This is a genomic window from Actinomyces johnsonii, assembly GCF_006546835.1.
Lineage (GTDB): Bacteria > Actinomycetota > Actinomycetes > Actinomycetales > Actinomycetaceae > Actinomyces > Actinomyces johnsonii.
Window position 1 is genome coordinate 1 of the sequence record NZ_VICB01000008.1, and the last position, 57,671, is coordinate 57,671.

General features: G+C 70.1%; 39 protein-coding genes (1 of these 39 running past the window's edge). 17 read left to right on the top strand and 22 right to left on the bottom strand.

The window, feature by feature from the left end:
* The 3 genes from FK256_RS06620 to FK256_RS06630 all read left to right on the top strand — a co-directional run.
* Positions 1-297 (top strand): tetratricopeptide repeat protein (locus FK256_RS06620; protein WP_141424185.1); only part of this gene is annotated, 297 nt, incomplete at its 5' end.
* A gap of 51 nt (positions 298-348) precedes the next feature.
* Positions 349-1,674, top strand: coding sequence for a metallophosphoesterase family protein (locus FK256_RS06625; protein WP_141424186.1), 1,326 nt, complete (start codon positions 349-351; stop codon positions 1,672-1,674).
* Positions 1,671-5,150: an AAA family ATPase gene (locus tag FK256_RS06630; protein WP_141424187.1), complete on the top strand. Its 3,480-nt coding sequence runs from the start codon at positions 1,671-1,673 to the stop codon at positions 5,148-5,150. Before FK256_RS06625 ends, FK256_RS06630 begins: the two co-directional genes overlap by 4 nt.
* A gap of 66 nt (positions 5,151-5,216) precedes the next feature.
* Here the strand turns inward: FK256_RS06630 and FK256_RS14580 are convergent, their stop codons facing one another.
* The 5 genes from FK256_RS14580 to FK256_RS06660 all read right to left on the bottom strand — a co-directional run bounded on the left by FK256_RS14580 (position 5,217) and on the right by FK256_RS06660 (position 14,880).
* A complete protein-coding gene (locus FK256_RS14580; protein ID WP_244936233.1) occupies positions 5,217-6,740 on the bottom strand; it encodes a hypothetical protein in 1,524 nt (507 codons plus the stop codon).
* A gap of 1,528 nt (positions 6,741-8,268) precedes the next feature.
* Positions 8,269-9,306, bottom strand: coding sequence for a hypothetical protein (locus tag FK256_RS06645; RefSeq protein WP_141424188.1), 1,038 nt, complete (start codon positions 9,304-9,306; stop codon positions 8,269-8,271).
* Between the two features lie 133 nt (positions 9,307-9,439).
* Positions 9,440-10,066 (bottom strand): hypothetical protein, encoded by a 627-nt coding sequence (locus FK256_RS06650; RefSeq protein WP_244936235.1) that lies wholly within the window; start codon positions 10,064-10,066, stop codon positions 9,440-9,442.
* Positions 10,067-10,174: 108 nt separating this feature from the next.
* Positions 10,175-12,406, bottom strand: coding sequence for a beta-galactosidase (locus FK256_RS06655; protein ID WP_244936237.1), 2,232 nt, complete (start codon positions 12,404-12,406; stop codon positions 10,175-10,177).
* Positions 12,407-12,468: 62 nt separating this feature from the next.
* Positions 12,469-14,880 (bottom strand): sialidase family protein, encoded by a 2,412-nt coding sequence (locus FK256_RS06660; RefSeq protein WP_141424189.1) that lies wholly within the window; start codon positions 14,878-14,880, stop codon positions 12,469-12,471.
* A gap of 151 nt (positions 14,881-15,031) precedes the next feature.
* On the opposite strand from FK256_RS06660, the gene FK256_RS06665 reads away from it, so the two are divergent.
* Entirely contained in the window at positions 15,032-16,042 is a 1,011-nt protein-coding gene (locus FK256_RS06665; protein ID WP_141424190.1) for a DUF4862 family protein, read from the top strand.
* Between the two features lie 138 nt (positions 16,043-16,180).
* On the opposite strand, the gene FK256_RS06670 is transcribed toward FK256_RS06665, so the two are convergent.
* Together FK256_RS06670 and rpoB are read right to left on the bottom strand one after the other, a co-directional pair.
* Complete coding sequence (locus FK256_RS06670; RefSeq protein ID WP_141424191.1) at positions 16,181-20,134, bottom strand: DNA-directed RNA polymerase subunit beta'; 3,954 nt, start codon at positions 20,132-20,134, stop codon at positions 16,181-16,183.
* Positions 20,135-20,311: 177 nt separating this feature from the next.
* The gene (gene rpoB / locus FK256_RS06675) at positions 20,312-23,833 is read right to left on the bottom strand and encodes a DNA-directed RNA polymerase subunit beta (protein ID WP_039892859.1); all 3,522 of its coding nucleotides are present in this window, start codon (positions 23,831-23,833) and stop codon (positions 20,312-20,314) included.
* Positions 23,834-24,620: 787 nt separating this feature from the next.
* Here rpoB and FK256_RS06680 point away from each other — a divergent pair.
* Positions 24,621-25,742, top strand: coding sequence for a hypothetical protein (locus FK256_RS06680; protein WP_141424192.1), 1,122 nt, complete (start codon positions 24,621-24,623; stop codon positions 25,740-25,742).
* Positions 25,743-26,097: 355 nt separating this feature from the next.
* Here the strand turns inward: FK256_RS06680 and rplL are convergent, their stop codons facing one another.
* From rplL to FK256_RS06710, 5 genes are all read right to left on the bottom strand, one after another.
* Positions 26,098-26,487, bottom strand: coding sequence for a 50S ribosomal protein L7/L12 (gene rplL / locus FK256_RS06690; RefSeq protein WP_003783501.1), 390 nt, complete (start codon positions 26,485-26,487; stop codon positions 26,098-26,100).
* A 63-nt stretch (positions 26,488-26,550) separates the two neighbouring features.
* Positions 26,551-27,072 (bottom strand): 50S ribosomal protein L10, encoded by a 522-nt coding sequence (rplJ, locus tag FK256_RS06695; protein WP_141424194.1) that lies wholly within the window; start codon positions 27,070-27,072, stop codon positions 26,551-26,553.
* Between the two features lie 341 nt (positions 27,073-27,413).
* The gene (locus tag FK256_RS06700) at positions 27,414-27,896 is read right to left on the bottom strand and encodes a DUF6912 family protein (protein WP_141424195.1); all 483 of its coding nucleotides are present in this window, start codon (positions 27,894-27,896) and stop codon (positions 27,414-27,416) included.
* Between the two features lie 86 nt (positions 27,897-27,982).
* Complete coding sequence (locus FK256_RS06705; RefSeq protein ID WP_141424196.1) at positions 27,983-29,914, bottom strand: CpaE/TadZ family protein; 1,932 nt, start codon at positions 29,912-29,914, stop codon at positions 27,983-27,985.
* Complete coding sequence (locus tag FK256_RS06710; RefSeq protein WP_141424234.1) at positions 29,911-30,558, bottom strand: hypothetical protein; 648 nt, start codon at positions 30,556-30,558, stop codon at positions 29,911-29,913. Before FK256_RS06710 ends, FK256_RS06705 begins: the two co-directional genes overlap by 4 nt.
* A 203-nt stretch (positions 30,559-30,761) precedes the next feature.
* On the opposite strand from FK256_RS06710, the gene FK256_RS06715 reads away from it, so the two are divergent.
* Positions 30,762-30,986 carry a helix-turn-helix domain-containing protein gene (locus tag FK256_RS06715; RefSeq protein WP_009234041.1) on the top strand — a complete coding sequence of 75 codons (225 nt, stop codon included), beginning with the start codon at positions 30,762-30,764 and terminating at the stop codon, positions 30,984-30,986.
* 99 nt (positions 30,987-31,085) lie between these two features.
* Here the strand turns inward: FK256_RS06715 and FK256_RS06720 are convergent, their stop codons facing one another.
* Entirely contained in the window at positions 31,086-31,634 is a 549-nt protein-coding gene (locus FK256_RS06720; protein WP_021609575.1) for a hypothetical protein, read from the bottom strand.
* Positions 31,635-31,829: 195 nt separating this feature from the next.
* Between FK256_RS06720 and FK256_RS06725 the strand changes: the two genes are divergently transcribed.
* Both FK256_RS06725 and FK256_RS06730 read left to right on the top strand, forming a co-directional pair.
* Positions 31,830-32,729 carry a LysM peptidoglycan-binding domain-containing protein gene (locus FK256_RS06725; RefSeq protein ID WP_244936240.1) on the top strand — a complete coding sequence of 300 codons (900 nt, stop codon included), beginning with the start codon at positions 31,830-31,832 and terminating at the stop codon, positions 32,727-32,729.
* A gap of 114 nt (positions 32,730-32,843) precedes the next feature.
* Complete coding sequence (locus tag FK256_RS06730) at positions 32,844-33,362, top strand: Rv3235 family protein (protein ID WP_141424198.1); 519 nt, start codon at positions 32,844-32,846, stop codon at positions 33,360-33,362.
* 176 nt (positions 33,363-33,538) lie between these two features.
* Here FK256_RS06730 and secA read toward each other — a convergent pair whose 3' ends face one another.
* Entirely contained in the window at positions 33,539-36,370 is a 2,832-nt protein-coding gene (secA, locus tag FK256_RS06735; RefSeq protein ID WP_141424199.1) for a preprotein translocase subunit SecA, read from the bottom strand.
* A 291-nt stretch (positions 36,371-36,661) separates the two neighbouring features.
* Between secA and FK256_RS06740 the strand changes: the two genes are divergently transcribed.
* Together FK256_RS06740 and hpf are read left to right on the top strand one after the other, a co-directional pair.
* Positions 36,662-37,747 (top strand): ComF family protein, encoded by a 1,086-nt coding sequence (locus FK256_RS06740; protein ID WP_244936243.1) that lies wholly within the window; start codon positions 36,662-36,664, stop codon positions 37,745-37,747.
* Between the two features lie 214 nt (positions 37,748-37,961).
* Positions 37,962-38,609 (top strand): ribosome hibernation-promoting factor, HPF/YfiA family, encoded by a 648-nt coding sequence (gene hpf / locus FK256_RS06745; protein ID WP_141424201.1) that lies wholly within the window; start codon positions 37,962-37,964, stop codon positions 38,607-38,609.
* A gap of 106 nt (positions 38,610-38,715) precedes the next feature.
* Here the strand turns inward: hpf and FK256_RS06750 are convergent, their stop codons facing one another.
* The 3 genes from FK256_RS06750 to mtrA are packed head-to-tail and all read right to left on the bottom strand — an operon-like array spanning position 38,716 to position 43,053.
* Positions 38,716-40,458 carry an LpqB family beta-propeller domain-containing protein gene (locus tag FK256_RS06750; protein WP_244936245.1) on the bottom strand — a complete coding sequence of 581 codons (1,743 nt, stop codon included), beginning with the start codon at positions 40,456-40,458 and terminating at the stop codon, positions 38,716-38,718.
* Positions 40,455-42,338, bottom strand: coding sequence for an MtrAB system histidine kinase MtrB (gene mtrB, locus FK256_RS06755; RefSeq protein ID WP_034473575.1), 1,884 nt, complete (start codon positions 42,336-42,338; stop codon positions 40,455-40,457). The genes FK256_RS06750 and mtrB overlap by 4 nt, the downstream gene beginning before the upstream one ends.
* A 34-nt stretch (positions 42,339-42,372) precedes the next feature.
* Positions 42,373-43,053: an MtrAB system response regulator MtrA gene (gene mtrA, locus FK256_RS06760; protein ID WP_009234030.1), complete on the bottom strand. Its 681-nt coding sequence runs from the start codon at positions 43,051-43,053 to the stop codon at positions 42,373-42,375.
* A gap of 267 nt (positions 43,054-43,320) precedes the next feature.
* Here mtrA and FK256_RS06765 point away from each other — a divergent pair, with 267 nt between their 5' ends.
* Genes FK256_RS06765 through FK256_RS06785 form a run of 5 tightly spaced genes read left to right on the top strand, consistent with a single transcriptional unit; the run spans position 43,321 to position 49,103 of the window.
* Complete coding sequence (locus tag FK256_RS06765) at positions 43,321-44,688, top strand: DUF7847 domain-containing protein (RefSeq protein WP_039894925.1); 1,368 nt, start codon at positions 43,321-43,323, stop codon at positions 44,686-44,688.
* A gap of 7 nt (positions 44,689-44,695) precedes the next feature.
* On the top strand, positions 44,696-45,454 hold the full coding sequence (locus FK256_RS06770) for a DUF4129 domain-containing protein (RefSeq protein ID WP_244936247.1): 759 nt from the start codon (positions 44,696-44,698) through the stop codon (positions 45,452-45,454).
* Positions 45,451-46,662, top strand: a complete 1,212-nt coding sequence (locus FK256_RS06775; protein ID WP_141424202.1) for a DUF4350 domain-containing protein — start codon at positions 45,451-45,453, stop codon at positions 46,660-46,662. Before FK256_RS06770 ends, FK256_RS06775 begins: the two co-directional genes overlap by 4 nt.
* Positions 46,659-47,753, top strand: a complete 1,095-nt coding sequence (locus FK256_RS06780; RefSeq protein WP_141424203.1) for an AAA family ATPase — start codon at positions 46,659-46,661, stop codon at positions 47,751-47,753. Before FK256_RS06775 ends, FK256_RS06780 begins: the two co-directional genes overlap by 4 nt.
* Before the next feature lie 57 nt (positions 47,754-47,810).
* Positions 47,811-49,103 carry a DUF58 domain-containing protein gene (locus FK256_RS06785; RefSeq protein WP_141424204.1) on the top strand — a complete coding sequence of 431 codons (1,293 nt, stop codon included), beginning with the start codon at positions 47,811-47,813 and terminating at the stop codon, positions 49,101-49,103.
* A gap of 95 nt (positions 49,104-49,198) precedes the next feature.
* Here the strand turns inward: FK256_RS06785 and FK256_RS06790 are convergent, their stop codons facing one another.
* A complete protein-coding gene (locus tag FK256_RS06790; protein ID WP_141424205.1) occupies positions 49,199-50,194 on the bottom strand; it encodes a stage II sporulation protein M in 996 nt (331 codons plus the stop codon).
* A gap of 14 nt (positions 50,195-50,208) precedes the next feature.
* On the opposite strand from FK256_RS06790, the gene FK256_RS06795 reads away from it, so the two are divergent.
* Positions 50,209-51,090, top strand: a complete 882-nt coding sequence (locus FK256_RS06795) for an RDD family protein (protein WP_021607619.1) — start codon at positions 50,209-50,211, stop codon at positions 51,088-51,090.
* Positions 51,091-51,134: 44 nt separating this feature from the next.
* Here FK256_RS06795 and FK256_RS06800 read toward each other — a convergent pair whose 3' ends face one another.
* Positions 51,135-51,380 carry a Trm112 family protein gene (locus tag FK256_RS06800; RefSeq protein ID WP_141424206.1) on the bottom strand — a complete coding sequence of 82 codons (246 nt, stop codon included), beginning with the start codon at positions 51,378-51,380 and terminating at the stop codon, positions 51,135-51,137.
* Positions 51,377-51,811, bottom strand: a complete 435-nt coding sequence (locus tag FK256_RS06805) for a DUF3499 domain-containing protein (protein ID WP_034473583.1) — start codon at positions 51,809-51,811, stop codon at positions 51,377-51,379. Before FK256_RS06805 ends, FK256_RS06800 begins: the two co-directional genes overlap by 4 nt.
* A gap of 60 nt (positions 51,812-51,871) precedes the next feature.
* Between FK256_RS06805 and FK256_RS14585 the strand changes: the two genes are divergently transcribed.
* Complete coding sequence (locus FK256_RS14585; RefSeq protein ID WP_141424207.1) at positions 51,872-52,348, top strand: metallopeptidase family protein; 477 nt, start codon at positions 51,872-51,874, stop codon at positions 52,346-52,348.
* A 110-nt stretch (positions 52,349-52,458) separates the two neighbouring features.
* Here the strand turns inward: FK256_RS14585 and FK256_RS06815 are convergent, their stop codons facing one another.
* Entirely contained in the window at positions 52,459-54,402 is a 1,944-nt protein-coding gene (locus FK256_RS06815; RefSeq protein ID WP_141424208.1) for a DUF5719 family protein, read from the bottom strand.
* Positions 54,399-57,671: the 3' portion of a glycosyltransferase gene (locus FK256_RS06820; protein WP_141424209.1), read on the bottom strand. It continues 861 nt past the right edge of the window; the window shows 3,273 of its 4,134 coding nt (coding positions 862-4,134); its start codon lies off the right edge, out of view; its stop codon occupies positions 54,399-54,401. Before FK256_RS06820 ends, FK256_RS06815 begins: the two co-directional genes overlap by 4 nt.

Genomic DNA, 57,671 nt, shown 5'->3' on the forward strand with positions numbered 1-57,671 from the left:
ATCCTGGGCCCCAACCACCCCGACACCCTCACCTCACGCAACAACCTCGCCAACGCCTACCAGGCAGCCGGCAGGCTCGACGAAGCCATCACCCTGTATGAGCAGACCCTCGAAGACCGCACCCACATCCTGGGACCCCACCACCCCGACACTCTCGCCTCCCTCAGCAACCTCGCCGAGGCCTATCGCGCCGCAGGAAGAATCGAGGATGCGGAGAAACTCTTCGAGACGCTGTCGGGCTCAGAGGACGAGCAGGACAGCACCGAGGGCGCCCCGGACCAGAAGACAGGCGACTGACCGCCACAAGCCGCCGTCATTGATGTCGGTGGGCTGTGAGACAGTGTCGGCATGCGGATCCTCCACACCTCCGACTGGCACCTGGGGCGCACCTTCCACGGGCGCGTGCTCGATGACGCGCACGCCGCCTTCGCCGACCACCTCGTCGAGCTCGTCAGCGCCGAAGCAGTCGATGCCGTGCTCGTCGCCGGGGACGTCTACGACCGCGCCGTCCCGCCCAACGACGCCGTCGCCCTCCTCGATGAGACCCTGTGCCGCCTGACCGAGCGCACCCGGGTGGTCCTGACCCCCGGCAACCACGACTCCGCCCGCCGCCTCGGCTTCGCCGCCGACCTCATGCGCGAGGGCCTCATCATCCGGGCCCGCACCGCCGGCCTCGACCGCGGCATCATCCTTCCCGACGCCGACGGCAACGAAGCCGCCATCGTCCACGCCCTGCCCTACCTCGACCCCGACGCCGCTCGCGAGATCCTCCCGCTTCTGCTCGCCGAACGTCTCGGCGAGGAGACCCCCGCGAAGCACGCAGCAGGGGAAGACCAGGCCGAGAGCGGGGACGCCTCCTCTCAGCCCGTTCAACCAGAGCGCCCACGCCTGCCCCGCTCCCACGAGGCGGTCGTCTCCGCCGCCCTGCGCCTCGTGGCCGCGGACCTGGACCGCCTGCGCGCCGGCCGCACCCGGCGCCTGCCGAGCCTGCTCATGGCCCACGCCTTCGTCGTCGGCGGCGAGGCGTGCGAGTCCGAGCGGGACATTCGCGTCGGCGGCGTCGACTCCGTGCCCTCCGGCGTCTTCACCACCCTGGGCGGCTCGCCCCTGGCCGAGCGCAGCGGCGGCCTGGACTACGTGGCCCTCGGCCACCTGCACCGGCCCCAGGAGCTCACCCGGCCCATCGGCCCGCGCCTGGTCTACTCCGGCTCACCCCTGCCCTTCTCCTTCGACGAGGCCGAAGGCGCCCGCAACTCGGCCACCAAGTCCTCCGTCCTGCTGGACCTGGACGCCGACGGCGTCACCGGGCTGGATCGCATCCCCACCCCGGTCCTGCACCAGGTGCGCACCCTGACCGGCACCATGCCCGAGCTCCTCTCCCCCGCCTTCGACGACGCCACCGGCGCCTGGGTGCGCGTCATCCTCCAGGGCGAGCGGCCACCCGGCGCCCTGGCCACCCTCAAGGAGCGTTTCCCCAGCCTCCTGGCCTTCCAGCACGAGGCCCCCACGCGCACCGCCCGCGAGCGCATCGCCGTCACCGCCGCGGCCGACCCGCTGCGCATCACCGAGGACTTCTTCGACGACGTCTGCGGGCGCGCCCCGCAACCCTCCGAGCGCGGCGTCCTGCGCAGCGCCTACGAGTCAGCCCTGGCGGGCGCGAGGAGCGAGCGATGAGGATCCACTCCCTGACCATGACCGGTATCGGCCCCTACGCGGGGCGGGAGCACATCGACTTCGACGCGGTGGGCGCCTCCGGCCGCTTCCTGCTCACCGGCCCCACGGGCTCGGGCAAGACCACCATCATCGACGCGATCGTCTTCGCCCTCTACGGGGACGTGGCCGACTCGGCCGACTCCTCCAAGGAGCGCATCCGCTCCACCCTCGTGGGCCCGCACACCGAGAGCGTCATCGAGCTCGTCTTCTCAACCGGCGCCGGCGTCTACCGGGTGCGCCGCACCCCCACCTACGAGCGGGCCAAGCGGCGCGGGCAAGGCACCACCACCCAGAACGGCACCGTCAAGCTCTGGCACCTGGCCGAGGTCGGCGGGGAGCCGCTCGATGAGCCCGTCACCCGCGTGGGCGACGCCGACGCGGAGATCACGCGCGCCGTGGGCTTAAGCCGGGAGCAGTTCACGCAGACGGTCGTCCTGCCGCAGGGCAAGTTCGCCCGGTTCCTGCGCGCCGACTCCTCCGAGCGCCAGCACCTCCTCAAGGACGTCTTCGGCACCGGCATCTACGACGCCATCCAGGACGCCCTCATCCAGGCCTCCCGGGACGGGGCCCGGCGGGTCGAGCAGGCCGCAGCCGACCTGCGAGGGCAGGTCACCTCCCTGGGACGACACCCCCTCCTCACCGAGGCCCCCTCCCCCACTGATACCGCAGATGCCGACGAGGAGACCGACGACGCCGATCAGGCGGTTCACTCGGAGGACTCTTCACCGGACAACTCGTCGCTGCAGGCCCCGTCCGGAGGGACCCAGGAGGCGCTGCCGCTGCCCATGGAAGACGCCGACCGCGCAGAGCCTCAGGAGGCCGACGCCGGCCCGGCTCCAACGCCGGCCCAGGCCTTGGAGGCGGCGATGGCGGGCGCCACCCCGGACCTGGTGGCTCTTCGCCGAGTCGGGGCCGAGGTGCTGGAGGCCTCGCGCGGCGGCGCCCGGCAGGCCGATGCTCGGGCCGAGACCGCGGGGAAGGCCCTCACCCGAGCTCAGGCCGCCCGTGAGGAGGCCCAGAAGCTCCACGACCTCCTGGCGCGACGCCGGGCGCTGGTCGAGGAGACTCAGCGGTTGGCCGAGCGCGCCGAGCAGGACGCCGCCGACGCCGAGCGCCTCCGGGACGCCGAGCGCGCCGCCCGGGTGCGGCCGTACCTGACCGCCGAGCAGGCAGCCCGCGGCCGCGCCCAGCAGGCCGTCGCCGCTCTGGCCGCTCGCGCCGACCAGAGCGGGCTGGCCCACCTGGCCGAGCAGGCCGGAGTCACCAGTGCCGGCAGCGCGGAGGAGGCCACCGGCAGCGACACTGACAGTCATGGTGCCGCGGTGACGCCCGCCGCTCTCGTCGACCCTCTGGTCCGTGAAGCACAGCGCCAACTCGCCGCGCTCGATGATGAACCGGGCGGCACCGAACCGGCAGTGGTCGCGCCGGAACCCGTAGAGCCGGGCATCCCCGCCATGCGAGACGACGACGGCGAGGCATCTGAGACGTCCGTGGCGGCCAACGTATCCAAAACGGCTCACGCCGAGGCATTGAGCACCCGCGGCCTCGACGACCTGGCGCACCACTGCCGTCGCGAGCACGGGCAGCTCGAAGCCCTCGTCGACCTCGAGGCCGGCCTCCCCGAGCGCGAAAGCGCCTTGCAGCAGAGGGAGGCGGAGCTGCAGCGCGCCGCAACCCAGCTGGAGCAGCGCGCGGAGAAGCTCGCCGAGCGCCCCGCGCAGCGCACCGCCCTAGTGGAGAAGCTGGAGGCGGCGCAGGCAGCCCGCGAGCGCCTGGACGGCCTTCAGGACCGCCGTGCCCGGGCCGAGGAGCGCCACCGCGCCGCCCTCGCCGTCGAGCAGCTCAGCGCCCAATTGACCCAGCAGGACGCTGCCTGCACTCAGGCGGCAACGCTTGCGCGGGAGGCGACCGAACGAGTTCGCGCCACCCGCCTGGCCTGGATCTCCGGGACCGCCGGAGCGCTGGCCGGCGAGCTCACCGAGGGCGAGCCCTGCCCCGTGTGCGGCTCACCCACGCACCCCTCCCCCGCCTCCGCAGACGCCGAGGGCGCCACCCGCCAACAGGTCGAGGCCACCGAGGAGCACCAACGGCAGGCCGACGAGGCGCTCAGCGGAGCCGTCCGGGAGCGAGACACCTGTGCCACCCGGCTTCAGGAGGCCCAGCGCACCAGTGACGGCATGGACGCCCCCGCCGCCAAGACCGCGCTGGAAGCGGCCACCACCGCCCTGACCACGGCTCAGGCCGCAGCCGACGGCGTCGACGAGCTGGTCGAGCGGCTCGAGGCCTTCGATGCCGACTCCGAGCAGGAGCGCACCGCACTCGATGCCGCCCGCTCGGCCCAGGAATCGACACGCAGCCGTCTGGAGGCCGAGCGCGAGACCCTGGCCCAGGACCAGCAGCACTGCCTCGAGGCGCGCGGGTCCTGGCCGAGCGTCACCGCCCGCGCCGCCGCGCTCCTCGTGCGAGCCAAGGAGGCCGAGGACGCCTCCGAGGACGTCGACACTGCCCACACCGCCCTGGCCCAGGCCCGCAGTGCCCTGGCCGACCTAGCCGCGGCGCTGGAGGAGGAGGGTTTCACCAGCGCGGCTCAGGCAACGGCGGCCCTCATGGAGCGCGGCGCTGTCGAGGCCCTGTCTACAACCGTGCGCGCCGCGACCACCGCCCGGGAGCGGGTCCGTATGGGGCTGGAGGACCCGGAGATCGCCGCCTTGAGCGGCCAGGAGGAGGACCACCTCGAGGATGCCGCCGCTGAGCTCGCCCGGGCGGACGCCGCCGCGAGGCAGGCCGCCTCCCTCCAGGCACGCACCGCCGAGTCCCACGAGCATCTGCGCCGGGCCGTTGACGGCGTTGAGCAGGCGGCCACCGCCTATGAGGAGGCGGCCGGCTCCAGTGCCGACCTCATCCGGGTGGCGAACCTCGCCCGCGGGGAGAACGAGGCCGGCACGCCCCTGGCCACCTGGGTGCTGCAAGCCCGCTTCGAGGAGGTCCTCGTCTTCGCCAACGAGCGCCTGTCCCAGATGTCCTCCGGACGCTACGAGCTCATCCGCGTCGCCGAGGAGACCAGCCGGTACAGGCGCCGCAAAGGGCTGGGCCTGGCCGTCGTCGACCACCTCGGTCACGAGCGCACCCGCGACCCCCGGACCCTCTCGGGCGGGGAGACCTTCTACGTCTCCTTGTCACTAGCACTCGCCCTGGCCGACGTCGTCTCGGCCGAGTCCGGGGGCGTGAGCCTAGAAACCCTCTTCATCGACGAGGGCTTCGGCACCCTGGACGCCGACACCCTCCAGGCGGTCATGGCCCAGATCGACCACCTGCGCGCCGGCGGGCGCACCGTCGGCATCGTCTCCCACGTGGCCGAGCTACGCGACCAGATCGCCGAACACATCGCAGTGCGGCGCGTCGCCTCAGGCGGATCCACCCTGAAGGTGACCGCCTGAGGCGACGCGCCGCGAATACGTCCTCCTGGCCGGTGCCGCCCCAGCGGCCAGCACCGGCCTGCCGTCCTAGTAGACGCCGCCGGAGGACTCAATCTTGATGGTGGGCTCCTCAGAGTCCTTCGACCACTCGACCTTCCCGGAGAACTTGAACTTCGCCTTCCGGGAAGTGGGGTTCTTCTCGAAGGTCGACGGCTTGGGCGTCCCGGAGATATTGATCTCGTCGGAATCGAAGGACATGCTCTCACTATCCTTGGAGAACTCCACCTTCGTGGCGTCCTTGTCAACGGACATCGACGCCATGCTCTCGGAAGTCTCGTAGGGACACGGCTTATCCTCATTGTTAGGAACCGTCGTGCAGGTCTTCGTCTGCTCCTTGACCTTCTCCAGAGCTTTCTTGCTCAGCTCGTCGGTGGGCTTGGCTTTCACCCGCATATCCTGGTCTGGCGACTTCGAGATCCCGCGACTGCCGTCATCCGCAGGCGTGGTGACAGTGAACGACGTGTCCTGGAGCTCCAGGTACTTGCCCATGGAGTCCGGCGCCGCCAACGGGTAGGTGGCCGGGTAGACGTACTGCGACTTCACCTCCTCCTTCGACGTCGTCGAATCCTCCGTGTCAGGCAGATCGAGCGTGGTGCCACCCACCTTGAGCGAGGAGAGCGGCTTGGCGCTGAAGTGGACGAGCATAACCAGTGCGTTGTTCACCTTCCAGCTCTCCAACCCGAAGGATCCGGAGCTCTTCGTTGCATTGAAGGTGTAGGTGAAGGCCTTGCCGTCCAGAGACAGCTGGGCCCGGACCGTCGCCGCGTCACCGGAGATCGTGGGCTCGTCGATCTTGGTGACCTTGATCCTCGACTTGGCGGCACCCAGGGCCTCATCGGTCAGCAGCTTGCGCTGGTCGTTGGGCACGCCGGGGTCCACCATCTTGGTGGCCTCGGTCGCCTTCCCCTCCGACAGGAGCGAAAGATAGCTCTCGACCACCTTGTCCGGGCTGCGCATGCCGTTGACGAGGTTGAGAGCCACGACGCCCGCAACCACCAGCGCCACCACGACGCCCCCCGCGATCACAACCCGGGTGACCTTGCGACGGGAGGCCGCATCCATCGGGGCGGGCTCGGGCAGGGCGCCCGCCGCTGCCGCCGGGGCTGCGCCGTCGGCAGCGGGGGCCGGGGCCTGGGAGGCGGGCGTGGTCTCCACCCACTGGCCGGTGTCCGCGTCCATCGAGAAGACAGCGCCGGTGGCCGTGTCCGTGGCGATACTGCCCCCCGTGACCGGGTCGGTGCCGTAGACCCACTGCTGGGCCGACGTCGTCCCCGGCTGGCTGCCCGAGGTGCCGGCCAGCCAGGCCGCGCTGGCCTTCTTCCCTGCGACCAGCGGCAGCGCCGCGGGGAAAGCGGAGTAGAGCCACATGGGCAGGAACTCCGCCAAGCCCGAGATGAGCACCACCACGATCCCAAACGCGATGAAGGTCAAGACGTTCGGCTGAATACCGAGGTAGAGCTCGCGTGCGGCCTCGGTGCTCGAGGAACGTAGCGGCGTGTCAGTGCCGGAGAACCGGAGCGGGAGCGGGCCGTAGAAGACGATCGCACCCACAGGGCCACGAGTGGAAGCTGCCAGATCCGCTGCCCCTGGGGCTGCCCGGTGCGGGCACGGCTGACGCCCACGCGCACCGCCGCCGCCGCGATGACGATGATCATGGCCACGAACAGCAGGATCGACCAGCTGCCGAGCCAGGCCCAGGCATAGGCATCGCCTTTCTGCTGGCTGCTCAGGGACGGCATGACGGTGGCCAGTTCCATGGCCCGATCGGTGTCCGAGGTCATACCGCCCAGGGAGCCCAGACCGAGAGCGGCGAGCACCAGGTTCGGCAGGAAGACCGGCAGCAGGAGGATCGAGGCGAAGCCCCACCCGCGACTCAGGGCCACCCCGATGTAGGCGATGATGACGAAGATCCCGAGGACGACGCCGATCGCCACGCCCAGTGCGCCCAGCTCGCGGCCGACCTGCACCACCGGGCTCGGCATCCGCTCGAGCAGCTGCCCCTTGCTGCGGGCTATCACCAGAGCGACGAAGACCACGACGGTCACCAGGAGGATCGTCATAAGGGGCGAGGAGGAGACCGAAACATTCGACAGCCCCATCATCTTGGTACTCAAGGAGAAGGGAGCCGTGACCAGGCAGGCCAACAGCGCCACGGCGAAGGCCTCCGCCCCGGCTCGCGCCAGCATCGGCACGAGCGGCGCCGCAGATCCATCGACCGAGGCCCGGCGGCGCGCCAGCCAGTACACCCCGATCCCGGCGGCGGTCAGCGCCCCCATGGGGAGAATGCCAAAGGTCAGCACCACGGTCTCGTAAGAGGTCGACCCGGTCAGGACGAACTGCCCGCCCAGGCTCCAGCCCATGAGCAGGGGCAACGTGGAGAAAGTCGTCGGGAAGGTGTCCGACGTATCCATAGTCGTCATCGCCACGAGTGTCAGGATCGCGCTGACTGCCGCCGAACCGAGCACAACCGCGAGCGTCAGGGCGGTGGAGGTCAGGCCCGGGGCGGCGAACCAGGCGGTGAAAGTCTGCCCCATCGCCGAGGACGGCGCAGCCTGAGCGGCACCCGCCTGCATCTGGGGCGCCGACGCCGTAGGCGGCGCCATTCCCGCAGCCTGCGGGGCGGGCCCGACTTCGGGCGCCGGAACGGTGGCGGCTGCGGGGGAGGGCGGCGCAGGCGCAGGCTGCGGCGCCGGCGCGGGAGCAGGCTCCGGCTGCGGCGCAGGAGCAGCAACAGGCGTTTCCGGAGCACCGGCCCCCGGCGGGGGCGGCACCGGGATCGCGGGGAAGCTGCCGGTCTCAGGACCCGATGTCATCGGGGGCGGGGGAACAGGTGCGCCCTCGGAGGCCGATGGTGCACCGGCTTCCCCCGGGGCCTGGGCACCACCGGTGCCGAGGGAGGGATCAGGTGGAAAACTGTTGTTAGACACAGGGCTGCCTTCGATAGGGAATCGAACAGGATAGTTCTACCCCATCGAAACTAGCCGCACACCTGTTTCATGACCTGGTCTTAACATCCGATCGTTCGGAGCACCGCAACGAGCAGATCGCCGGCGGGATGCTGCGGCGCCCCTTGAGCGGTCTACTGACTATCTCCCCCTCCGGCCGGTTCTCCGTCACCCTGACTTTCGTCATCCTGTTGCCCGTCGCCCTCCTGGTCGGATCCGCCGGACTGGTCCCCCTGCTGGTCGGCGCCGTCCTGCGGGCCTCCATTCTGCTGGGCCGCCTTGTCCTTGACCGTGTTGAGGATGCTGATGATGTCCTCGCGCCCGGGGAAGGAGACTCCCGTCTGCAGGTTGTTGAGCAGCTGATCGATGTTGCCAACCTTGAGTTGGCCGGCGAAGTTCTCGGCCTCGGCCACCGTCTGGTCCTTGAGCACGCCCGCCCCGTAGTAGACGCCCGCGGCTGTCGCGGCTGCCGGCAGGAACAACGCCGCCAGCAGAAGGAGAAACGCGGGGCTCTTCGGCTTGGCCCGCACCAGGGCTGCGCAGGAGACGAAGAAGGCGATGAAGGCCAGGAGCGCCCCGCCGCCCATCGCGCCGATCGCGGTCCAATTCGGGGTCCATGACTGGCTCGAGAGGATCTCGAAGACATGGAGGGTGGCCAGCAGCGTGTACGTCCCCCACCCCAGTAGTCCGGAGGCCGCCAGCACCATGATGGTCCCCACGGGGAGCGCGGCCGTGCGACGGCGCTCGGGCGGTCGGGGAAGCGCCGCGGGCCGCACGGGCTCCGGCTCGCGCCAGGTCTCCTGCTCCGGCGCCCGGGAGGCGGGCGGAGCGGGCTCAGGACTGGCGTAGACGGGCTGCACTGGTGGGGCCGGCTCGGGGTAGACCGTTTGCATGGGCATGGCCATCGTCCTCGGCGCGGCGGGCGCGGGCTGGAGGACTTGGGTGTACTGGCTGCGCTGGTCGGGCGAGGCAGCCAGCTGCGGCGTCGACGTCGACGGCGGCAAGTAGCCCCAGCCCTCACCTCCCGGCGGCATGGCGATCGCCTCCGTGGCTCCCGCCTGGGCCTCGACCTGAGCAAGATCGATCCGCTCGGTGGGCCGTGCGCGGTCAACGGCCGGTTCCGCCTCGGCGGCGTCGTCGAACTGCGGTCCGCGAGAGAGGGGACGGGACACGATGAGGCTCCTTGCCAGAGAGTATCGATTGGGTCTCTACGACCACGAGGCTACGCCACCGTCGCCTCCAGCACGAGGAGCCCACGGCCACGCCGAGAACCTCACAACTCCCGGTCCGCACGCCACTCCGCCGTCAGGGTACGACGTCCTTGGCCGAGCGGATGGTCTCGACGATCTCCTCGCGCCAGGGAATCGAGAGCCCCATGCCCTCGACCCTGCCGAGGACCTCGTCCACCTGCTCGGGCTCAACCTTGCCCGCGTACTCCAGAGCCTGATTCATCGTGTGGTCCTTCAGCGCCGAGGTGCCGTAATGACCGCCGGCGGCCATCGCAGCCGCAGGAAGAACAAGGGACGCCAGGACGAGCAGGGCCGCCAAGGTCTTGGGACGGGCTCTGACCACTGCGACGACTGAGACGACGAATGCGACGAAGGCCAGGATGGCACCGGCGGCCACCACCATGACCGACGGCCAGCTGATCAGTCCCGCTCCTTGGAACACCACGTCGAAAACGCGGATCGAGGCGAGAAGGGCGTACGTCCCCCCGCCCAGAAGTGCGCAGGCCAGGATCACCATGACGACACCCGCCCGGAACGCCCTGGTGCGCCGGGGCTCGGGAGACGACGAGCCGGCCTCGGCGGGACCCGGAGCCGAGGGCGGAAGAGCCTCTGCGCCCCCGATCCCCATCCCGCCTCCGGAAGAGGCGACCTGCGGGTCGAAGGACGGCGAAGACGACGGCGAGAAGGATGAGGACATGGACATGGGACGCTCTTTCGGGGAATCAGAAGATAGCCGAACCCGGATGGCTCCAGCGATATCAGCATGCCACTGCGCGTACTTCCGGAAAACGGAAAGACCTCCCCATAAGCATCATCCGAGTTTCCTCGAGCGCACCACGAGCGCCGAGCGCGGGGCCAGGACCACATGGCCCGTGCAGGCCTCGCCGCTGATCAGGTCGGTGCCCACGATCCCGGCCACCTCGGCGGCCCGATCGCCGTGGTTGAGCAGGAAGAGGATCTCCCCGCGCCGCTGGGCCTCGACGCCGTCGGGCAGATCGGCGACCACGGGACGGATTCGGGCGTGTGCGCACACCAGTCTCAGCAGAGCGGCCCGGCCGACGGCGTCGAGGTCGGCGGCCACGTACCAGGCCGCCCCCGGGCCTCTCACCGGGCGCCGGGTGATGGCGGGGCGCCCGGCCAGGTCCGCTCCCCCGCCGCGGCCGTCGAAAACCGCCACCACCTCGACCGGTTCTTGGCCCTGACCTGCTTCGACGCCGCCAGGGGCCTCATCGATGCGGACCTCCTCGGCCCAGCCGCCGGCGCGCAGGTCGGGGGCCGGGGTGCCCATCTGGTCCAGAACGCGGCGAAGCGGTTCGCCGACCGCCTCCAACCCCATCCAGGTCTCGGCGGCGGGTGTTCCGACGGCACGGCTGACGCGGTTGACGAGCGCCCCTCGCGAGTCGTCCTGGCCCACCGGCCCGCTGAGGGCGGCGTGGTCGGTGACCCTCACCCCGAGCAGGGGCCGCAATGACCCGAGGTAGCCGCCCAGGACCGCTCCGGCATCGGTGTCGACGACCCCGGTGGGGCCGGCCACGACGACCTGGGCGCCCGCGGCGGCGGCCCCCTCCAGGTTCCGGGCCAGTTCAGGGTAGTCGATGAAGACCTCGGGAACGACGATGAGGCGGTATCCGGCCAGGTCAGCACGCACGGGGACGATGTCGGTGGCGATCCCGGCCTCCCACAGACTGCGGTGCCAGGCGCGGGCCGCCTCGAAGCGCTCCCCCGGCTCGACCGGACCGATGGTCGAGCTCAGGGCCCACTGGCTATCCCAGTCCAGGACGACGGCCGCCTCGGCGCGCACCGGCTCGCCCAGGACCGGCCCGAGCCGCTTCAGCGCCCGACCGGTGGCCACGACCTCGTCCCAGGTGCGGCCGGCGCGCCCGGCGTGGGGGACCATGCCGGAATGGAAGGTCTCAGCGCCCTGGCGCGACTGGCGCCACTGGAACTGCAGGACGCCGTCGGCGCCGTGGGCCACGCGCGCCAGGGACCACAGGAGGAACTGGCCAGGGCGCTTGGGCGAGTTGCGGCGGCGCCACTGGACGGCGCCGGGCGCCTGCTCCATGAGGATCCAGGGACGCCCGTCAGCCAGGCCGCGCATGAGGTCTCCCGCCCAGGCGACCTCATGGGCGGCGGCCGCATCGGCGGGGTCGGGGTAGGAGTCGTCGGAGATGATGTCGAGTGACTCAGCCCAGCGCCAGTAGTCGGTGGCCGGGAAGTCGCCCATGAAGTTGGTGGTCACCGGCAGGCTCGAGTGCGCGCGCAGGATGCGGGCCTCGGCCTCCATGAGGCTGCGCAGCTGGTGGTCGCTGAAGCGCCTCCAGTCCAGGAGCTGGGCAGGATTGTGGAAGGTGGGCATGGCCGCGGGCGGGCAGACCTGCTCCAGGCTCGTGTAGCGCTGGGACCAGAAGTCGGTGCCCCAGGCGGCGTTGAGGCGCTCGACGTCGCCGTAGCGGTCCGTCAGCCAGGCCCGGAAGGCCCGGGCGCAGGCGGGGCAGAAGCATTCGGCGGTGTGGCAGCCGTACTCGTTGCCGATGTGCCACATGACGACGCCGGGGTGGTCGCCCAGACGCTCGGCCAGCACTTCGGCCAGGGCGGCGGAGCGCTCCCGGTAGACGGTCGAGCTGGGGCAGTACTGCTGGCGCGAGCCGAAGCCCAGGCGCACGCCGTCGGCGCTCATCGGCAGGGACTCGGGGTGGTCGGTCGCCATCCAGGCGGGCGGGGAGGCGGTGGCGGTGGCCAGATCGACGGCGATGCCGGCGTCGTGGAGGCGGCCCACGATCTCCACCAGCCAGTCGAGCTCGTAGGAGCCCTCGCGCGGCTCGAGGCGCGCCCAGGAGAAGATCCCTAAGGAGACCAGGTTGACGCCGGCCTCGGCCATGAGTTCGAGGTCCTCGGCGAAGGTGGCCTCGTCCCACTGCTCGGGGTTGTAGTCGCCGCCGTAGGCGGGACTGGTCAGCCCCAGCAGCTCGTGGGGCGCGGGTCGGCGCACGCCGCCGTCAAGCGCGGGCCGGGAGGTGGGGACTGAGGGCACGGAGCTGGTCATGTGGCGATTGTCCCCCACCGCGCAGGCGGCCGGTGCCTAGGCGGGGCGGGCCGCTTGGGGATTCAGGAGATCGTCGAGCGGGACTCGGTCAGCCAGGTCAGGGGCACCGTGGTGAGGAACAGCCCCTGCCACTCGCGCTCCCACAGCAGGGCGATGTCACCGCCAGGCAGCTGGGCCATGCACTGGTAGACGTAGTGGCGCGGGTTGATGACCCGGTTGCGGGGCCAGGTGGCGCCATCGTCGTGGCTCAGGCGCATGACGCCGCAGCCGCGGAAGGGCAGCATCTGGGAGGCATTGGCGAAGACGATGCTCCTGCCGCCCGCCTTACCGGCGCCGGCGGCGTCATGAGCGCCGGTGACGGCGATGGCATTGGGCTGGGAGAAGATCTCGGTGAGCTGGGCGTCATAGTCGACCTCGCCCCAGGTAGCGCCGCCATCGCGGGAGACGGCATGGGCGACCCGCCCGGAGGGATGCTGGTTTCGGGCCCAGACGTGCACGGCGCCGTCGGCGCCTTCGACCAGGACGGACTCATACAGGCTGGCCCGCTCGTCGGCCAGGTCGCGCGAGGAGACGACGGCGCCCAGGACCTCGCGCCCGTCATTGGGAGAGGCGCCCAGGGTCCAGGTGGCTCCGCCGTCGTCGGAGTAGATGGCGGCGCAGGACAGGTGGCCGGTGCCTCCGGCCTCGTGGCTGTAGTAGACGGGGGCGAGGATGCGCCCGGCGTGCTCCGACCCAGTCAGCTGGATGGCGTTGCCAGGGCCGGTGCCCAGGAAGCACATCCAGTCGGCCTTGACCTGGGCGGTGATGTCGATCGGCTCGGACCAGGTGGCGCCGTCGTCGTCGGAGGTGATCATGAGCAGGTGGGAGCTGCGGTGCTGGAAGAGGCAGTCCTCGGGGGCCTGCTCGTAGGCGAGGTAGATGCTGCCGACCGCCTCGCCGCCCAGGAGGACGTCACCGGCGCGGGCGCCGGCGACGGTCTCATCGCTCGGGACGATGCGGTAGTCGGTGGGCTCGCCCGCGGCGGTGATGACGGCGCCGTCGGGCTCGACGGCGAACAGCTCGCCAACGCGGTTGTGCAGCACGCGGCGCCCGTGGGCGTCGAAGCCGGTGCCCACGGCGGCATTGGGCTGGCCGATGCCTCCGGGGAACTGGTCGACCAGGCAGATGACGCGCCCGGTGGAGCGGTCCTGAACCAGGACGGAGTCGATGAGGGAGGCTCCCAGCGCCCCGGTTCCCGGCAGCGAGAGGAGGGTGCGCATCTCCTCCCAGGTCTGGCCGCCGTCGAGGCTGCGGCGCATGACAAGGTTGATGTCGTTGGGGGCGTCGTTGGGGATGGAGACTCTCTGGTCGGCGCCGGCCAGGACGACACCGCTGTCGAGGGTCAGCAGGGAGGGGATCCGGTAGGACTCGGCGCCGTGGTAGCCGGTGTCGAACAGGGCGCGCGTGGGCAGCGGGGCGGCGCCGGCCAGGCGCTTGATCTGGGCGTCGGTGAGGGCTGCGTCGTAGACCATGGCGGTCTGGGCCTCACCGAAGAGGCGCTTGCCGTCCAGGTCTGCACCCACGACCACGCGGGCCACCGGCGCGATGTCGGCCAGGAAGGCGCCGCCGGGGGCGTGGGCAACCTGGTAGCCGTCGACGTGGATCTCCACCGCACCACGCCCCGAGGTCACGACGACGTCGTGCCAGGTCCCGTCGTCCCAGTGGCCCGGGGCGCGCACCTCGATGAGGGGCTCGGTCTCGTGCGAGTCCGCTCCGGGCAGGACCCGGTAGGCCAGGCCCTGCGCATCGATGTCGAGGTGCAAGGTGCCGGCCCGGCCGCTGGCGGCGACGACGGTACCGGCCTGGCCACGGCCGCGGGTGCGGAAGAGAGCGCGGATGGCGCCGGTGGTCAGGCCCCCGGTACGGCGGGCGTCGCGGGCAGAGAGCTCGCTGGCCGCGAACTGGACCAGTGGAACGGCGGCCAGGGACTGGGCCATGACGGCGCGGTCGCTGAGCGGTTCGGCCCAGGCGGCCAGGCGCGTCACCGTCGTGATCCCGTCGGGGTCGATGCTCACGCCGGTCAGACCGATCTGGGAGAGGAAGGCGGTCAGGGTCGTGGAGAAGCACTCATAGCCGTCGGCGTAGAGATGGGTGCCGGCGTCGTTGACGCTCAGGGCGATCGTGTGGGGGCGGCCGTCGTCCAGGCCCAGAGCGTCCTCGGCGTCGAGGACGCGACGTTCGACGCCGACCTGCTCCCCCGTCCCCGTCTTCGGCGAGCCGTTGGGTCCGAGGATTTGCTCGCCGTAGAGGCGCCCGGCACGCACAGACAGCGTGATCCTCCCGTTGGTACCGGCGAGAGTCATGAGGATGGCGTCGGCCCGGACGGCGGCGTCGAGGAGGATCGTGCCGCGCTCGCAGGAGGCCAGGGCGGCGAGGTCGCGCTCGCCGACGCTCAGGGGGGAGGAGGTGTCGGATGCGGTGAGATCGAAAAGCATGGCCTAAGTCCCTCGGGCCGGCATCGAGTGCCCGGCAGTGTTCCGCGACTGATCGGCGCTGAGCGCAACGGTGCGCCACCACGCCCTTCAGTCATATGATGTCTGATGTATCGCGCACTGTAGCACGATCCCAGAACCTCAAGGAGACCACATGTCCGCCGCCTCAGAGAATCGGTCTGCGAACCGAGCCGAGAACCAGGCTGAGAACCACGCTGCGAACCACGCTGAACGCCGAGTCGTACCGGTCGTCGTCGGCGCCTACCCCATGCTTCCCCCCGACGACGAGGACCGCCGGGGAGCCGCCGCCCTCTACGGCGCGCTGGCCGACCTCGGCTGGGTCGACGGCATCGAGCTGCCCTTCCGGGAGGCGCTCGACGCGCCCGAGCCGTGGCTGGCCGAGCAGCTGGCGGGGCGCTTCACGCAGTGCGTCGTCACGGCGATCCCGGGAACCATGGGCCGCACCGGAAAAGACCCCGCCTTCGGCCTGGCCTCCCCCGACGACGCCGGACGCGGCCGGGCGCTGGCCTACACCCGCTCGCTGCTCGAAGCGGTCGACCGCCTGCACCAGGCCGCGGGGCAGCAGGTCGTCACCCGGGTGGAGCTGCACTCGGCGCCCCACCACCAGGCCGATGCCGAGGCCTTCCACGCCTCCTTAAGCGAACTGACCGAGGACTTCGCCTCCCGGAGCCTGGGCATGATCGTGGAGCACTGCGACGCCGAGGGCGGCGTGGGCCCTTCGGAGAAGGCCTTCCTGCCGCTGTCCCAGGAGATCGCCGCCTGCAGGGACACCCCGGCTCTCATCACCGTCAACTGGGGCCGCTCGGTCATCGAGACCCACGACCCGGACACTCCGGAGAGTCACGTGCGCGAGCTGGTGGAGGCCGGCCGCCTGGGTGGCGTCATGATCTCGGGCGCCGGCCCCGAGGAGACCCAGTGGGCCTGGGCGTGGGCCGACGCGCACCTGCCGCTGGCCGAGCACGAGCCGACCAGCTGGCTCACGCCCGAACGGGTGGCCGCCACCATGCGCGCGGCTGGTTCCGCCCAGGCGTACGAGGGCGTCAAGATCAATACCCCGGCCGGCGCCTCCCTGGAGGAGAAACTGGCCTGGGTCTGCCGCGTCCGCGAGGTCATGCTCGCAGGACTCACCGAGCCCACCGACTGAGCACGCCAGGATCATCGCTTACCGCGTCGCCGGTTCTTCTGCCGTCCGCAACACAACAGTGTCCGGCTCGCGCCCCAGCTGGGGCGCGAGCCGGACACCATGGAAGCCGCTAGTAGCGGACACTCCTGAGGAGATCGACTAGAACTCGACGTCCTCGCTGCTGGAGAAGCCGGTGCGGAAGTCGTTGGAGAAGTCCGCGCGCAGGTCGCCGCCGAAGTGGAAGTCGTCCAGGGCAACGGATTCGCCGAAGACATTGTCCCCCAGGTCCACGCGGGAGAAGACCTCGGCCTTGACTTCCTCGGTGGGCTCGACCTCGATGTCCGAGTAGCGGGCCAGACCCGTACCGGCGGGGATGAGCTTACCGAGGATGACGTTCTCCTTGAGGCCCAGCAGCGGGTCGGACTTGCCGTTCATGGCGGCCTCGGTGAGCACGCGCGTGGTCTCCTGGAAGGAGGCGGCGCTCAGCCAGGAGTCCGTGGCCAGCGAGGCCTTGGTGATTCCCATGAGCTCGGTACGGCCGGTGGCGGTCTTGCCGCCCTCAGCCATGACCCGGCGGTTCTCGGCGCGGTAGTGCATGACGTCGACCAGGTCCCCCTGGAGGAGGTTGGTGTCCCCGGAGTCCAGTACGGTCACGCGGCGCAGCATCTGGCGCACGATGACCTCGATGTGCTTGGAGTGGATGTCCACGCCCTGGGAGCGATAGACCTCCTGGACCTCCTCGACGAGGTGGCGCTGGGTGGCGGCCACCGAACGAAGGCGCAGGACCTTCTTGGGGTCGACCGGCCCCTCGGTGAGGGCCTGACCGGGCTCGACGTGGTCGCCGTCGGTCACCAGCAGGCGCTGACGACGCGAAACCGGGACGATGACGTCCTCCTCGCCGTCGTCGCGGGTGATGACCAGGCGCTTGCCGTCGGCGTCGTCCTCGATCTTGAGGGTGCCGGCGGCCTCGGCCACGGCGGCCTCGCCCTTGGGGGTGCGGGCCTCGAAGAGCTCCTGCACGCGGGGCAGCCCCTGGGTGATGTCGGCGGCGCCGGCCGCACCACCGGTGTGGAAGGTGCGCATGGTCAGCTGCGTGCCGGGCTCACCGATGGACTGGGCGGCGATGATGCCGACAGCCTCACCGATGTCGACGCGCTTACCGGTGGCCAGCGAACGGCCGTAGCAGGCGGCGCAGGTACCGACGTTGGAGTCGCAGGTGAGCACGGAGCGGACCGTGATCTCCTCGATGCCCGCGTCGATGGCGGACTGGATCTCGGCGTCACCGAGGTCGGTACCGGCCTCGATGACGAGGTTGCCCTCGGCATCGATGGCGTCGCGCGCCAGGGTGGTGCCGAACACGGTGGTGCCCAGGATCTCCGAGGGCTCCTTGATGAGCTCGTCGCCGGCCTCGATCCAGGAGAAGATCCTCTTGGTCAGGCCCTTGCGGGTGCCGCAGTCCTCTTCGCGGACGATGACGTCCTGGGAGACGTCGACCAGACGACGCGTGAGGTAGCCGGAGTCGGCGGTCCGCAGCGCCGTGTCCGCCAGGCCCTTGCGGGCGCCGTGGGTGGCGATGAAGTACTCCAGGACGCTCAGGCCCTCGCGGTAGTTCGACTTGATCGGGCGCTCGATGAGGCGCTGCTTGGGGTCGGCCACCAGGCCGCGCATACCGGCGAGCTGGCGGATCTGGTCCCAGTTGCCTCGGGCCCCGGAGACCACCATCTGGTAGACGGTGTTGCGCTGCGGGAAGTTCTCGCGCATGGCCTCGGCGACCTCGGCGGTGGCTTTGGTCCAGATGTCGATGAGCGAGGCGTAGCGGTCGTCCTCGGTGAGGGCACCGAGCTCGAACTGCTCCTCGATCTCGGCGGCCTCGTTCTCGTAGCGAACGAGGATCTCCTGCTTGGCCTCCGGGGAGACGACGTCGGCGAAGGCGACGGTGATACCGGACCAGGTGGACCAGTAGAAGCCGTTGGCCTTGAGGGCGTCCAGGGAGGCGGCCACCTCCACGCGGGAGTAGTTCTCCGCCAGGGCGTTGACGATGTTGCCCAGCTGCTTCTTGTCCACGACGTAGTTGACGTAGGGGAAGGTCTCGGGCAGCGAGGTGTTGAACAGTGCCCGGCCCAGCGAGGTGCGCAGGGTGAGCGGGTCGCCCTCGTTCCAGTCCTCGGGCGGCTGCCAGCCCTCGGGCGCGGCGATGCCCTCCTCGAAGCGGATGTCGCAGGCGGCGTTGACGTGGAGCTTGCCGAAGTCGTAGGCCATGACCGCCTCCGCGAAGGAGGAGAAGGCCGGGACGATCTCGTTGCCCTCGGCGTCGCGCTCGACCTCGACCGCCGGGTCGGGGTCGGAGGTGAGGTAGTAGGTGCCGATGATCATGTCCTGGCTGGGCATGGTCACGGGGCGCCCGTCGGAGGGCTTGAGGATGTTGTTCGAGGACAGCATGAGGATGCGGGCCTCGGCCTGCGCCTCGGCGCCCAGCGGCAGGTGGACGGCCATCTGGTCGCCGTCGAAGTCGGCGTTGAAGGCGCCACACACGAGCGGGTGCAGCTGGATAGCCTTGCCCTCGATGAGCTGGGGCTCGAAGGCCTGGATGCCCAGGCGGTGCAGGGTGGGGGCGCGGTTGAGCAGCACGGGGTGCTCGCGGATCACCTCGGCCAGGACGTCCCAGACCTTGGGGTTGGCGCGCTCGACCATGCGCTTGGCAGCCTTGACGTTCTGGGCCTCCTTGAGCTCGACGAGCCGCTTCATGACGAAGGGCTTGAACAGCTCCAGGGCCATCTGGCTGGGCAGACCGCACTGGTGCAGCTTGAGCTGGGGACCGACGACGATGACGCTACGGCCCGAGTAGTCCACGCGCTTGCCCAGGAGGTTCTGGCGGAAGCGGCCCTGCTTGCCTTTGAGCATGTCGGACAGGGACTTCAGCGGGCGGTTGCCCACGCCGGTGACCGGGCGGCCGCGGCGGCCGTTGTCAAACAGGGCGTCGACGGCGTCCTGGAGCATGCGCTTCTCGTTGTTGACGATGATCGTCGGAGCGCCCAGATCCATGAGCCGCTTGAGGCGGTTGTTGCGGTTGATGACCCGGCGGTAGAGGTCGTTGAGGTCGGATGTGGCGAAGCGGCCGCCGTCGAGTTGGACCATGGGGCGCAGGTCCGGCGGGATGACCGGGATGTTGTCCAGGACCATCGACTCCGGGGCGGTGCCGGTCATGCGGAAGGCGTTGACGACCTTGAGGCGCTTGATGGCCCGGGTCTTGCGCTGGCCGGTGCCGTTCTCGACGATCTCGGCCAGGGCGGCCGCCTCGGCCTCCAGGTCGAAGCTGCGAAGACGCGCCTGGATGGCCTCGGCGCCCATGGCGCCCTTGAAGTAGATGCCGTAGTCGGCGACCATGTCGCGGTAGAGGACCTCGTCGCCCTCCAGGTCGCCGACCTTGAGGCTCACAAAGCGGTCCCACACCTTGTCCATGTGCTCCAGGGCGCGCTGGTTGCGACGGCGCATGGCCGTGATCTCGCGCTCGGCGGTCTTGCGGAGCTTGTCGCGCTGGGAGGTCTCGGCGCCCTCGGCCTCAAGCTGGGCGAGGTCCTCCTCGAGGCGCTGCTGGCGGGCCTCGGCCTCGGCCTGGCCGGACTCCTCGAGGTGCTTCTTCTTGACCTCGAGCTCGTTGCGCAGCGAGGGCAGGTCGTCGTGACGGCCCTCCTCGTCGACCTCGGTGACCATGTAGGCCGCGAAGTAGATGACCTTCTCCAGGTCCTTGGGCGCGAGGTTGAGCAGGTAGCCCAGGCGCGAGGGGACGCCCTTGAAGTACCAGATGTGGGTGACCGGCGCGGCGAGCTTGATGTGAGCCATGCGCTCGCGACGCACCTTGGAGCGAGTGACCTCGACCCCGCAGCGCTCGCAGACGATGCCCTTGTAACGCACGCGCTTGTACTTACCGCAGGCGCACTCCCAGTCCCGGGTGGGGCCGAAGATCTTCTCGCAGAACAGGCCGTCCTTCTCGGGCTTGAGGGTGCGGTAGTTGATGGTCTCGGGCTTCTTGACCTCGCCGTGGGACCACGAGCGAATGTCCTCCGCGGTGGCGAGGCCGAGCTGGATCCTGTCGAACACGTTGGCGTCGAGCACAGTTCCTACTTCCGATGGTGAATCTCATCAGGTGGTGGTCTGGGGGCGTTCCGTCGTCGTTGTTCCATGACTCCGACGGCGCCTGCGAGCCTGGTGGGAGGGCGGGCGGCGGGCCTGCCGCCCGCCCTCAAACGGGGCTCGATGAAGTTGTCACGAAGTCGTCACCGGGGTGGCCACTTAGATCTCGTCGACCGTGGAGGCGGTGGCCCCGCCTGGGCGCCTGCCCAGGTCGAAGCCGAGCTCCTCGGCGGCGCGCGAGCCGTCGTCGTCGGTGTCATCCAGGGCGATGGCGCTGCCCTCGGCGTCCAGGGCCTCGACGTTCAGGCACAGCGACTGCATCTCCTTCATGAGCACCTTGAAGGACTCGGGGATGCCGGGCTCGGGGATGTCCTCGCCCTTGACGATGGCCTCGTAGACCTTGACGCGGCCGTTGACGTCGTCGGACTTGACGGTGAGAAGCTCCTGGAGGGCGTGGGCGGCGCCGTACGCCTCCATGGCCCACACCTCCATCTCGCCGAAGCGCTGACCACCGAACTGGGCCTTACCGCCCAGCGGCTGCTGGGTGATCATGGAGTAGGGGCCCGTGGAGCGGGCGTGGATCTTGTCGTCCACGAGGTGGTGGAGCTTGAGGATGTACATGTAGCCCACCGAGATCGGGTACGGGAAGGGCTCGCCGGAGCGGCCGTCGAACAGACGCGCCTTGCCGTTGGGCTCAACCAGCTGCAGGCCGTCGGAGGTCGGCAGCGTGGAGTTCAGCAGACCCATGAGCTCGTTGTCGCGAACACCGTCGAAGACGGGCGTGGCCACGGGCGTGCGGGGCTCGGCCTTGATGCCGTTCTCGGGCAGGTGCGCGGTCCAGGCCTCGCCGGCCTCGTGGGCGGCGGTGGCGTCCCAGCCGCGGGAGGCTACCCAGCCCAGGTGCAGCTCGAGGACCTGACCGACGTTCATACGGCTGGGTACGCCCAACGGGTTGAGGATGACGTCGACCGGGGTGCCGTCGGCCAGGAAGGGCATGTCCTCCACGGGCAGGATCTTGGAGATGACGCCCTTGTTGCCGTGACGGCCGGAAAGCTTGTCACCCACGGTGATCTTGCGGCGCTGGGCGATGTAGACGCGCACCATGCGGTTGACGCCCGCGGGCAGCTCGGCGTCGTCGGAGGCGGCGTCGATCTCGCGCACGCCGGTGACGATGCCGTATTCGCCGTGGGGTACGCGCAGGGAGGTGTCGCGGACCTCACGGGCCTTCTCGCCGAAGATGGCGCGCAGGAGGCGCTCCTCGCTGGTCAGCTCGGTCTCGCCCTTGGGGGTCACCTTGCCCACGAGGATGTCGCCGCTGCGGACTTCGGCGCCGATGCGGATGATGCCGCGCTCGTCGAGGTTTGCCAGGGTCTCCTCGCTGACATTGGGGATGTCCCGGGTGATCTCCTCGGCGCCCAGCTTGGTGTCACGGGCGTCGACTTCGTGCTCCTCGATGTGGATCGAGGTGAGCATGTCCTCGGCGACCACACGCTGGGAGACGATGATGGCGTCCTCGTAGTTGAGGCCCTCCCAGGTCATGAACGCGACCAGGAGGTTCTGGCCCAGGGCCAGGTCGCCCTCATTGGTGGCGGGGCCGTCGGCCAGGACCGAGCCGACCTCGACGCGCTCGCCCTCGGTGGCCACGACCCGCTGGTTGTAGCAGTTGCCCTGGTTGGAGCGGCGGAACTTGGCGACCTTGTAGACCTTCTCGGTGCCGTCGTCGTTCGCCACGCGCACGAAGTCCGCGCAGACCTCGGTGACGACACCGGCCTTGTCCGCCACGAGGACGTCGCCGGCGTCAACGGCGGTGCGCCGCTCCATGCCCGTGCCCACCAGCGGGGCGTCGGGGCGGATGAGCGGCACGGCCTGGCGCTGCATGTTGGCGCCCATGAGGGCGCGGTTGGCGTCGTCGTGCTCGAGGAAGGGGATGAGGGAGGTACCCACCGACACCATCTGGCGCGGCGAGACGTCCATGAGGTCGACCTGCGAGGAGGGCAGGAGGGCCGGCTCACCGCCGGTAACGCGGCACAGGACGTGGTCCTCGGCGAAGTGGCCGTCCTCGGTGAGGGTGACGTTGGCCTGGGCGATGACGTGGCGGTCCTCATCATCCGCCGTCAGGTAGTGGGTCTCATCGGTGACCTGGCCGTCGACGACGACGCGGTAGGGGGTCTCGACGAAGCCGAAGGGGTTGATGCGCCCGAAGGTGGCCAGCGAGCCGATGAGGCCGATGTTGGGTCCCTCGGGGGACTCGATGGGGCACATGCGCCCGTAGTGCGAGGTGTGGACGTCGCGGACCTCCATGGAGGCGCGCTCACGGGACAGACCGCCGGGGCCCAGGGCGCTCAGGCGGCGCTTGTGGGTCAGACCCGCCAGCGGGTTGTTCTGGTCCATGAACTGGCTGAGCTGGGAGGTTCCGAAGAACTCCTTAATCGAGGCCGTCACGGGCCGGATGTTGATCAGCGTGTTCGGCGTGATGGCCTCGACGTCCTGGGTGGTCATGCGCTCGCGCACCTGACGCTCCATGCGGCTCATGCCGGTGCGCACCTGCGCCTGGATGAGCTCGCCCACGGCGCGGATGCGGCGGTTTCCCAGGTGGTCGATGTCGTCGTACTCGACGGCGATCTCGGTGATCTCTCCATCGCGCACGCCCTCGACGGTCTCCGCACCGGCGTGCAGGGCCAGCAGGTAGCGCAGAGCCGCGACGATGTCCTCGATCCGCAGGGTGGACTCAGTCAGGTCCGAGGCCAGGCCCAGCTTCTTGTTGATCTTGTAGCGGCCGACCTTGGCCAGGTCGTAGCGCTTGGGGTTGAAGTAGAAGTTCTCCAGCAGGGTGCGGCCTGCCTCGACGCTCGGCGGCTCGCCGGGGCGGATCTTCTTGTAGATGTCCAGGAGAGCCTCGTCCTGGGTGGTGATCTTGCGGTCCTCGTCCAGGGCGGAGGTCAGGGCCGGGAAGTCGGCGAACTCTTTGCGGATCTCCGACTCGTCCATGCCCAGGGCCAGCAAGAAGACGGTGACGTCCTGCTTGCGCTTGCGGTCGATGCGCACGGCGACGCGGTCGGACTTGTCGATCTCGAACTCGAGCCAGGCGCCGCGCGAGGGGATGAACTTGACGTTGTAGACGTACTTGTCCGTGGCCTTCTCGGTGGTGCGCTCGAAGTACACGCCGGGCGAGCGCACGAGCTGGGAGACGACGACGCGCTCGGAGCCGTTGACGATGAAGGTGCCCTTGTCCGTCATGAGCGGGAAGTCGCCCATGAAGACCGTCTGGGACTTGATCTCACCAGTGGAGAAGTTCTCGAAGTCCGCCACCACGTAGAGGGGGGCCGAGTAGGTGAGGTCCTTCTCCTGGCACTCCTCGGCCGTGTACTTCGGCTCCTCGAAGCGGTGGTCGTGGAAGGACAGGGCCATGGTCTCCCCGAAGTCCTCGATCGGGGAGATCTCGTCGAAGATCTCCTCCAGACCGGAGGTCTCGGGCAGGGAACCCGGATGCGCCTTGTTGGCGGCGATCATCCGCTCGCGCCACCTCTCGTTACCGACGAGCCAGTCGAAGCTCTCGGTCTGGAGGGCGAGCAGATTCGGAGCCTGCATGGGCTCAGCGATCTTGGCGAAGTTGATACGACGCGACGCGGTACGAGCGGCGATGTCAGCGGCAGTGGGTACAGAGGTGCGCGAGGCAGCCAAAGGGGGATCCTTCCCTCAGATCGGGGATCACACAACGCACACCGCGAGCACCGGGTTGAGTAAAATCTGCCTCGTCGGGCTCACGCCCGCCGGGGTTCCACCGGGCCGGGGCCCGCGCGGAGGGCAGATACTCCTCGCGCCAATACACACAATGCACGCAAAGCGCTAGCGTACACGGCCGGCGTCAAGGACTCCACGCCGATTCTCACCCGATCCTTGCGATTCCCACCACAGTCACGCATACTGCCCCGCCCGTGCCCTCCGCGTGACCTTATTCCCTCTGTATTCCCTCTGTCCGGGCGGCTCTCTCATTGGCTGCCGGCAGGCTCGCGACAGGCCGCTGCCGCCCCTTCGCACCTCCCGACCACCCCCATTCCCGCAGATGACGCCGCCATCGCCGTCGAGAACGTACCTTCCATTCGGCAACTGCGTTGTCCCGCAGACCACTGGGGGCCGGCATCAGTCATCTGCAGGACATCGCAGTTCTCGCAGAGAAAGTACGTTCCCGATCCCCCACTCTCCCCGCCAGGCCTGCCAACGGCGGCAGCGGCCAGAACCCAGCCCGACGACGTCGACGCAGGCCGACACCGCAGCGAAACCGACCACGGGTGCGCGATGAGACGTCGACACGAGAACGTCGATCCCACCGCCCCTCGACCAGGAGTCCGCAGTCCACTCCCCCGCCCCGGGATCCACAGCAGAGTCTTTCTCCGGCGAGAGGACACCGGATCCACAACCTCAGGGTTCTGCGCTCGTCACGCCTATGCCCCCTGAGGAGACTCACCGCATGAGCCCCATCGCAACCACCGCCAGTCGACCCGCTTCCATCTGCCCGGTCCCAGCACACCTTCGGCCCACCATCATCTACTCCGGTCGCCGCAAGCGCTTCACTGCGTCGCGCAATCCCGGTCTGCTGCGACTCATGTCGGGCGCCTACCTACGCCCCGTCCCAGGCCGACAGCGCTGGGAGCAGCGGTTCATGGTCTCCCTGGCGCGAGCGATCGCTGCACACCAGCTCCTCCCGTCCGCTACCTGCCTGTCTCACACGTCGGCCGCCCTGGTTCAGGGGCTGTCGATGTGGACGCGAGAGCCGGACGTCTACCTCGCCGTCTCCGGTCACCCGCGTCTCACCACGACGACGCTGCCCGCGTTCCGATACCCGGCTTCGGGAGTGCCCGTTCCCGTCGAGTCGGCATCCTCGGAGGCCAGCCCGATCCGCCTGCATCGTCGTCAGCTTCAGCTGCGGGACGAGGAGATCGAGGTAGTCGGGGGCGTTCCCGTGACGTCGGTACTGCGCACCGCCTTCGACTGCGCCTGCGACGAGCCCCCATACAACGCGCTCTCCATCGCCGACGCGGCCTTGAACCGACACTGCCGGCCTGATCCGTGGCACCGCGATGCCTGCGCCACGCGGCTGTGCTCGGCTCACGCCTGCTGGGACACGCTCATCACGCGCCATCGGGGGAGGCGAGGAATAGCGCAGGCACGTGCGGTACTAGCCGCTGCGAGTCCGTGGGCGGTCTCGCCCGGGGAGAGCGTGCTGCGGTGGATGGCACTCGTGGTGGGGTTGCCCAAGGCCATTGCCCAGTTCCCGGTACCGGGGCTGTCGAAGGACCGGTTCCTGGACCTGGGCTGGCCCGAGCACCATGTCGTCGCAGAGTTCGACGGCCAGACCAAGTACCGCACCGAGGAGGACGTCTTCCTCGAGAAACTCCGCCAGGACGAGCTCGAGGCGCTGGGGTGGAGGTTCTTCCGGGCGACGTGGTCGTCGCTCAGGGATATGCGCGCCCAGGCCGATCGGCTGCTCTCGAAATTCCCGCTCGAGGTGGTCTCCCATCTCTCGCCGGCCGCTGAACTTCAGGGCAACGGGTTATGGGGCGAGCGGCCGCCAGGAGTGCTCGCCCCATGAGGTCGCGGTTCTCGAAGCATCCTTCACGGTTCGTCGACCGCACGCGCCGGTGTCGAGAACGTACTTTTCGTTCGGCAACTGCGTTCTCCCGCAGACCACTGGGGGCCGGCATCAGTCATCTGCGGGACATCGCAGTTCTCGCAGAGAAAGTACGTTCCCGATTCTCCCCTACCTCGCCGTCAGGCCCACCGACGCAGGCAGCGGCCAGAACCCAGCCCGACGACGTCGACGCAGGACACCGCGGCACCCCGGCACGCGACCGGGTCCCGTCCACCTGATGGTGGACGGGACCCGGTAATGCTGGATTCCCCGGCCGTCGGCGGCGCTCAGGCCGCGTCCGGCAGCGGGGAAAGACTCACTTGAGGGTGACGGTGGCGCCAGCGCCCTCGAGCTGCTCCTTGGCCTTCTCGGCGGCCTCCTTGTTGGCGCCCTCGAGGACGGGCTTGGGAGCGCCGTCGACGAGCTCCTTGGCCTCCTTCAGACCGAGGGAGGTCAGGGCGCGCACCTCCTTGATGACCTGGATCTTCTTGTCACCGGCGGCCTCGAGGATGACGTCGAACTCGTCCTTCTCCTCGGCTGCAGCCTCGCCACCGGCGGCGCCGGGGGCGGCGGCAACGGCCACGGCGGCCGGAGCGGCGGCGGTAACGTCGAAGGTCTCCTCGAAGGCCTTGACGAACTCGGAGAGCTCGATGAGGGTGAGCTCCTTGAACTGCTCGATGAGCTCTTCGGTGGTCAGCTTCGCCATGATGGGCGTTCCTTCCTTATCTGGTTCCTGCGCGCGCAGGGTTGGTGGATGACGCGTGCGGCCTCAGGCCGCGGTCTCCTGCTTCTCGCGCAGGGCGTCGACGGTGCGCACGGCCTTGGAGGCCGGTGCGGCGAAGAGGTACGCAGCCTTGGACAGGGACGCCTTGACGGCGCCCGCGGTCTTGGCGAGCAGCACCTCGCGGGACTCGAGAGAGGCAAGCTTGTCAACGCCGTCGGCGGACAGCACGGCGCCGTCCATGACACCGCCCTTGATGACGAGCTGCTGGTTGTCCTTGGCGAAGTCACGCAGAGCCTTGGCAGCCTCGACCGGCTCACCGGTGACGAAGGTCAGGGCGGAGGGGCCCTTGAGGTCGTCGGCGAAGCCCTCGAGCCCGACCTGGCGGGCAGCGATCGCAGCAAGCGTGTTCTTCACCACGGTGTACTCGGCGTTACCGGCGAGGGAACGACGCAGCTCCTTGAGCTGGGCGACGCTCAGTCCCCGGTACTCAGTCAGCAGGACCGCGTCGGCCTGGCGGAACTTGTCCGCCAGAGCAGCGACGGCTGCTTCCTTGTCAGGCCGTGCCATGGGCCCTCCTTCCGTGGTATGCCGCAGGGTCCACACCACTGGAAAAGCCCCGCGCCGGTGGGCACGGGGCTCACTCCGGGCATACCCGGAGGGGGTCACGTTCTCACCTACGCCGGCTCCACCTTCAGTGGACTTGGTCCCGCCGGAGCGGGAGACCTGCGGTCTTTGGCAGTGAGCATCATACCCAGTGGCACGGCCCGTCGCGCAAGGCGGGCTGTCGTGGAACTGGTCACTGGGCGGGCCGCCGAGACCGGCTCCAGGGGCATTGGAGTACAACGACGGGGCCGAAGGTGGGAGCCACGGGACGAAACCGGCATCCGCCCGTGCTGCCCAGAGCCGCGTCAGACCCCCAGGCTCTCGGCCAGCGCGTCGCGCTCGGTGACGTCGTACCAGAGCAGGTCAGCCTCGGCCGCGCGCTCGAAGGCGTCCTCGTCGCCGAGTCGGGCGGCCCGCACGTCGGCCTCCGCCTCGGCCTCATCCACGAGCAGGGCGGCAACGTCCTCCCAGAGGATCTCGCCACTCACCTCGACCGAGCCGGGCAGGGTGTCCCCCTCGACTGCGAGCTCGTGCACGCGCTCAGCGTCGACGTCGGCGGCGATGACGATGCGCCGGTCGGCCAGTCCCTCGGACCCGGGCTCGGCCAGCAGGACGAGGGAGGCGTCAGCGGCGCACAGCGAGGCGGAGACCTCCAGGCCCTCCTCGTCCTCCTCCGGAAGGGCGCGGGCGAGGGCGGGGGTCGCGGCGTGGGCCGGGCACGGCTCCTGCGAGGAGCCGAGGGCGGGGGCGCGCAGGTGCGCGGCGGTGGCGGGAAGGTAGATGCGCATGGCCCCAGTCTGCATCACCGGCCGTGCCCCGCTCGACGTCGTCGACCGCCCGGGCGCGCAGGGCTCGCGACCGCATGCACCGGAGGTCAGTGCCCGTGGTGCCCGGTTCCCGGCGGCGGGCCGCCGTCATCTCGCCCACCGCCTCGATCGACTCCCGGAGTCGGGCCAGGGTCGTGGGTCGCCCCGTGGATCGGCTCCGGCCCCGTCCAATACGGCGGTGGCGGCGGAGGGGGCGGCGGCGGTGCCGGACGAGGAGGTTCCGGCTGCCGGGAGCGCTGCGGTGAGAGCACGGCTCCTCGGGGCGCCGGGGAAGCCGACGTCTGAATCCCGGCCGTCCGAGCATTCCGACGCCGCGTGCCCTTGCTGCGCGTGGCAGAGCCGGTCATCCCTCCGGCTCCAGTCGCCCGCTCCGCGGAGTCGCGCCTTCTGCTACGCCTACTGCGCCGCAGCAGCGGCCGGCGCGAGGAGCGGGCCCTGCGGGCGGTACCCGCCTGAGGGTCGATCCGGTCGACCAGGGCACTCAGCGCCTTACCCAGCGCGCTTCCGGGGGCTCCCTCCAGAACGCTGCGCCCCTGGAGCAGGCAAGCATCGGCCGTCGCCGCGTCGTCGGGCAGCAGCACGATGTCCTCCAACCCGCCAAAACGCGCTAAGGCCTCCCGCAGCGCTTGCTGGGGCGAGGGCCCCGCGGCCGAGGCCCGCACCCGGTTGACGACGACCTCGACCCGGCCAGTGGGCGTCACGGACGAGCCCACCTCATCCAAGAGCTGGAGCAGACGGCGCACCCCGACCGGGTCCGCACCACCGACCACCAGGACGACGTCGGCATGGGACACCAGGTCGGCCGTCACCGCCCCGCGTCCGGGCTCGAGCGTGAAGTCGTCGATGTCGTCGTCGATGACACCGCCGGCGACATCTACGACGGTCCAGGCCGCGGCCCGACGGCACTGCAGCCACACCTCGGTCATGGAGGCCGGTGGCAGCTCCCGCCAGCGCCCGGCCCGCCCCAGACCCCCCAGTAGGGAGAGCCCGCCACCCACTGGGGCCAGGACCCGCTGAAGACTCTCGGCGTCGAGGCGTCCGTGAGTGGCCAGGCGGGCGGCCCCGGCCAGGGCCGAAGAGTCCTCCGCCATGCCGAGGAGCTGGACCAGACTGGGGGCCTCAACGTCGGCGTCCACGAGAATCGCCCCGCCGGAAGCGGCCAGGCCGTGGGCGAGGGAGGCCGCCACAGTCGAGCGTCCGGGGGCACCGTGGGGCCCCCACACCAGGACGATCCGCCCCCGCTGGACATCGCCCGCAGGATTCATGGTGCCTGGATGAGGGGATTGCGAGGTGCTCGTAGCGGCCACGGCGCCCGGCGGGCCCGGAGCGGGCGACGGTGGTCCGGGCGCCGCAGCGGCCCGGACCGACGGCGTCCCGTCCCCGTCCGGCCCCTGGGACTGGCGCCACAGCTCTTCGAACCAGGCGATCTCCTGGGCAGCGTTGGCAGCGTTAGCAGCGTTGGCGGCACTGTCCTCGTCCGCCGACGCGGGCGTGGCGACGCTCAGCCAGTCGTCGCCCGCAGCTTCCGCTCCGGTAACGGCCCCAGACGCTGCATCGGCGGCCGCCCCGGGTGCAGTCCCCGCCTCGGCGGAGGACCCGGTGGGAGACACACCGGCATCGGTCGCGCCGCGCCGCGCGATGCCCTGCATCGCGGAGCAGATGCTGCCGGGGGCGGCGTCGCGACGCAGGACCGGCCACCCGGCACTGCTCCAGCGCTCCTCCTCATGGCCCTCAACCAGGAGCAGCCCGCTCAGTCCGGCGCGGGCGAGCCGGTCCAGAACGGTGCGATCGATCTCGTCGAAGCCGGTGTCCAGCAGGGCGAAGGATGCCAGACCGGCCATGCCCGCTGAGAGCAGCTCGGGCAGATCGGCGCATCGGCGCACGACGCACAGTCCACTGCCCGGTTGGCTCAGCGTGCGCAGGATGTCGGCGTCATCGCCGCTGAGGGCGAGCAGGATCCCGGTGCCCGGGGCGCTCACGAGGATTTCTCCGCGGGCGCCTCCTGGCCGGTGGGCACCAGAACGAGCGATCCCTCCTGCCCGACGGCGCTGAGAACCTCGGCGAGGGATGCTTCGGGGACCTTGACCTCCACCCCGGTGCTCGGCCCGGAGATCAGCCCCTTACCGGGCTCACCGACCGAGGCGATGACCAGGCCCGTGGCCACGCGGCGGGCCCCGCCCTCGCCGGCAGGCTCCTGCCCGCTCTGATCCGCCTGTCCGGCCGCGGGCGCCTGGGCGGACCTGCCGACGACGTTCTCCTTGGGCACGAGCCACAGGTCGACGTAGTCGCCGACCTTCGTCGAGGCCGGCAGGTTGGAGGCGACGTTGAGGACCACGGGGCGCAGCGCCTGCTCACGGCTGCTGTCCACGGCCACGGCCGCCAACAGCTCCCCCTTGCTGATGGAGCGGGTCGCGACCGCGCCGTCGGGCAGATGCCCGACCTCGACATAGGCATCGGTGCCGGGGTGGGCCTCGACCACCGTGAGCACTCCGTCGGCGGTCAGGTCGGTTCCGGGGGCGACGTCCTGGGAGAGCACATAGACGCGGGTGGTGTCCGCGGCGGCGTCAACGGCCCAGGCGCCCAGGGCCACGGCCGCAGCGACCAGTACCACTCCCCCGGCCATTCTCGGGTCCTTCCAGGCGGGACGGCGCCATCGGCCACCGCGGGGGCGCTCGGGTACTGCTCGGGAGTGCGCACTACTGGATGACGACACGGGAATCCTCCTTGATCACCATTAATCATCGTCGAGATGAAATGATACCGCAAGGTTATCCACAGATTTTTTTGAGAATTGTGGAGTGGGGCAGGCAGTGGGATCATCGTTCTATGAGCACACGATTCCTGACCATCGCCGACGTCGCCGAGCAGCTCCAGCTGTCCGCCCAGGCCGTGCGCGCCCTCATCCGCACCGGGGACCTTCCAGCCATCCAGGTCGGCGCCCGCAAGCTCTGGCGCATCGAGGACCAGGCTCTCGAGGACTACATTCAGCGGCAACTCGCCTCGACCCGCGCAATGGTGGCCGCGGGCTGGGGCGAGGACGAGGAGCCCTGAGCCGCCCGTTCAGCCGCGTCCGCTCTCAACCACCGTCGGACACCGTCAGAGTCAGACGCCGTCCGATATTTCTTCACGGTCCCCGCTCGGAAGCAGAGGTCAACGACTGCGCAGCACCTCGATCGCCGCGGTCATGACGCTGACGACACCCGCACCTCCCGCACCGGGCGCGCGGCGCGCACGGACACCGCCCTCAGGGTCGAGGGCGACGTCGATGTGGTCCGCCCCCACCCGGATCAGCCGTCCCACTACTTCTCCAGTGCCCACAACCAGGCGCACCCTCACTCCGCGTCGAGCGATCTCACGCAGCAGCGCCCCCAGCGCGGGGCGGCGGCGCGCATCCCGGGGCGCCGGACCGGCCAGCCCCATCACCAGCGCCACCGCGGCCAGCGGGACGATCGCCTGCAATCCCTCCCCCTCGTCCACAAGGACGTAAGCGGGCTCGACCCGGGTGACGACGCCGTCGACGGGCACGCCTCCGCGCGTCCGTAGATGAACCGGGCGCCCCACCGAGCCCCGGAGCCGGTCGACCGCCTCGATCGAGGCGTGCTCGGCCTCGGCGAGCTCGGCGCTCTGAGCCACCAGGTCCGCGCGGCGTTCGGCATCGAAGCTGCTCTCCAGATCGGAGAGCATCACGTCCCAGTCCATGAGTCCACCTCACCACAGTCGGCAGGCGAAGCAAAGCCGCCGCACCTCTTGTCCTCCCAGCCCTGACAACCTGCGGTAACGGCCTCGTTGCGACAGCGGCGCCTTACGAGACAAGACACCATAACCCTTGACAACACAACACCATAGGAGTACACCTAACATTATTAAAAATCATCAACGACGATGGAGGTTGACATGGGGGCCCGCCTACAACTGACTTTGCTGGCCGGGGTGTCCGGGGTCCTCCTGCTTCTCCTGGGATACGCAGCCCTCAGCGCCATGAAGGGCCTCATGGAGGTCCCGCCGCAGTCCTGGGGCATGAGCGAGTTATCCGACGCCGTCGTCGCCGGGACCTGCGCGGTCGGGGCCCTGGGCGCCCTGTGGCACCTCGTCTCCGCCGTAGTCGCCCTCATCGCAATCCCCGGCCCGCACGATCGCACGTCCTTCCGGCCGGACGGCGCCCCCGGGCCGGCAGCCAGATTCCTCAACGGCTGGGGCGCTCCCGCGGCCCGTCGCATCGCGGCCTCCGCCCTGGTCGTCTCTCTGTCCTCGGCCCCGGCGCTGGCCGTCGAGGGCGCCGCAGGCGGCGACGACCTGGGGTGGAGACCCACCAGCTCGGCGCCCGCCCCATCACCCCAGTCCCCGACGCCGTCACCGCAGGACGAGCAGTCGCCGTCGAGCTCCTCCACACCGGCAGCTCCGCCCCCTACCACCAACCCGGACGGCGCGCAGTCCCGCCCTGGGAGCGCGGCACCGTCCCCATCGGCTCCACCGGCCGGCGCCGGTGGCCCGGAGGACTCGACGCCGCCCAGCACTCCCGGAAACCGCACGCCCGCCGCCACGGGCCCGGAGGCCCCGTCGGGTCGCACTCATATCGTCCTTCCCGGAGAGAGCCTGTGGTCGATCACCGCCCACCTCCTGCCCACCGGGGCCGGTCACGCACAGGTCGCGCAGGGCTGGCCCGCCCTGTATCGCGCCAACGCCGACGCCATCGGACCGAATCCGTCACTGATCCGCCCCGGGACGGTTCTGAGTATTCCGAGCTCACTGGCAGCCCCGAGCACGACGACGGGAGGCCGGGAACCGTCGCGATGAACCGTCCCCATTCCAGTACCAGGACCATCAGCTTCCATCTCAGCCCCCGTATCCGGGGCCGTCCACTTCCAACTCCGTGCCCGCCGGGCACCGACGCACCATCAGGAGCCCGCCATGACCGTCACCGCCACGCCGACTCGAACCGCTCGCCCAGCCCGCAGGGAGACCGGCCCGCAACATCGTTCCCATCCCACACCCACTCACCCGACTCCGACTCACGCCGTTCCGACGAAGCCCCCGAAACCCCTCAATGACCCGGGAGCCGCCGAGCCTCACGACCCTCTCAAAAGGCGGCCCGAGACCGGCGCCGACGCCTCGCGCACTGCCGCCATCGTCGTGGCTGCGGCCAGCGAGGTGCTCGCCGGGCAGCGACCCGTCGATCATCTGGCCAGGTGGACCAGCCCGTCCCTGTTCGACGCCCTCGCCCGCCGGGCCGGTCTGGCCTCCAGGATCCTGGGGCGTCGGCCGACGCCGAGACGCCCGCGCGTTCGTTTCGTACGCACCGAGCCGACGGTGTCGGGGGCCTGCGAAGCGACTGTCCTTCTGGAGGAGGGCAACCGGGTCCGGGCCGCGGCGGCGCGTTTGGAGATGCTGCGCGATCGCTGGATCCTCACCGGCCTGGAGATCGCGTGAGGGAGTTCCAGACATGACATCAGCACAGTCGCGAAGCCATCGCCCGCTCACTGTTGACACGTCGGCGCTCGAGTGCATCACCAACGTATCCGGGCAGCCGAAGGCGGGTTCTCCCATCGGAGAGGCAGCCGGAGCCCGGCCGGATCGACGGCGGTGATGTCAGCCCTCGGCGGGGATCAGTGGCGGCGCTTCTTCTTGGATCGGCGGCGCTCGGCCCGGTTACCGCCTGAGGCCGAGGAGCCGGAGGCCCTGCGCGAGGAGGCGCCGGAGCGCTCCTCCTCGTCGCCGGACTCACTGGGACCGGAATAGGTGATCCGCTGCTCCATGGATGCCTGTCCGGTGTCCCCCAGGACGGTGCCCCGGCCCTGGCCGCCCGCCGCGCCCAGGCGAATGCCGGCCGCCGCGGTGGCGTTGGCCTTGGCCACCGCCTGAGCGGCCTCGGCGGTGCCGTCCTCGGCGGCGCGCTGGGCGGCTGCGTCGAAGCGGGTGACGTTGGCGAAGATCTGCTCGACGGTCTCCTCGCGGATGCCCTCCATCATCGCCCGGAACATGCGGGCGCCCTCATTGGCGTACTCCACAAGGGGATCGCGCTGGGCCATGGCCCGCAGACCGATGCCCTCCTTGAGGTAGTCCATCTCGTAGAGGTGCTCACGCCAGCGCTTGTCCACCACGGCCAGAAGGATGCGGCGCTCCAGAGTGCGCATGGGCTCCTCGCCGAGCTGGGCGTGGGCCAGCGTGTTGGCATCGATCCGGGCCTCGGCGTCCTCGTAGGCCACGGCGACGTCTTCGCTGAGCTCGTCAATGAGACGCTCCGGAGTCAGCGCATCCTTGCCGCCCAAGGCCTCGACGACCTCGTCCTGGGTCAGACCCACCGGGTAGAGGCGGCCGAGCTCACCCCACAGGGCGTCCAGGTCCCACTCGTCGGGACGACCCTCGGCCGTACCGGCGTTGACGATGGAGGTGACGGCCTGAGTTCGGAAAGCCTCGATCTGGGGCTCGAGGTCCTCACCATCCAGGACCCGCCGGCGCTCGGAGTAGACCTTCTCGCGCTGCTCGGTCATGACGTCGTCGTACTTGAGAACGTTCTTGCGGATCTCGTAGTTACGCGACTCCACCTGGCGCTGGGCGCCGGCGATGCCGCGGGTGACCATCTTGGACTCCAACGGGACGTCGTCGGGGTAGGCGCCCGACGACATGATGCGTTGGGCGAGCCCGGAGGCAAACATGCGCATGAGGTCGTCCTCCATGGACAGGTAGAAGCGGGACTCGCCCGGGTCTCCCTGACGGCCGGAGCGGCCGCGCAGCTGGTTGTCGATGCGTCGCGACTCGTGGCGCTCGGTGCCCAGCACGTAGAGGCCGCCGAGCTCGACGACTTCGTCGTGCTCGGCCCGGCAGGCCTCCTTGGCCGCGGACAGGGCCTCGGGCCAGGCCCTCTCGTACTCTTCGACGTTCTCCTCGGGGTCGAGTCCGGCCTCCTTGAGGGCGGTGACCGCGATGTGCTCGGCGTTGCCGCCCAGCATGATGTCGGTTCCGCGCCCGGCCATGTTGGTGGCCACCGTGACGGCGCCCTTGCGGCCGGCCATGGCGACGACGGCGGCCTCGCGGGCGTGCTGCTTGGCGTTGAGGACCTCATGGGGAATGCCGCGCTCGCGCAGCCGCTCGGAGAGGATCTCCGACTTCTCCACGCTCGTGGTTCCCACCAGGACCGGCTGGCCGGCCTCGTGACGCTCGGCGATGTCGTCGACGACGGCGTCGAGCTTGGCCTCGACAGTGGTGTAGACGAGATCCGACTGGTCCTCACGGATCATGGGCTTGTTGGTGGGGATCGGGACGACGCCGATCTTGTAGGTGCCGGCGAACTCGGCTGCCTCGGTCTCGGCGGTGCCGGTCATGCCCGAGCGGGAGCCCTCGGGGTAGAGGCGGAAGTAATTCTGGAGGGTGATGGTGGCCAAGGTCTGGTTCTCGGCCTTGATCTCCACGCGCTCCTTGGCCTCGATAGCCTGGTGCATGCCCTCGTTGTAGCGGCGGCCGGGCAGAACGCGGCCGGTGTGCTCGTCGACGATGAGGACCTCGCCGTCGCGCACGATGTAGTCCTTGTCCCGGTGGAAGAGCTCCTTGGCCTTGATGGCGTTGTTCAGGAAGCCGATCAGAGGGGTGTTCTCGGACTCGTAGAGGTTCTCGACGCCGAGGTAGTCCTCGACCCGCTCGATCCCCGAGGACAGCACGCCCACGGTGCGCTTCTTCTCGTCGACCTCGTAGTCCTTGCCCTCGCGCAGGCGCTCAGAGATCGTGGCGAACTCCTTGTACCACTTGTTGACGTCCCCGGTGGCGGGCCCGGAGATGATGAGGGGGGTGCGAGCCTCGTCGATGAGGATGGAGTCGACCTCGTCGACGATGACGAAGGCGTGGCCGCGCTGGACCAGGTCCTCGGGGCGCTGGGCCATGTTGTCGCGCAGGTAGTCGAAGCCGAACTCGTTGTTGGTGCCGTAGGTGATGTCGCAGGCGTACTGCTCACGACGCTCGGCGGGGGTCTGCCCCACGAGGATGCAGCCGGTAGTCAGCCCCAGGAAGCGGTGGACACGCCCCATGAGGTCGGACTGGTACTCGGCGAGGTAGTCGTTGACAGTGACGACGTGGACGCCCTTGCCGGTCAGGGCCCGCAGGTAGGAGGGCATCGTGGCCACGAGCGTCTTACCCTCACCAGTCTTCATCTCGGCGATGTTGCCGCGGTGGAGGGCAGCGCCGCCCATGATCTGAACGTGGTAGGGGCGCATGCCCAGCACGCGGTCGGCAGCCTCCACGACCGTGGCGAAGGCCTCGGGAAGCAGATCGTCGAGTGTCTCGCCGTCCTGGTAGCGCTCCTTGAGCTCGTCAGTCATGTCGCGCAGTTCGGCGTCGGAGAACTCGCTGTACTCCTCGGCAAGCGCCTCGACCTGGTCGGCGATGGCATCAAGCTTCTTCAGGGTGCGGCCCTCGCCAATGCGAAGGATCCGGTCCACGATCGACACGCTGCATTCTCCCTTGGGACGTCTATTGCGAAGAGCCTCGGTGAGACGAGGCGGGGCCGAATCGGCTAAATCGGCTCAGGTCTCACCGGCTACCTGCCTCCGTACTCTAGTGGACCCGAGTGGACCGCGGTCTTTCCACCACCGAGATTCTTCCCACCGAGGACACGGGACCACGGGTGACACAGCGGGCACGGGGCCACAGGACATGGGGACTCCTACCCGGCCCACCCCGTTGTGGACCGCGAGCGCCCGCGGGGGCGGAGCGGACGCATCCGTTCCACAGTGGAGGACATGACGCCCAGATTCCATCGCGAGTCCCCTTATTATTCCGCCTGCCGCCGAGCGCCGCGCGCAAGAGTCTCCGGGACGCTCGCCGAGCTCCTGTTCGGGCTCCGGCAGGGGTTGTCTCTCGGGATACCGGTCTCCTGCGCGGGCTGCGGACGGTGGGAGACGGCACTGTGCCCCCGGTGTCTGGAGCTGCTCGAAGGCGAGCCCTTCGCCGTGGATCACGCCGACGCCGCAGGCGACCTCGACATCCTGGCCCTGGCCGCCTATGCCGGGCCGGTGCGCACCATGGTCCTGGGGTGGAAGAACGGTTCGCGAGAGGACCTCTCCGAGACGATGGCGCGGGCCGGCCGTCGCCTGGGGAGCCGGTGGGCGCGCACCCACCCGCCGGGTGAGATCTGGCCCGGGACGCCGGGGGACCATCCCGGTGAGGATCCGGCTACCGCCGTCGTCACAGCCACAAGCATGCCGGCCCTGCTCGTGGTCCCGGCCCCCTCCGGGCCTGCGCGCCGATTGCGCGGCCGTCTGGTGGCGGCGCGCCTGGCCGACGACGTCGCCCGGGCGATCGCTGACCAGTGGGCCCACCCGGAATGGGCCGACTCCTCGGTCCGGTCACCGCTCTCTTTGATCTCGGAGCCCATGCCCCCGCAGAGGGGGCCGTTCGCTCCGCTCGTGCTGAGCACGGATCTGCTGCGTCGTCGGGGCGGCGGGGCGCATCAGGCCGGGCGCTCCTCGCGTCAGCGGCGGGGTAATCGCTCCGTCGTCCCGCGTCTGCTAACTCCAGTGACCGGCCTGCCGATAGTGCTGGTCGACGACGTCGTCACCACAGGGGCCACCCTGGGTGCCTGCGCCCGAGCGATCGAGGAGGCCGGCGGCCAGGTGCTGGGAGCCCTGGCGATGGCCGCCGCTCCACCTCCCGCGCACAGGTATCTCACGGTTCCAGCCGGGACCGCGGCCAGAGGCGCCGCCGCGGCCTCTACTCGGATCCCGGGGTCCGGGAAGGATCGCAACGATCGTTCCGGCGCGGGTTTGTCCGCCTGCGGCGATCAGGAGGCGCCAACGGGTGACGACGCGCTCGAAAAGGAGGCGTGAACAGCCCCATATGGTGTACCTTGTGTGGCACAACCCACAGGCGATTCCCGACGTCGACAAGGACAGTCCGCCGGGCCCCGCCTCGGTGCCTGAGGGCCCTCACGAGGTGACAGGAGGTGATGACACCAATCCCCAACCCGCCGTGAGGAGTGGCGGGTACTTGTCGCACACGGTCCGCCAGGACCGGCCCACGAGCCCAGAAAGAGGTTCCACCATGGATATCACCGTCGTCGGTCGTAACGCCGAGATCAGCTCTCGTCTGCGCGACTACGTCGAGGACAAGGCCGTCAAGGTAGAGCAGTTCGACCCCCGGGTCCAGCGAGTCGAGGTGGAGGTCACCCACGAGCGCAACCCACGTCAGGCCGACACCGCCGAGAGAGTGGAGATCACCGTCGTCTCCAAGGGCCCGATCATTCGGGCAGAGGCGTCCTCCTCGGATCGCTTCGCCGCTTTTGATATCGCCATGGGGAAGCTGACCGAGCGCCTTCGCCGGGCCCGGGACCGCAAGAAAGACCACCGCCGCTACACAGTGGCCACCCCGAACGAGGAGTCCCAGGCGGCACCGGCTCCGGAAGAGCCCCAGGTCCCCGAGACCGGTGACGCGCCGATCGAGGACTCCCCTTCCGCCCCCACCGAGCCCGGCGTCGCGGTCGAGGCCCAGCTCGGGGACTCCCCGGTGATCGTGCGCCAGAAGCTGCACGAGGCCAAACCGATGACCGTCGACGAGGCCCTCTACCAGATGGAGCTCGTGGGGCACCCCTTCTACCTGTTCATCGAGAAGTCCTCCAAGCAGCCCTGCGCCGTCTACCACCGCCACGGGTGGACCTACGGCGTCATCCGCCTAGACGCGCAGGTGCTCTAGCCCCGACCCTCATCTGATTCCGGGCGCTCCACGGTCTGGTTGGACCGGGGGCGCCCGGAGCTGCACGATCGGGACGTCGCAAGGCCGCCGAGTGCAGAGGGCCGGTTCAGGGCAGCGGGAAGGAGGGGTCAGTGACCTCCGAGGTGAGCACCCGCCACATCGCCCCGCGGCGCTGCCAGGTCTTTCCCCCCTCACCGATGAGGATGAGGGACTCCTCGGAACGGTCGGAGACGACGGACCGGGCCTCGCGCACACCCACGAGCGTGTTGACCGCACCGCCGATCTGGATGAGGCGCACCTCGGGCACACCACCCCCCTCGCCGCTGACGCCGGCCAGGACGCACACGGCGTTGGGGGCGCACCAGGAGATGCCGCTCGTGCCCGCTCCACTGGCGCGAGGCATCTCCACGGCCGGCCCCAGTCCTGTGGGACGGCCGTCCTGGTCCCGGACGATGACGGCGACGGCGACGCGGCCGTCGGATCGCCGCACAGCGATCCGCTCGGACTCCACGGACAGATCGAAGGCGGTAATGGTGGTTTCCGGCAGCCAGGACGACGCCAGGGCGGCGCGCTGACCAGAGCCGTTGACGACGGTGAGCTGCCCCTCGGCCAGCAGCCAGACCCATCCGTGCCGGTCGCCCAACGGTGCGCCCAGTCCCCCGGCACCCGCGGTGGGGTCCCCCACGGAGAGGATGACGCTGGCGGAGTCCTGTCCCTGAGGCAGACGCAGCAGGCTGGAGGCCGACAGCGCGTAGACGGTCCCATCCGCCCCGAGGCTCGGGCTACGGGCTTCGCCGGTCCCCAGGACCCGGTCGGTCGCCAGAGTGACGCGACTCGAGCCCGTGCCCCGCACGACGGCGCCCTCAGACATCCCCACGATGCCGCCGACCTCCGGAGCCATCGGGGTCAGCCGGGCGGGCGCGCCGAGGTCGACGGTGCCCGCGAGCACCCGGACCCGGTCGATACCGCTGATCTGGAGAAGGCTCTGCTCGATCTGGGCCACCATGAGCCGGCGAGCATCCTCCGAAGCGGGGTCGGAGTCCGCGCTCAGGTGGACGGTGGCGGTCCCGGCCTCGACGACAACGCCCCTGCTCGCGCGCTCGGCGTTGCGCGGGATGAGGCTGATGGCCCCATCGTGCAGCCATGCGGAGGGCCCTCCGAGCAGCCCGGAGAGGAGGGAGTCGGCCTGCGAGCTGCGCGGGTACCACCTCAGCTCGGAGACGAATCTGGCCCGGTCCCACGACAGGAAGGCCAGGGCACTGACCGCGAAGTTCTGCATGAGCCGGGAGAAGGGCAGCAGGATCCCGTGGGGCAGACCGACGATGCGCCACTGGCCGGTGGAGTTGGTGGCCAGGGAGAACTCGCCGACATAGGTGGCCCCCTCCTCGGCAGGGGTGAAGACGCCCAGGGAGTCCAGGACCCCCACCTGCCCGGAGGTTACCGTGAAGGCGCCATCGGCCGCCACCGAGACCTGCGGCTCGGTCGAGCCGCTGTAGGCGCTCACCGTCTCCAGCGGCTTCCACTGGGCGGCGGTGCGCTCGGTGAGGAACTGCTTGGCGGTGGCGAAGTCGTCGGAGAACCCGGCGATGGCGGCGCGCAGGAAGCCATTGACGACGTCCTCGGCGGAGTCGCCCTCGCCCGGCCCGGGGGCGGTTTCGATGAGCGCGTCGGTGTCGGAGGCGGCTACTCCGGAGCGAGTGACTCCACTGGAGTTCGGCAGCGCCGTGCACCCGCCCAGGAGACCGGCGGCGGCAGCCGACAGCAGTCCCAGCGCACCGCGGCGGGTCAGCCGGCGCCCGGCGCGCAGCGGGCGTCCTTGCCGGTTCACGCGGTTCAAGGGACGGTTCATCGGCGCCTGCCCTCCTCATCGGCCTCTTCGGGGGTGCGGGTGACCGGCTCCTGTCCCGGCAAGACGACGACGACGCGCCCGACGTCCTCGGTGACAGCGTCGTGGCTCTCCCCGGCCAGGGGGATGTCGCCCAGAACGACGCTCTGGCGCGCCCGGCGTGTGGCCGGTGCGGGCCCCAACGGACCGACCGGGGAGAAGGACGACTCCTCGTCGGCCGGTATCCCGGCGCGGGCCACCGCCGGCGCGTCCTGGGGAACGAGCTCGAGAGGGCCGGGACCGGCCAACCTGCCCGGGCCGCCGTCGGCCCCCTGGGTGCGGGGCAGGACCAGGAGGAAGGAGGCGCCATCGGCCGGCCACCCCCAGGCCGACAGGCGTCCACCGTGCAGGCGGGCGTCCTCCATGGCGATGGACAGCCCCAGGCCGGTGCCTCCCAGGCTGCGCTTGCGCGAAGGGTCGGCGCGGTAGAAGCGGTCGAAGACCTTGGCGACGACGTCAGGGCTCATCCCGATTCCGTGGTCGCGCACGCGCACCGCCACCGCGTCGTCGTCCACGGCGACGGCGACGTCCAGCGGTTTGCCCTCGCCGTGCTCGAGCGCGTTGACCACGAGGTTGCGGATGATGCGCTCGACCCTGGTGACATCGACCTCGGCGGTGGCCGGCTCCTCGGGCAGGTGGAGGCGCAGCTCGGTCCCGGTGGCGTCGAAGTGGAACTGGGTGGTCTCGACGACGGTGTCGACCACCTGGGCGAGGTCGACCTCCTCCAGACGGAGCTTGACGTTACCGGAGTCGATGCGGGAGATATCCAGCAGGTCGGTGAGCATGGTCTCGAAGCGGTCCACCGAGCTGGACAGCACCTGGATGCTGCGCAGGGCGAAGGGATCGGAGATCTCCTCGCGCGCGTCCTGGATCTGCTCGGTGGCCAGGCGGATGGAGGCCAACGGGGTGCGCAGCTCGTGGGAGACGTCGGAGACGAAGAGGCGCTGCACCTTGGACAGCGACTCCAGGCGTTCGATCTGGTCCTCCAGCGAGGTCGCCATATGGTTGAAGGATCTGGCCAGGGTGGAGATCTCGTCCTCGCCCTCGATGCTCAGGCGCTCGGCCAGCAGCCCCGAGGCCAGGCGCTCGGCCGCCCGAGCGGTGTGCCGCACGGGGCTGAGCACCCACCGGGTGAAGGCCCACACCACCACGATGAGGATCGCCAGGAAGCCCAGTCCCCCGATGGTGATGTTGCGCGAGGCCAGGGAGACGATGCGCTGCTCGCTAGCCAGGCTGTAGACGAGGAAGAGGTCGTATTCCCCGGCCAGAGGCAGACTCACCCGGGTACCGACGATGAGACCCGGGTCCGTGCCGCCCTCGTCATTGGGGACGGCCACCGACTGCCAGTACTGCGAGCGGGCCCCGCCCTCGTCGAGGGCCTTGGTCATCTCGTCAGTGATGAGGGAGCGCAGGCGGGTGTCCGTCTCCAGATCGTTGACCACCGTCGTGGAGGTCTCCTCCTGGTTGCGCAGCATGAGGACCCCCACGCCGCCGGAGGAGGAGATCGAGTCCTTGGCGCCGTTGACCTGCTGCTCCGCGGTGGCGGAGACCTCGTCGACGGTCACGGCGGTGGTCGAGTCGAACTCGGACTGGGCGACGCTGGCGCGCAGCGCGGCGTCGGCGAGGATGACGTCTCGCCGGTCGGCGAACACCTCCGATCGGATCCGGTCGGTGACGAATGTCAGCAGCAGGACGATGAGGAGCAGGCCGATGACGGTGGCGGTACACACCATGCGTACCTCGAGGCTGCGGCGCAGCAGCCCTGGCAGGGGCAGTCGCCGAACGACCCGGTCCTCCGCAGTGCCCACCGATGATCCCATCGACGTGCCCACTGAATTACGCATCGGGTTCATTGTAGGGCGCCCGATGCGCCGTCGCTCACGAGGATTCGCCGACCCTGTAGCCGACACCGCGCACCGTCACCACGATCGAGGGGCGCTCGGGGTCCTTCTCGATCTTGGCCCGCAGGCGCTGGACGTGGACATTGACCAGACGGGTGTCGGCCGGGTGCTGATAGCCCCATACCTGGCTGAGCAGCTCCTCACGGGTGAAGACCTTCCAAGGCGAGCGGGCCAGGGTCACCAGCAGCTCGAACTCCAGAGGAGTCAGGGCGATGACCGATTCACCGCGCTTGACCTGGTGACCGGCGACGTCGATGTCGAGATCCCCGGCGCGCACGTGCTCGGCCGCGCCCGGGTTGGTGCGGCGCAGACGGGTGGAGACGCGGGCCAGCAGCTCCTTGGACTTGAAGGGCTTGGTGACGTAATCGTCCGCCCCGGCCTCGAGGCCGGCGACGACATCCTGGGTATCGGTCCGTGCGGTCAGCATGATGATCGGCACGTCGGACTCGGAGCGGATGAGCCGGCAGATCTCGACGCCGTCGAGCCCCGGGAGCATGAGGTCGAGGAGGACGAGATCGGGGGTCACCTCGTGGAAGGCGTCCAGGGCTTTAGCCCCGTCATGACAAAGGGTGGGCGTGTAGCTCTCCGACTCCAACATGATGCCGATCATCTCGGCCAGGGATGCATCGTCGTCGACGACCAGAATGCGCGTGCTCATAGCCCGTATCTTGGCATGCGCCCCGGGAGCCAAGGGACATCTAGGACATCGAGACGACATTCACACTTCCCTCAGGTTTTTAAGAGAATCCCTTCAGTTACGGGAAAAAGCGGCATCACCGCACACAGGAGCCGGAATTATTGCGGCCAAACCGTAATCTTCGATGGCCGCCTGCGAGCCCGTTTCCGAGGGTCCGCTCGGCTCTCTCCACGATTTCCTCCTCCAGGGGGAGGGCGCTCAGAGGGGTGGGCATGACAGCATGGACTTATGAGCACTGACTCCCATCCCGACGACCTCAACCCGAGCGGCGAGCCGAACCGCGGGGGTGCCGCCGCCTCCGGCGGCGGCTTCGTCGGAGGCGACCAGGACGGGTGGCAGGCCCCCGACTCCGGAGCGTCCGCAGGCACCTCGCCCTATCCATCGCAGGGATATTCCGGCTACGGCGATTACCAGACGCCGCCCGTGGGTCAGCCCGGTTCTGCCCCCGGCTATCCGCCCAACGCCCCCGGAGGTCCTCCCGGAGGCGGTGCCGGATACGGCCCCTACCCCGGCGCACCTGGGGGTCCCGGAGGCCCTGGGGGTCCCGGCGCTCCCGGGAATCCCGGCGCCGCCGGGTATCCGGGTTACGGCGGCTACGCGTCGGTTCTGGCCCCCAAGCCGTCAATCATTCCGCTGCGGCCGCTGTCCATCGGGGAGATCCTCGGTGGCGCCTTCGAGTCGCTGCGTGCCAACCCCAAGGCGATGTTCGTCCCCTCTCTGGTGGTGATGAGCATCGTGGGGCTCCTCTCCGCAGCCGGTTTCGCCTTCTTCCTCTCCCGGCTCAACCTGCCGGGCCTGACCACGTCCCCCGACCAGTTCAGTGAGGACGATCTGGATCTGGACAAGCTCTGGTCATCGTTGGTGGGCCTGTTCGTTCAGGCCGGCCTGACCAGCGTGCTGACCGTGTTCGCCACCTCGATCCTCACCGGTCTGCTCATCGTCACCGTCTCGCGCACCATCCTGGGTCGCAAGGCCTCCTTGAGCGACGTGTGGCAGCGCACCAAGCCGCGTGTGGGCGCTCTCATCGGTCAGACGATCATGATCCAGATCATCGTCAGCGTCGTCACGTTGGCCTTCCTTGCAATCGCAGCCGTCATCATCTGGGGGATCCTGGGTGGTTTCATCGCCAACGGCGTCGATGAGGATTCTGTCGGAACGGTTCTCCTCACCATCCTGCTCATCCTGGTACTGGCCCTCGTGCTGGGGCTGGCGGTCTTCGCCCTGACGTGCAAGCTGAGCCTGGCACCGGCGGCGCTGATCCTGGAGAACATCGGCGTCTTCGAGGGGATCTCCCGCTCCTGGGCACTGACGCGAGGATATTTCTGGCGAGTCGTCGGCATCCGGCTGCTCTCAATAATCATCATCGGTGTCGCCAGCCAGGCCGCCTCCTTCGCGCTGAGCTCCATCACCAACGGGATCATGCTCGCGGCACCGAACACGATGATCGCGATCATGACGATATCGATTCTGGTGAACAGCCTCATCCAGGCCGCGATTATGCCCTTCGACGCCTCCGTGGTCGCTCTGATGTACACCGACTTGCGGATGCGCTCAGAGGGTCTGGACGTTGAGCTCCGGCGCGCCGCCGGAGTGTGACCCGCCCGTGATACGCGCCATTCCCTCCGTAAGCCCCGCCGGCTCCTCCGGCTTCCTCAGTCACGCCGCCGGGGTGGCCTGCGCCGCCGGCGCACTCGCCGCCAAGGCCCCTGCAACTCCCGACGCCGATGAGGCCCGGCAGGCCGCGAACAAGGAGCTCTCCCGCCCGATCTACCGCGACAGCCCCGACCTGTGGGATCGGTTCTGGGAGTGGATCAAGGAGCATTTCAACACCGGCAGCATGGTCCCCGGGGTTCCTTCCTGGGTCTCGACGGCGATCGTGATCGTCGTCGGCGCCGTCGTCATCGCGCTGCTGATCCTCCTGCTCACCAGGATCTCCTCGGAGCGCCGGGTGACGACGCCGTCGCTGTCAGTGCTCATTGACGACCGCGACGCCGACGCCCTGACCCGGGCAGCGGACGAGGCCGCCGAGCGGGCCGATTTCGCCACCGCCGTCGTCGAGCGTTTCCGGGCCATCATCCGCTCCCTCGACGAACGCGGGATCATCGACGAGTACCCCGGGATGACGGCGATAGAGGCGGCCGCACTCACCAACCAGGCCCTTGGCGAGCACCGGGTCGTGGCTCCTCTGTACGAGGCGGCGCACCTGTTCGACGCCGTTCTCTACGGCCGGGTGGTCTCCACCCCAGCCCAGGACCAGCAGATGCGCGTGCTGGCCGCCCAGGTGGCCGAGGTGACGCCGCCCGCTCACCATGAGAGGACCGCCATCGAACCCTTCTCAGCGCTCCCAGGGGCACCCGCATGAGCGCTCCCGTTCAGCAATCCCCGCAGTCTGCTCCGAGCACCTCCCAGACGGAGGCGGTCTCCGACCAGGTGACGAACTCGCACTGGTCTCAGCGATGGAGCCGGTGGCGTCCGGTCGTCATCGCCCTTGCCATCATGCTCATCCCCGTCCTTGTCACCCTGTGGACCAGGCCCGTGACCTCAAAGACTCCGCTGGCCATCGACAATCCCGAGAAGTTGGGAACGATGGCCGTCGCGGAGCTGCTGCGCCACGAGGGGATCTCCGTGAGCAAGGCGGACAGCGTTTCCAAGGCGGTGGAGGCGAGCAGAAACGGGGCGACCATCGCCGTGGTCAACGCCGACCGTCTCAGCCTCGCCGAGAGGAAGGCCCTGGCCCAGGCGGGCGGCGATGTCGTCATCGTCGGCGTCAGAGGCGGCAGCGATACCCTGAAGGGGCTGACGGATATGACCAGCAAGGGCGCGGCGTCCCCCGGCTCCACCATCCTGGAGCCGCAGTGCGGCGACGCGGACGCCCAGGCCGCCCGGAGCCTGGCGGGATCGCATGCCTCGGTGTCGCTGCAGGGCGACGACGACGCCGTCGGCTGTTTCCCGGTGGGAGAGGACCGTTACGCCTATGCCACCGACACCCTGCCCAGCGGAGCCGCACTACGCGTTCTGGCCGACCCCGGACCGGCCACCAATGCGCACCTGGCCCAGGAGGGCCACGCCGCCCTGGCCGTGCGCGCGCTCGGCCATCACGACCGCCTCCTGTGGCTGGACGGACAGCGCCTCGAGTCCCCCTCCATATGGAACTCCTCGTCCACGCCCACCTGGCTGCCGGTCCTCATCTTCCAGCTCGTCGTGATAGCGGGCACTCTGGCGGTCGTTCAAGGACGTCGCTTCGGCAGCCTCCTGAGTGAGGAGCTGCCCGTCGTCGTACGCTCCACCGAAACCACGTTCGCGCGCGGCCATCTCTACCGCCGGGGCTCGGATCGTCCTCGAGCGGCCGAGGCCCTGCGCTCGGGCACGGCGCTGCGTCTGGGCATCGCCCTGGGGCTGGCTCCCGGGACCTTGCGTCGCGACGTGATCGCCGCCGTCGCCCAGGCCTCGGGCGTCGACCCCGTCATGGTGGACTCTCTTCTCTACGGTCCGCCGCCGACCAATGACAAGGCCCTGGCAACCCTGGCAGTTCAGCTTGACCAACTCGAGAGCGAGGTTCACTCCGCATGAGCACGGACAGCACCGACCCCACCCGCGACCTGAGCACCACGGGCGACGCGGGCACTAGCGCCCCCCACCCGCAATCCGACCGACCGGCGCCGGGCGCCCCGGAGGCACCCGGCGCCCAGAGCACGCCCAAGCCCGATGCCGGCGCCGACCCGCGCAAGCGGCTGGTGGCCGTGCGCAGTGAGGTGGGCAAGGCCGTCGTCGGCCAGGAGGCCGCGGTGACCGGCCTGGTCATCGCCCTGCTCGCCGGCGGACACGTTCTGCTCGAGGGGGTCCCCGGAGTGGCCAAGACTCTCCTGGTGCGGTCGCTGGCCACCGCATTGGACGTGGAGACCAAGCGCATCCAGTTCACCCCTGACCTCATGCCCGGTGACGTCACCGGTTCCCTCATCTACGACTCCCGCAGCGCCCGGTTCTCCTTCCGAGCCGGACCGGTCTTCACCAACCTGCTTCTAGCAGACGAGATCAACCGCACCCCGCCCAAGACGCAGTCGGCACTGCTGGAGGCCATGGAGGAGCGCCAGGTGTCCGTCGACGGCGAGCCTCGGGCCCTGTCGGATCCGTTCATGGTGATCGCCACCCAGAATCCGGTGGAGTACGAGGGGACCTACCCGCTGCCAGAGGCTCAGCTGGACCGTTTCCTGCTCAAACTGGTGCTGCCTCTTCCCGAGCGGGCTCAGGAGATCGAGGTGCTCTCCCGCCACGCCTCGGGCTTCGATCCGCGCAACCTGGAGTCGGCGGGGCTCCGGGCAGTGGCCGGAGCCGAGGACCTGGCCCTTGCCCGCGCCCAGGTGAGCACCGTAGGCGTCACCCCGGAGGTACTGGCCTACGCTGTCGACCTCGTGCGCTCCACCCGCTCGATGCCGTCGGTGGCCCTGGGGGTTTCGCCGCGAGGGGCCACCGCGCTTCTGGCGGCGTCACGGGCCTGGGCATGGCTCGCCGGCCGGTCCTTCGTCACCCCCGACGACATCAAGGCCCTGGCCCTGCCCGCCCTGCGTCATCGCATCCAACTGCGCGCCGAGGCCGAGATGGAGGGCATCACCCCCCAGTCCGTCATCGAGTCAGTGCTGAGAACCGTTCCGGTGCCGCGCTGAGGCATCGGCGCAGAGCCCACCGAATCGATCACCCGACCAACTCACGACAGGAGTGGCATGTTCCTGACGATGCGCGCCGTGTGGGCGCTGCTTCCGGGGATCGCCCTGGCCATCATCGCACCGCGCCCGGCAACAGTGCTGGCCTGGGCCGGTGTCGTCCTGGTCCTGGTCGTGATCGACGTCGCCTGCGCGCCCTCGCCCCGTCTGTTGCGGGCCTCGCGCTCAGTGGGCCACGGGATTCGGCTGGGCGAGTCGATCACCTCGACCTTGACAGTCACCAACACCGGCCGGCGCACCGCCCGGCTCCTGCTGCGTGACGCCTGGCCCCCCAGCGCGGGGGCGGACCACGAGCGCGGGGGGATGACCATCCCGCCGGGTCAGCGCCGTCGCCATTCCACGGTACTCACGCCCCGACGCCGGGGCGACCGTAGGGCGGGACCGCTGACCGTCAGGGTCGCCGGCCCCCTGGGAATCGCGGGGCGTCAGGCCTCCCTGAATGTACCGGCCTGCCTCCGAGTGCTGCCGGCCTTCCGGTCACGCCACCACCTGCACTCGCGCCTGGCCCGGCTGCGGGAGATGGATGGGCGCAGTGCGGTCATGGTGCGCGGTGAGGGGACCGAGTTCGATTCCCTGCGCGAGTACGTCGTCGGGGACGACGTGCGCTCCATCGACTGGCGATCCACCGCCCGCCGCGGCGAAGTCCTGGTGCGCACCTGGCGCCCGGAGCGCGATCGACGCGTTCTCATCGTCATCGACTCGGGTCGGCTGTCGGCAGCCCGACTGGGCGACGCTCCCCGGCTCGACGCCCAGATCGAGGCCACCCTGCTGCTGGCCGCGCTAGCCTCCCGCGCCGGCGACCGGGTCGATGTCCTGGCCCTCGACGACGCCGTCCGGGCCCAGGTGCGAGGCAGTTCCGGGGCTGTACTCATGACGGCGCTGGCCGAGCATCTGACCGACGTCGAGCCGCGTCTGACCGAGCTCGACTGGACACTGCTGGCCTCCCGGGTACGAACGGTGCTCTCGCAGCGGGCTCTGGTGGTCGTCATCTCCGCACTGGACGGCAGTGGAGGGGACGCGGCGATGATCCGAACGTTGACGACGCTGGCCCGCGACCACACGGTCGTCCTCGCCTCGGCGCTGGACCCCGAGCTGGAGGAGCTGCGGGCTGCGCGTGACAACACGGACTCCGTGTACGTGGCGGCCTCGGCGGAGAAGGATCTGGTGGAGCTGGACGCCGTGCGCCGCCGCCTGCGCCGCGGCGGCGTGGAGGTCGTTGAGGCGCCCGACCAGAGTCTCGCTCCGGCGCTGGCCGACTGCTACCTGGACCTCAAGGCGGCGGGGCGACTGTGACACCGAACCGTCATGGCGTTGCGGACCGCGCCAACGGACCCGTCGCCCGCGCAGGATCAGCGCGCCCGGGACCCGTTCTTGCTGCGGAGACCCGGTCAACCGGCCTCGGGCTGGACGTAGCCGGCCTCCTTCTCCTCGAGATCTCCCGTGACTCCCGCGGCGACGGCGGAGCGCCCCAGGACGAGCGTGTACGCCCACAGCAGCGCCAGCGCGCCGGTTCCGATGGTGATCTTGACCGGCCAAGCGATGGGGGCCGGGGTCACGAAGGCTTCGATGAAGCCGGCCAGGGCCAGGGCCGCGGTCAGGCCCACGGCCACCGTGATGAGGGCGCGTCCCTCCGTGGCCAGGGCGGTGGAGCGACTGCGGGGACCGGGAACCAGCAGGGTCCAGAACAGCTTGAGGCCGGCCGCTCCCGCGATGAAGATGCAGGTCAGCTCCAGCAGCCCGTGAGGCGAGATGAGCGACAGGAACACGCCGAGCATGTCGTGGTCGGCCATGATCGCCCCTGCCTGCCCCAGGGCCATGGCGTTGCTGTAGAGCAGGTAGAGCGGCAGGATCCCCGTGACTCCGCCGGCCACACAGATCGCCGCGATACGGGCGTTGTTGGTCCACACCTGGGCCGCGAAGTCGGGGGCGGAGTAGGTGGAGTAGTAGGACTCGAACGCCTTGTGGGCGTACTTGTCCAGCTCCTCAGGGCTGCCCAGAGCGGCCATCGCCTCCGGGCTGTGCAGGGTCCACACCCCCACCACCAGAGCCAGTGCGATCTCGGCGACCATCACCCCGCAGGTCCACCAACGGATCCGGTAGAGGGCCGCCGGCAGAGCCTGAAGCACGAATCGACGCACCGCGTGGGTCCTCACCTCCCGGGTTCCGGTCAGGCGGCCACGGGCCGTCGCCACCCGGGTGGACAGTTCGGCGATAAGCTGCGGATCCGGTGCAGCCGAGCGCACCCGCGACAGGTGGCGGGCGCAGGTGCGATAGAGGGTCACGAGCTCGTCGGCCTCGCCGCCGCTGAGATGCCGGCGCGATACGAGCACGTCGAGGCGTTCCCACTGGTCACGGTGCGCTGCGGCGAAGGCATCAAGATCCACGCAAGGAGTTTGTCATGGTGAACGAGTCGTCCACATCCTCCGAGCGGATGATCGAGCGCGAGCTCATGGTCACCGGTGAAGCCGTCGCACTGGAGGTCGTTCCCGCGACGGTCGTCAGTCGTATCTTGTCCGGGCTCATCGACTACACGGCTTATTCCGTGGGCGGGGCGATATCCCTGTTCGTGGTGATGATCCTGGCGATCAACGAAAGGTCGGAGTTCGGTGACAACCTCGCTTTCATCAGAGCGATCATCTCCCTGGTGATCCTGGCCTGGATAGTCGTTATCCCCCTGCTCACCGAGCTGCTCAGCAGGGGCAGGAGCCTGGGCCGCATGGTGACCGGGACCCGGGTGGTGCGCGACGACGGCGGCACCGTCAGACTGCGCCACTGCCTGGTGCGGACCCTGCTCGCCGTGGTCGAGATCTGGCTGGCCTCGGCCGTGCCGGCCGTGTGCACCTCCGTCGTCTCCAAGCGAGGAAAACGGCTCGGCGACATGTTGGCGGGCACCTACGTGGTGCGCGACCGGCATCGCTCCTCCATGGCTCCGCCCCTGCTCATGCCCCCCGAGCTGGCCGGCTGGGCGGCGGGCACCGACCTGCGTGCTCTGCCCGGAGGTCTAAGTCTGACAGCACGGACCTTCCTGCAACGGGCGTCCAGCATGGATGCCGGGTACCGGTCCCACCTGGGGCTCGACCTGGCGTCCCAGGTACAGGCATACGTCTCTCCCCCGCCTCCTGCGGGGACGCACCCCGAGCGGTTCCTCGCCGCGGTACTCACCGAGCGGCGCAACCGCGAGCTGGTACTGGCGACCCGGGACCGGCGCCTGGAGGAGGAGGTGCGCCGAGACATGGCGCGTCCGCCCTACGAGGTCGGCCGGGAGACCCGACGGCGCTGAGGGAGCCTGCCGGAGCGCGGTTCACGGGCCGGACGAGGCGCGTCTCAGCCCCGGGAGACCGAGGTGCGCTTCGCCTCGTGGACCAGGAGGATCGGGACCCCGTCACGCACCGGGTAGGCAAGATCCACGGCCTGGGAGAGGAGGACCGGGCGGCCGTCGTCGTCGACGCCGTCGATGAGCTCTTGCCCGCTCAGCGGGCAGCGCAGAGAGGTTCGCAGGAACGGGCTCAGTGCCGGGCAGGGTGTCGGCCGCTGCGGCTCGGGCCCGAAGTGGTCTGTGCGCAGGCTCATGCATCGTCCTTCTGACCGCGCAGGACTCGAAGGTGACCGCGCCGCAGAATCTCGTCCTCGGCGACCTCCTGCGGGGGCGGCAACGGAGCCGTCAGGGAGGCAGGCATGATTCCGCCGGGCCGGGGCCGGTGCTCGGCCGGCGAGGCGACGGGGCGCGGGGCCCGGGAAGCCTCACGAACGGCGTCGGCCAGGGCCAGGAGATCGTCCTCGCTGGGTGGTGCCGGCTCGAACTCGGTGGCCAGGCGGATGATCTGCCAGCCGCGGGGGGCGGTGAAGGAGGAGACGTGCTTCTCGCACAGGTCGTAGGCCTCGGGCTGGGCCTCGGTGGCTAGTGGCCCCAGCACGATGGTGGAGTCCGCATAGACGGAAGTCAGGGTGGCCACGGCAGGGCGCTCGCAGCCGGGCTTGCGGCAGTGTCGGACTCTTCTCACGCCCGCAGGTTACCGTGCCGCTGCCCGGCGGTCATCTACAAGGAGCCTAGGCTGGCAGACGTGACCGACCTGTTCCCCTTCACACCCGGGCGGATTCCGCCGCGATCCGCCGCCGCATCGGGACGGCGCCCGGCCGGGCGCCGTGATCGTCACGGCCGGGGGCTGCGCGGCCCGCTGCTACCGCCGCATCTGCCGGCCTGGCGCACCCGGGCCGAGCGCTTCGACGAGCTCGTCGTGGACTCGGCCCAAAACCTGGCCAGGCGTTGGCCGTCCGTGAACCGAATCCAGTTCGCGGTCGAGGAGGTGCCCCCCTCGGACCCGGCACCATGGGAGCGCTCGGTCGTGCTGGGGCGCGGTTTCACCGCCGAGCCGCGCGCAGGGCTGCCGGCGCGGGTCGTCATCTACCGGCGACCAGTGGCCTCCCGGGCCGCGGACGAGGCGGACCTGGTCGACCTGGTGCACCGTGTCGTCGTCGAGCAGGTGGCCCTCATGCTGGGCCGACGCCCTGAGGAGATCGACCCGGATTCCGGGATATGAACCGGCCTCGAGCCGGACTGCTTTTACGCTGCCGGGCAGAAAAACGTAGAACTACGTGAAGCATCAACATACCCGGCTCGGCGCGGGAAGTCCCGGCGAGGAAAGGAGAGTCATCCCAGCAGGATGCTGCGCTGGGCCCGGACGGAGGCGTCGGGCTGGGCAGGCACCGTGGAGATGAGCGTCCCGGTCAGATCTCCCCCGGCCTGTGCCGTCACGATCGTGGCGGCGGCCAGGCCGCTCGGCGTGCGCGAGGTTCCCGAGGCACTCTCCTGCCCGGCCGCGCTCAGGCGAACGGCCGCGACCTCTGTCGGCACCTCGACGACGACGGCACTGCCCTTGGCGACGGCGACGTCCTGGCTCCAGGAGCCGTCGACGGAGGACAGGGTGACGGAGGTGGCGGCACCGCTGTTGGCCACGGTGACCGCGGAGGTCAGGGAGGACGCGCGCGGCACCGCCAGGAGACCGGAGTCGGCGGCGCCAGGCAGGGCGGCCTGCGCCCAGGCCTGGTCGTGGATGAGGGCCTGGGAGCGCTCCGGATACTCGCCTGCGCTGCGCACCAGGCGAACGGCGGCTCCCACAGGGGTATTCGAGGTGACCTGGACTCCGTAGACGCCTGCGGGCACGCCGGCCAGCGAGATGTCGAAGACGGAACCGGCGTCGATGGCCACCGACTGCGCCCCCGCCAGGGGACGGGCCCCGTCCTTGCCGAGCATGGTCACCGACACGGTCGCCGGGGCCTGCCCGGGGTTGACGATGCGCACGGCCGGGGTGTCTGAGGAGTCGGCGCCGGTCGTGGCGTCGGGCACCTCCCCCTGGGAGGCGGGCTCGACGATCTCCACGCCGGGGACCACGAGGTCGGTGGCCGGGGCGGCTCCCGGGGTGATGACGTCGGTGCCGGCGGGGGTCTCTCCGTCGAGGGATTCGGTGACGAGGGTGGGCACCACGGAACCGCCGTCGGCCTCGATGGACACGGCGATGCGCGGATCCTGGCTGCCCTTCGTCTCCAGGGTCAGCGAGGAGGAGCCGCCCGCGGGGACGGTGATCTCACCGTTGCTGGGCAGGCTGAGTCGACCGATGGAGCCGTAGAGGCTGACTTTCGCGGTGGCCGGGGTGGCGCCGGGATTGGTCAGGCGCAACTCGGCCGATGAACCGGCCGCTATGGAGCCGCCCACGATCCAGGACATGGCCGATGGCTGGGTACAGGGAGCGGCGGTGAGCCCCCGCAGGTCGCCACTTTGGGTCAGAGTGGTCACGGATCCGACGGCGTTAGCCACCTGGCCGTCAGCGGGGACAAGGGTGAGGATCCCGCCATCGGCGGTGCTCAACGCGGTGGTGGCATCCGTGGGGATGGCCGAGCCCGCGTAGTCGGCGGACTGGATCGCCCCGGCCCCGTTGGCAGGAATGATCGTGGTGGTCGACTCCACGGCGCCGACGTCGGTGCCCCGCAACGTATTGGAGGGCGCATGGGGGCACACGTAGGTGGTTGCGGCTCCGGGCTCGGCCAGGCTGAGAGCCTCCAGCTGCGGAGTCGACGTGGTCGGGGCGGCGTGCCCCCACCAGGTGACTCCTCCGACGGCGCCAGCGAGCGCGACCGAGGTCAGGATGCCGATCCCGCGGGCGATCGACTGCCACGCGCTGCGGCGGTGCCGCCTGGAACCGGTTCGGCGCTTCCCAAGGGAGGCGCCGGGCCGAGCGCGCCCCGGGGAGTCCGTGGCGGAACCGCCGATGTCGTCGGCACCGGCCGTATCGGCTGACTCTGCTGACTCGGCCGACTCAGCCGGTTCGTCACCATCATCCGCCTCGGCAGATTCCTGCCTGTCGGCGTCGCCGTCCCGACCGCCGCCTTGCTCACCATCCGGCTCCTTGGCTTCATCTGAGGCCTCCCCGCCCCTCTCGGCCTCGGGGTCGGTGAGGGGCCCCTCATCGGCCTCGCCCACAGTGGTGTCCTCAGCATCGGGCCGGTCCGTGACAGGGCCCGTCTCCTCATGCTCCGAGGGCTGCGACTCGGCCCGGTCCTGCCGGGAGGCGGAGTCGTCGTCGCGGGGCTGAGTCATGAGGCCATTTCCTTTCCGCGTCGCAGGGGCAGCGCCGCAACCAGGCTCAAGGCCCACACGGTCCAGATCGTGTAGGTCAGTGCGGCGGTGGACCGGCGGGTGTGGGTCACCACCAGCTCTCCGGCGTCGGGACCGACGGCGAAGCCCTGCTTCCAGCCGCCGTCCTGATCGGGGACGGTGGTGGGCTCGAGGCGGCGACCGTTGAGGGTGGCGGTCCAACCGGCGTCAGCCCGTTCCACCATGACGAGGGTGCGGTTGCCCGAACCGGCGGGGATCCGCGCACGGGTCCCCGAGCCGGCGCCGGTGGAGGCTACCGGGGTGGCCGCTCCGCCTGCGTCGAGAAGGCTCAGGCGGGCCGAGTCCGGGTGTGCCGATGACGTGACGCGCCAGGAGTTGCCCGAGGCCGTCTGGGCGAGCTGCTCGAGGCCGGGTGTGGAGGTCAGGCCCACGCGGGCTTCGGCGGTGACGGCGTCGCCGTCTTTGTCGGTGAGCAAGACGACGGCGATGCCGTGGGCCGCCAGGGCATCGGCCACCTCCTTGTCCTGGCCGGCGGTGGCACGGGTGACGAGCTGGGCGAGTTCGGCGTCGGCCGGGTCCTCCAGGACGAGGGCAGGGTCCGGGGAGGGGATTGTGAAGACCGATATCTGGCCGGTTTCGGGCTTGAGCCGAGGGTCGTTCAGGGCGCTTGCGGCGCGGCTGCGCGCCTCGGCGTTGACCGCCCCGGGCAGGACGTCGCTGACCTGGGTGCCGGGCCCGCGCCAGATGGTGGCCTTGAGCCCCTCAGGGGTGGAGGTGAGCTTGAGGACCCGGCCGGCCGTGCCCGATCCCTGGAACTGCTCGGCGATGAGTGGGACCTGCTGAGTGGTGGAGCGCAGCGCCATGACCTGCGGGTTGTTGCCGCGGTGAGCCTGATGGGCCCAGATAGCGCCGACCATCACCGGGGCGAGCAGGAGAAGGCAGGCGGCAACCGCGAAGACCGTCTTGAGCCGGCGCGAACCGTCTGACCCCGAGCTCGAGCCGGCGCCCGCAGAGGGAGCGGACGACTCAGACGACTTGGACGACTCGGACGACTCGGCCTCGGTGTCCTTCCGGTTCCCTCGCGCCAGGGCCCTACGGCCGTCGGCGGCGCGTCGACCGATCATGCCCCAGATCGCCTCGCCGGCCGGCAGGGCCGCAGCAAGGAAGCCGCTCAGTGCCAGGGAGGTTCCGGCTCCGGCCCACCCGTTCACGGGGGCCAGGCCGTCTCCGGCAACATCACTGCCCAGCCCGGTGGGCGTGCGCAGCGAAAGTCCTGCCAGGACCAGACCGCCCAGGGCCATGAGAATGGCGATGCGGGCTACCCGGAGGCGCCGGGAGACGAACAGGCCGACGATTCCGAGGACCGGGACGAGCAGGAGCAGCACCCGGACCAGAACGCTCAGTGCCCCGGAGGGAACGACAGCGCCCATGGCCACTGGCGAACCGGCCAGCAGGTCGAGGCTGCTCGGAGTCGGCACGGAGACCGGCAGGCCGATGTCGGTCAGCAGCAGCCGGACGCCCTCGGCCCAGCCGTCCCTCTGCCCCATCCGCCACGCGCTCCACCAGGCCGGGGCTGCAGTGACCACCATGGGGGCCAGGGTGAGGACGAGCTTGAAGCCACGACGCGTCGTCACGGACAGCAAGAGGACGATGACGATCAACACGGCCGCGGTGGCAGGGACGGCCGCGACGACGACGCTCAGCAGCAGGCCGGCGACGGCGGCGGCCGTGGCTGACCCGTAGCCGTACTTTTCGGCCCGGGGCAGGTCGACCTCGGCCTCGGGGGCGGCCGGGTCGGGGACGTTGAGCGACTCGATGACCTCTCGGGCCGTCGCCAGGGCCGACGCCGCCGGCCCGACCTTCTCGTCCTCCCGACCACGGTCATGACCGGGGTCGTCCTCGATGCCATCGGAGACCTTGACGCCCTTGACGCTCGAGTCGGTATCCGCTCCGACCGAGGCGTCATCCCGGGCGCGCGACTCCTCGCCGGAGCTCTGTCCCGTCTCCTCGAGCTCGTCGGCGCCCTCCTGCTCGGCGTCGAGACTCGCCGCGGCCTGCGCCTCCTGGTCGAGGTGGGCCAGGTCGGAGATCTTCTCAGTGGAGAAGCGGTCGAGCTCGGCCCGCTCCTCGTCGGTGAGCAGGTGCGCCCCCACGAGCCCGGACAGGACGAGGTCGCGGCGGTCGGCGCCCACGGCGCGCGTCAGCGCCAGCAGCGCCCAAGGAAGGACCAGATGGACCAGGAGGGAGCCAAGACGCCCCTGCCCCAGGGCGAGCAGCAGACCGGGGGTCAGCGCCCACACGAGCGCGGCCCAGGCCCGCAGGACCACCTTCCGGGTCATGGTGCCGGCAGCGAACCAGGCTCCCAGGGCGGCGAGCGGTACGGCCAGAAGCACCAGGCCGCTGACGAAGGAGCCGGTGTCCAAACCGATGAGCCGGCCCAGTGCCGCCGGCCCGGCCAGAATGGCCAGCAGCGGGGTGACGCTGCCCGGGTAACCGTCTCCGGTGGCGATCCAAGTGGTCCAGGCGGCGTCCCACATCTGCCGCCAGCCGCCGAACAGCGGGAGCGCGCCGCCGATGATGGAACGGGTGGGCAGCAGCCGGGCCAGGCCATAGGCGCTCAGCGCCGCCGCCACTACCATGACGGCGCTCAGGGTCCGACGTCGGCTGCGGGCCAGGGCGGCGAGCTCACGCAGCTCGAGCTCACTGGGGGCGGCCGCGCGGGCCCGGCGCTCGCGCTCTTGGCGGGTGCGGTCGCGGCGCACGCCCCGGATCTCGGCCGGAGTGGCGTAGAGGCGCCCCAGCGCGGAGACGGGCACCTTGGTGTGCCTGGCGAGTCGGCGCCTGGCCGCCTTGATCCGTCGACCGCGGCCGGCCACCGCCAGGGCCGCACCGAGTTCGTCGCGGGCAAGCGCTGGCGCCTTGGAGGCAAGCCGCCATACGGCCCGCATCGCCCCGAGGACGACGAACCAGGTCAGCAGCAGGCCGATGGGGCGGGAGGAGAAGGCCGCCCAGTTGGTGAGCTGTGCGCTGCGGCGGGCGCGGAAGGATCGCTCCGGGTCGGGCTCGGGGAGCCGGACCTCGATGGCCTCGGCGTCGGTGCGGACCTGGGGACGCAAGGAGTGGGAGACGTGGGCGGGACGGCGCAGTCCCTGGTAGGAGGCCCTCCGGTGACGGATAACGGCGGTGGGCTCGACGATGACCCGGTATCCGGCCAGGCGCGCCGCGCGGGAAAGCTCCAGGCCGTCGCCGAA

Coding starts and splice junctions, on each gene's coding strand:
- FK256_RS06625 (WP_141424186.1), top strand. CDS start 349: ATGCGGATCCTCCACACCTCCGACTGGCACCTGGGGCGCACCTTCCAC.
- FK256_RS06630 (WP_141424187.1), top strand. CDS start 1,671: ATGAGGATCCACTCCCTGACCATGACCGGTATCGGCCCCTACGCGGGG.
- FK256_RS06650 (WP_244936235.1), bottom strand. CDS start 10,066: ATGTCCATGTCCTCATCCTTCTCGCCGTCGTCTTCGCCGTCCTTCGAC.
- FK256_RS06655 (WP_244936237.1), bottom strand. CDS start 12,406: ATGACCAGCTCCGTGCCCTCAGTCCCCACCTCCCGGCCCGCGCTTGAC.
- FK256_RS06660 (WP_141424189.1), bottom strand. CDS start 14,880: ATGCTTTTCGATCTCACCGCATCCGACACCTCCTCCCCCCTGAGCGTC.
- FK256_RS06665 (WP_141424190.1), top strand. CDS start 15,032: ATGTCCGCCGCCTCAGAGAATCGGTCTGCGAACCGAGCCGAGAACCAG.
- FK256_RS06680 (WP_141424192.1), top strand. CDS start 24,621: ATGAGCCCCATCGCAACCACCGCCAGTCGACCCGCTTCCATCTGCCCG.
- rplL (WP_003783501.1), bottom strand. CDS start 26,487: ATGGCGAAGCTGACCACCGAAGAGCTCATCGAGCAGTTCAAGGAGCTC.
- rplJ (WP_141424194.1), bottom strand. CDS start 27,072: ATGGCACGGCCTGACAAGGAAGCAGCCGTCGCTGCTCTGGCGGACAAG.
- FK256_RS06700 (WP_141424195.1), bottom strand. CDS start 27,896: ATGCGCATCTACCTTCCCGCCACCGCCGCGCACCTGCGCGCCCCCGCC.
- FK256_RS06710 (WP_141424234.1), bottom strand. CDS start 30,558: ATGGCCGGGGGAGTGGTACTGGTCGCTGCGGCCGTGGCCCTGGGCGCC.
- FK256_RS06715 (WP_009234041.1), top strand. CDS start 30,762: ATGAGCACACGATTCCTGACCATCGCCGACGTCGCCGAGCAGCTCCAG.
- FK256_RS06720 (WP_021609575.1), bottom strand. CDS start 31,634: ATGGACTGGGACGTGATGCTCTCCGATCTGGAGAGCAGCTTCGATGCC.
- FK256_RS06725 (WP_244936240.1), top strand. CDS start 31,830: ATGGGGGCCCGCCTACAACTGACTTTGCTGGCCGGGGTGTCCGGGGTC.
- FK256_RS06730 (WP_141424198.1), top strand. CDS start 32,844: ATGACCGTCACCGCCACGCCGACTCGAACCGCTCGCCCAGCCCGCAGG.
- FK256_RS06740 (WP_244936243.1), top strand. CDS start 36,662: ATGACGCCCAGATTCCATCGCGAGTCCCCTTATTATTCCGCCTGCCGC.
- hpf (WP_141424201.1), top strand. CDS start 37,962: ATGGATATCACCGTCGTCGGTCGTAACGCCGAGATCAGCTCTCGTCTG.
- FK256_RS06750 (WP_244936245.1), bottom strand. CDS start 40,458: ATGAACCGTCCCTTGAACCGCGTGAACCGGCAAGGACGCCCGCTGCGC.
- mtrB (WP_034473575.1), bottom strand. CDS start 42,338: ATGCGTAATTCAGTGGGCACGTCGATGGGATCATCGGTGGGCACTGCG.
- mtrA (WP_009234030.1), bottom strand. CDS start 43,053: ATGAGCACGCGCATTCTGGTCGTCGACGACGATGCATCCCTGGCCGAG.
- FK256_RS06765 (WP_039894925.1), top strand. CDS start 43,321: ATGAGCACTGACTCCCATCCCGACGACCTCAACCCGAGCGGCGAGCCG.
- FK256_RS06775 (WP_141424202.1), top strand. CDS start 45,451: ATGAGCGCTCCCGTTCAGCAATCCCCGCAGTCTGCTCCGAGCACCTCC.
- FK256_RS06780 (WP_141424203.1), top strand. CDS start 46,659: ATGAGCACGGACAGCACCGACCCCACCCGCGACCTGAGCACCACGGGC.
- FK256_RS06785 (WP_141424204.1), top strand. CDS start 47,811: ATGTTCCTGACGATGCGCGCCGTGTGGGCGCTGCTTCCGGGGATCGCC.
- FK256_RS06795 (WP_021607619.1), top strand. CDS start 50,209: ATGGTGAACGAGTCGTCCACATCCTCCGAGCGGATGATCGAGCGCGAG.
- FK256_RS06800 (WP_141424206.1), bottom strand. CDS start 51,380: ATGAGCCTGCGCACAGACCACTTCGGGCCCGAGCCGCAGCGGCCGACA.
- FK256_RS06815 (WP_141424208.1), bottom strand. CDS start 54,402: ATGACTCAGCCCCGCGACGACGACTCCGCCTCCCGGCAGGACCGGGCC.